Below are 57,671 nucleotides of genomic sequence, written 5' to 3'. Positions count from 1 at the left end.
GCATTTTTAAACATTCCTACAAGAGTCGCAGATTCATTAGTTGAAAGCTGAGACGGCGGTTTGTCGAAATAAATATAAGCTGCAGACTCTATACCAACAGCTTGATTCACAAAGTCGTATTCGTTAAAATACATTGTAATAATTTCCTCTTTTGTATAACGACGTTCCAAGCGAGTTGCAATTATCCATTCTTTAACTTTTTGTAGTCCTCTTTGGAATTTATTGCGAGATACCTGTTCGGTAAAAAACAGTTTTGCTAGCTGTTGACTAATTGTACTTGCTCCACCTCTAGAGCCTAAAAATGCAATTGCTCTTAATGTCCCGCGACCATCAATCCCGGAGTGATCGTAAAAACGAACGTCTTCAGTTGCAATTAATGCGTTAATTAAGTGGTCTGGTAAAGAATCGTAAGGTACTGGAGTACGGTTTTCTTTGTAGAATTTTCCAATGGTTTTTCCGTCGGATGAAATAATTTCAGTTGCGAGGTTTTTCTCTGGATTTTCTAGGCTTGTTTCATCTGGAAGACTTCCAAAAACGCCCCAAGAAGCCATTAAAAACATTAAGACTATTAGTAGTATAAACCCTGCGAAAATCTTCCAAAAGGTTCTAATGTGACGCCCTAAACTGCGTTTTTTATCTTTTGCGGATGCCTTTTTTTTTGCCATATTTTATTTACTATTTGGAAGCTTCTATACTAAACCCAACATCTGATATACCTTCAAGTTTGCTAACGCCTTCAATAGAACCGTTATTGCGCATTGCATGCCCTATGTTAACCTTGTAAGACCCTTCTTCAACAAACTGTACGTTTTCTTTATACCACAATTTATTTTCTTTTAAGTTTCCTATACCGTGTCCCATCCACGAACCATCGGGGTTAGCCATACGGTATTCTAAAGTGTCGGTAATTGTTTTACCGTGTGGAAACTCCATCGAAACTATTAAAAATAGGTTGTTGTACTTATATTCGTTAGTGTTTCTAATGTTTAAAAATAAATTATATTTTTTTAACGAATCTAATTCAGGCAATGTAAACACTACAGTTTCAGCAGCACCCCAATGCCCGTCCATTGCCTTTGTATCACTAAATACTGTATTAGAATCGCAAGAAACGAAACATACAGCAGCCACAAAAATCATTACTAATTTATTCATTTTTTGACGACTTTCTATTTCTATTTTGATTCGTTGGCTTATTAGATCCTTTATTACTTGACTTATTTGTAGGTTTATTTGCTGGCTTACTACTTGGCTTATTACTAGGCTTTTTTCTAGGTTTAGTATTAGCCTTTTTTGAAGCATTTTTATTTTCTCCAGCTGCAGGTTTATTGGCTGAATCCGCATTTGCACGAGGCTTAGATTTAGTCTTTTTTCTGCGCTTTTTAGGCTTCTGTTTTGGTTTGTCAAAACGCGTTAAACTATCTTGACCTACAACATTACTATACGGTTCTTTTTCGGCTACTGGAGCTTCAATAATGAATTCCTCTAATGCAAAAGGTTTTTTACCAGCCTTATTTAGCTCGATAATTTCGTTAGCCTTTTCAGCAGTAAGCTCGTGCCAATTCATGAAATCCTTTTCGTAGGCATACCAAAGCAAGCCTTTAAAAATATCAATTTTTTGGCAAGTAGCAGTTCCTTTTTCAGTTTGCAACTTAGTATCAGTACTTGGAAAAGACTCTAATGCTTCTAAATAAGTGTCTAATTCGTAATTCAAACAACATTTAAGCTTTCCACATTGTCCTGCAAGTTTTTGAGGGTTTAGAGAAAGTTGCTGATAACGTGCTGCCGAAGTATTTACCGAACGGAAATCTGTAAGCCATGTAGAACAGCAAAGTTCACGACCACAACTACCAATACCCCCTAAGCGCGCAGCCTCTTGGCGAAAACCAATTTGCTTCATTTCAATACGGGTATTGAAAGTTCGTGCAAATTCTTTAATTAATTCACGGAAATCTACTCTTTCTTCAGCGGTATAATAGAATATAACTTTTGATGCATCTCCTTGAAATTCTACATCGCTAATCTTCATTTGAAGTCCTAAACGAATAGCTATTTCTCGGGAACGTTTCTGAACATCTGCCTCCTTGTTACGGACCTCTTGCCAGATATCTATATCTTTTTGAGTTGCCTTGCGATAAATTTTTGGAAGCGCCTCGATTTTAGTAGGTACTCGTTTCTTTTTCATTTGAACTCTAACAAGCTCGCCTGTTAAAGTTACCATTCCTATATCGTGACCTGGCGAAGCTTCTGTAGCTACAGTATCGCCAATGCTTAGTGTGAGGTTATCTGGATTTTGGTAGAAATCTTTTCTACCGTTTTTAAAGCGAACTTCTACCGCATTGAAGGGTTCCATATTAGCGGGAAGTTGCATATTTGAAAGCCAATCAAACACCGTTAGTTTGTTACAGCCATCGGTTCCGCAAGTACCATTGTTCTTGCATCCCTTTGGCTGTCCGTTGGCGCCTGTGGCACAGCTGGTACAGCCCATATATTTTATATATAAAGCCCTGTTCTAAATGAAGAGGGACGAAAAATTAAACAAAATTACTAATCGGTAAAGATACCAATAAATAATTATGAATGCTGAATTCAGAATTATGAATTTTACTAATGAAATCGAGATTCAAAAATGAAGAGAAACACCTCAAAGTTATATTAGAAGCTGCAACCACCCGTTATCCTTAATCCAGCACTCAACACGTATTTACTTTTTAAACTTCAGCTTTTCAGAACGTCCCTTTTTAAATATTTTATTGCTATTCGGGATGCCTTGACGTCTTCTTTTTTGCTCTTCTTCTGGTAGATGAATAATCTCAATACAGTCGTCTGAACAGCAGTTTTCCATAGCTACAGCACACTTTTCACACTGAATAAACAGTAAGTGACAAGCCTGATTCGCACAGTTAGTATGCGTATCGCAAGGTTCTCCACATTGGTGACAGTGACTTATAATATCATCGGTAATTCGTTCGCCACGACGGTGATCGAAAACAAAATTTTTGCCTAAGAATTTATTTTCAAGTCCTAAGTTTTCTACTTGTCTAGCGTATTCAATAATACCACCTTCTAATTGAAAAACATTTTTAAAACCTTTGTGCTTGTAATATGCACTGGCTTTTTCACAACGAATACCTCCTGTGCAATACATCACAAGTTTTTTATCCTCCTTATGATCTCTTAAATCTTCTTCAATAATATCTAAAGAATCGCGGAAAGTATCTACATCCGGAGTAATCGCATTCTTGAAATGCCCTATTTCACTTTCGTAATGGTTTCGCATATCGACCAAAACTACATCTGGATCTTCAATAAGCTCATTAAAAGCAATAGCGTCTACGTGAATTCCTTTGTTGGTAACATCAAAAGTTTCATCATTTAATCCATCCGCCACAATTTTATCACGAACTTTTACTTTCAGTTTTAAAAACGATTTTAAATCTTGTTCAATAGCAATATTTAACCGAACATCTTTTAAAAAGTTTATTCCGTCTAAAAACTCTTTAAACTCCTTAAAACGTTTTGCCGGAACCGAAAGTTGCGCATTTATACCTTCGTGAGCTACATAAATTCGACCTAGAACATCTTGTTCATGCCAAGTAACAAAAAGGTGATTTCTGAAAAGATGAGGATTGCCTATTTTGGCGTATTGGTAAAATGAAAGGGTAAGCCGTTCTTCACCGGCTTCTTCTAATAGTGCTTCCCTTTCTTTAGCACTTAATTTATTGTACAGTTGCATGCTATACTAATTTTTAGGTGAAAAGAATTGATTTTTAAAGCTGCAAAGGTAATAGTTTTTGTAAAAAACGGAAGAAAGTCAAGAATTAATACTATCAACAACTACTTTAAAGATCTAATAGGAAGTGATTTTTATTTTAAAATTGAAAATAGACTTGCAACTATAAAAAATTTTAAAAATTAATTCCGAATAGAATAAAGGAAATCAACAACCTCCTCTATTACAATTTTAAAAAGATTATCAAATATAAAGCGGTTGTCATAAAAACCTAATTTACAATTGTTTAAATATTTAAATTGATGCAAGCTTAGTTTTTACAAGCCAAACTTCTAGCTTTCAAATTTGTTAACAAAAACACCTACCTATTCCATATTATTTTTGCCCTTCGCCTGAAGATATAGTATCTTAGCTAATTAAAATTCTATCATTAAACACATTGAAAATGAGCACTGAAAAAGACGCAAAACTTAAAGCTTTAAAGCTTACACTTGATAAACTTGACAAAACTTACGGTAAAGGTACCGTAATGAAAATGGGCGATAGTGCCGTAGAAGATGTAGACGTAATCCCAACAGGTTCCCTTGGTTTGGATGTGGCTTTAGGCGTTGGCGGCTATCCACGTGGAAGAGTTATTGAAATTTACGGGCCAGAATCTTCTGGTAAAACTACTTTAACGCTTCACGCAATGGCAGAAGCTCAGAAAAAAGGAGGTATTGCAGCATTTATCGATGCAGAGCACGCTTTTGATCGTGTATATGCCGAAAAACTTGGGGTAGATATTGAAAACCTTATTATTTCTCAACCTGATAATGGGGAACAAGCATTAGAAATTGCCGATAATCTAATTAGAAGTGGGGCTATCGATATCGTGGTTATTGACTCGGTTGCAGCTTTGACGCCAAAAAGTGAAATTGAAGGCGAAATGGGAGACAGTAAAATGGGGCTTCACGCACGTTTAATGAGCCAAGCACTACGAAAACTTACAGGTTCTATCAGTAAGACAAAATGTACGGTAATCTTCATTAACCAATTGCGTGAAAAGATTGGTGTAATGTTTGGAAACCCTGAAACCACAACAGGTGGTAACGCCTTAAAGTTCTATGCTTCTGTTCGATTAGACATTCGTCGCTCTACACAAATTAAGGATACCGACAGTAATGCTACCGGTAATAAAACCAGGGTTAAAGTTGTAAAAAACAAAGTAGCTCCACCATTCAAACAAGCTGAATTTGACATTATGTATGGTGAAGGAATCTCTAAAGTCGGGGAGATTATCGACCTTGGGGTTGACTTCGAAATCGTTAAAAAAGCAGGTTCTTGGTTTAGCTACGACGATACAAAACTAGGACAAGGCCGTGACGCAGTTAAAAGACTTTTATTAGACAACCCAGAGCTAATGGAAGAATTGGAAGTAAAAATTAAAGACGCCATTGCAGCATTAAATCAATAAATTTTTCAAAGAACCACGCAACCCTTTTGATACTGTGGCATCTACACAACGTAGGAACCTTGAATATTTACGGTTGCCCTCTAAAAATATAGAGGTATTTACAACTTAATGTTAATTCACGGTACCGCAATTGACTTTAGAAGAGCTCATACAACAATGCAAAAAGCAGAATGCAAAGGCACAAGGCGAATTGTACGAAAAGTACAACAGAATCCTATTTGCTATTTGTCTTCGCTATTCGCCTAATTACACAGAGGCAGAAGACAATTTGCAAGATGCATTTATAACCATTTTTAAAAAGGTTGAGCAATATAAAGGCAAAGGTTCTTTTGAAGGATGGATGAAACGGGTAACCGTGAATACTGTACTTCAAAAATACCGGAAACAGCGTAATTTTGAAATTGTAGACGAAGGCCAGATTGAAGATGAGGCAGAAGTAGAAATTGATAGCGAAGAAATTCCATTGGATTTTTTGTTGAAAATTGTACAAGAATTGCCAGACAGATATAGATTGGTCTTTAGTATGTATGTTTTGGATGGCTATCAGCATAAAGAGATTGCCGAAATGTTAGGTATTAGCGACGGAACGTCTAAATCTAACCTAGCACGCGCTAGAATGATATTGAAAAATAAGATTGAAGAGTATGATGCTAAAAACTATAACACTTAATGCATTATTGAATTGTTTAGAGTAATATATCCCCTGCTTTTAATTGGGTAGGGGTTTATTAAAAAAACTGACAGTTAAGTTTTAAAATAAAAGCCGAAAGTCAGCGATACTAATGAAAGAAAAGAAAGACATAGACAACATTTTTAAAGAAGGTTTCAAAAATCTTGAAGCCACTCCTTCGCCGCGCGTTTGGGAAAACATTCAAGCGGAGCTCAACAAGGAGAAAAAAGAACGCAAAGTTATTCCGTTATGGATAAAACTTGGCGGTGTTGCTGCGTTACTTGCTCTGCTCTTAACTGTTGGCAATTCTCTTTACAATTCTCCTGATATAATGGATGGTGAGCAAATCACCAATGAAAACTTTGAGCAAAACAATAAAAATCTTCAGAAAACTAGATCAGCATCAGAAATCCAAAACGCTAAAGTAGCTACTGAAGATATTACAACTCAAAATTCAAATTCTTCAGAAAAAATTGATGCGAAGGATAAAAATGAAACCAGAGCTTCAAATAAAACAGTTAAGGGAACTTCAGAAAAAGCTACCAATATAGTAGTTGCTTCAAGCAATTCTGAAAAGGAAAAAGCAATTCAAAAGCAAACTAATTCAGAAAGTCATATTTCTAAGAATATTTCAACAAAAGAGTTGAATGAAGGAATTGCCACTTCACAAAATCTATCAGAAAAAACCACACTAGACAAAACTGAAAAGAAAGCTGCTGATAAATTCATTAATTCCGAAAAGGAAATCATTATTAAAAATAATGAAGGAGTCGCTGAGATTGACAAATCAAAAGATGTAAACTCGAAAGTCATTCCAACGGATACAGAAAACGGTTTAGTGAAGGCTGAAGCAGAGATTAAACAAGATTCGGTAGTTAAAAAATCAATATTCGATGCCATTGCTGAAAATATTGAAGAAGATGAATCACAAAAGAAAAAGAAACAAAAACCAGAACATCGCTGGAAGATAGCACCAAATGTAGCTCCAGTTTATTACAGCAGTTTAGGTAACGGATCCTCTATAGACCCAACATTTACAGACAATCCACAAAAAGGAGATGTAAATATGAGCTATGGCGTACAAGTTAGTTACGCTGTTAGCAACCGCTTAAGTGTTCGAACCGGACTGAACAATGTAGATTTAAGCTATAGCACTTCCGATATTTTGGTAGGTACTGGCCCAGTATCATCTGCACTAAGGACTGTAGACTATGGTGGAAAGCAAATTGTTACGACTGTAGTTTCAAAATCAACTTTTCATAGCTCTGCTCCTTCAGGAGGTTTTGAAAACATCAATCTAAAATCTACTCAAGGAAACGCTAGGGTGATACAAAACATAAATTATTATGAAATTCCTGTTGAACTTAAATACTCACTATTAGACACTCGATTAGGAGTAAACCTGATAGGTGGATTAAGCACTTTAGTTTTAGGGAATAATGAAATTTCTGTAAAAGCAGATAACTTTAGCACTGTACTAGGAGAAGCTAATAACCTTTCAGATGTAAGCTTTTCAACTAATATTGGATTAGGACTAGATTACAAATTATCTAAGAAATTTACTTTTAATATTGAGCCTATGTTTAAATACCAGCTCAATCCATATACCGATTCTTCTGTAAACTTTAAACCGTATTATTTAGGAGTGTACAGCGGAATAAGCTTCAAGTTTTAAGTTAGTTTTAAGTTGATTGCGTTTGATTAAAAATCAACCATTGAAAAAACCGTTCTTAGCCATAGGATGGTTTTTTTGAGTTATAAAAAATTGAGGTTAAACTGTGGGCTTCAACAACTCATTCAAAATCACTTCTCGAGTTGCGTTTTTCAATTCCTTACGATCGGTCATTTCTAAGTTTTCGGTTTCGAATAGATTGTGAACTCTTACGCGCATTTTCCCAGGACCTCCCTTAAAAAAAGAGTATGGAAAACGTTTCTTATTATCATGAAACGTCATAGGCGCTATTGGGATTTTATGTTCAATAGACAATCTAAAAGCCCCATCTTTAAATTCATCTAAAAGAATAGACAAGTCGTCTGGCACTCCTCCTTCAGGGAAAATACATACACTTAACCCTTCATTTAGTCTTTTTTCTGCTCTGCGAAAAGCTTCCACCCTACTTTTAGTATTACCGCGATCAACCAAAATACAGGTGTGTTTATAGATATATCCGAATAGAGGTATTTTTGCCAACTCCTTTTTACCAACAAATACAAACGGATTTTTAGCAGTATAAAACATTAGCATTATATCCGTCATTGAGGTATGGTTTGCAACAAACATATAGCTTCTGCCTTTTTGATATTTTACATCTCTTTTAATAACCGGATAACACCCTATTCCATATATAATTATTATTGACCAAACTCGTGCCACCTTGAAAAAGAATGGATACCAGGAGCTTTTTAAAATACTTATTAGTAGAAAAGGAAAAAGTAAAATTGTAGCAAATGCTATTATTATATAAAACCAAATACGATAGAATGTCGCAAATATCTGTTCAAATAATTTCATCAGGGTCAAAAGTACATATTTGAAGTATGCAAATTATTGAAAAAAGGTACCTTTGCTAAAATTTTTTATAACAATGTCTAGAATACTTACAGGAATCCAAAGCACAGGTACACCTCACTTAGGAAATTTATTGGGTGCTTTAATTCCCGCCATAGAAATGGCGAATGATCCAAAAAACGAATCGTTCTTGTTTATTGCAGATATGCATTCGTTAACCCAAATTAAAAACGCTAAAACGCTTCGCGCAAACACCTACAGTACAGCGGCAACTTGGCTTGCTTTAGGTCTTGATGTAAATCGTGTAATATTTTATAGACAAAGCGATGTTCCACAAACAACAGAGCTCACTTGGTACTTAAACTGCTTTTTTCCTTTTCAACGTCTTACTTTAGCACATTCTTTCAAAGACAAAGCAGACCGTCTTGAAGATGTAAACGCTGGACTTTTCACTTACCCGATGCTAATGGCGGCAGATATTTTATTATACGATGCCGAAATAGTACCTGTTGGGAAAGATCAAATGCAACACATTGAAATAACTCGCGATGTAGCCTCTCGTTTCCATACTCAAATGGGCGAAACATTCGTAATGCCTAAAGGACAAGTGCGAGAAGAAACTATGTATGTTCCAGGTACCGATGGTTCAAAAATGAGTAAATCGAAAAATAATTATATCAATATCTTTTTGGCTGACAAAAAGCTGCGAAAGCAAGTAATGGCTATAGAAACCGATAGCACTCCATTGGAAGAACCTAAAAACCCAGATACTTGTAATGTTTACAATATTTATAAGTTATTAGCCACTCCTGAAGAAATTGCGCAAATGCGTAAAAACTACGAAGGCGGAAACTACGGGTATGGTCACGCAAAACAAGCGCTATTTGAATTAATTATTGAGAAGTTCTCTGAAGAACGTAAACGCTACAACTACTTTATGGAAAATCTTGATGAAGTTGATGCAGCACTTGCAGCGGGTGCAGAAAAAGCACGTAAAGTTGCCGATGGAGTTTTAAAAAGAGTAAGAGAGAAAGTAGGCTACTAGACCAACTGAAATAATTTTCCAGGCAAAGGGCGCACTACGCCCTTTATCTCCATATTCATAAGAATGCTAGCTGTTTTATATGCGGGAATATTACATTCCAAGGCGATTACATCTAGCATTTCTTTTTCTTTATCTTTTAGATATCGAAAAATAACCTTTTCCTCCTCATCTAGTTCAACAAAAAGCTGAGTTTGTTTAGATTTCTTATTTTCTTGAATTTCCCAGCCTAATAGGTAAATTATATCTGCAGCGCTTGTTATTAAATGAGCTTTTTGTTGCTTTATTAAATTATTACAACCCTTACTCTGCTTGTCTGTAGCTCTTCCTGGAATTGCAAAAACTTCTCGATTATATGATTGTGCTATATCTGCAGTAACTAAACTCCCCCCTTTTTCGGCAGATTCTATTACAACCGTCGCTTCTGAAAGACCAGCAATTATCCTGTTTCTTTTTAGGAAGTTATTTCTATCAAAAGCATCACTACTCCAAAATTCAGTTATAAAGCCTCCGTTTTCTTCAATTTTCGAAGCATAGCGTTTGTGATCTTTAGGATACATTTGATTTAACCCATGAGCGAGACATGCTATATTTTGCAAATTATTATCTATTGCGGCTTTATGAGCGCAAATATCAACCCCGTAAGCCAAACCAGAAACAATAACAGGGTTTAATGGAGCGAGGTCTTCAATTAACTGTTGACAAATAGCATTGCCATAACTCGTGATTCTTCGCGTGCCAACGATACTAATTATACGTTTTCCAACTAAATCGATATTACCCTTGTGAAAAAGTAAAATTGGGCCGTCTATGCAGTGTTTCAGTTTCTCGGGATAAGTTTTGTCTTGAAAATAACTATACTCAATATTATTGGCCTCAATAAACTGAAGTTCTTCATCAGCTTCTTCTAATTGTTTATTCAGGTTTATTTCCCTTAATTTCGACAATCCGATGCCATCAATTTTGGCGAGATTAGATTTCTTTTCTTTAAAAATTGCTTCGGCAGAACCTGTTTTTCGCAATAACTTTTTTGCGGAAATATCGCCCAAATTTGGAATTCGCTGTAAAGCAAGAGTATAACGAAGTTCATTTTTTGAAAGCATAATGGTAATTTTTAAAACCTCACAGACTCTTAAAATTACAATATTTTTTCACTTTAAGCTTATCTACCTAACTATCTGCAAGTTATTATGAATGAATTCTAACAAAAAAAGTATCTAATAATCATTTTGTAAAAGATGTTGATAATTTTTTAACTGATAACTTGAACCTCATCATAAAATAACTAACTTTGTTTCAATGCAACTAATTACCTACATAAACGATTTATTATACCGCTATGAATGCGTTATTATCCCAGGTTTTGGCGCTTTTTTAACCCGCCAAAAATCTGCTTATATCGATAGTAATACTAACACATTTCATCCGCCTTCTAAAATTGTTTCGTTCAACAGACAATTACAGGCTAATGATGGTTTACTTGCTAATTATGTGGCTTCGGTTGACAAGTGCAGTTATGAAACAGCACTTCAAAAAATAAGAAACTTTACTGCGGAAGTTTCTAGAGATTTATTGGAAGGAAAAGAAGTTTCTTTTAAAAACATAGGTGAGTTTTCGTTGAATGAAGAAAAATCAATTCAGTTTGAGCCTGTTCAACATCAAAACTTTAGCACCTCGTCGTTTGGACTTTCTACATTTGTTTCAGAAGAAATAAATCGTGAGATCTATAAAGAGGAGTCTAAATCTCAAAAAGAAAAAGAGCCTATAGTTTTAAATACCGAGAGAAAATCTTCAAAACCATATCTTAAATATGCCGCAATTGCAGTAATTGCTCTTTCCGCAGTTGGTTTAGGTAGCATGAAGATTTATGAATCTCAAATTCAGGAGTTTAATTATGCTGAACGCCAAAAAGCAAATTCACTTATTGAAAATCAAATTCAGGAAGCAACTTTTGTAATTTCAAATCCACTTCCAGTTTTAAGTCTAAATCTTCCAAAGCATACCGGAAACTATCATATTGTAGCTGGTGCTTACAGACTTGAAGAAAATGCAGTTAAAAAAATGGACGAATTACGCGAAAAAGGGTACTCTCCTTTTAAAATGCAAGCCTCTAAATACGGACTCCATCAAGTTTTATATGCAAGTTTTGAAAGTCGTTCGGAAGCTTTAAAAAAGCTCTATCAAATTCAAGCCAACGAGAATGCAGATGCTTGGATGTTAGTGCAAGAGCTTAAATAATTTTACAACACTCAGATAAAGTTTACCCATATTTCTCTTTTTTCTATTCTTTTACTTTTAACTTAGATATCTTTGCCAAAAAACCATCTAATGCAACCAAAAAAAGCCAAAGAATCACTTACTATTTATACAGATATGGTTTTGCCTAGTGAAACCAATCCAATTGGAAATATGTTTGGAGGAGAGCTTCTAGCTCGAATGGACAGAGCCGCTAGTATTGCCGCGCGTAGACACAGTAGAAGAATTGTCGTAACAGCTTCAGTAAATCACGTAGCTTTCAATAAAATGATTCCTTTAGGAAGTGTAGTTACCGTTGAAGCTAAAGTTTCTAGAGCTTTCAAAAGTTCGATGGAAGTTTATATGGATGTCTTTATTGAAGATCGTGAAAGTGGCGAAAAGAGTCTTTCAAATGAAGCGATTTATACTTTTGTGGCTGTCGATGAAATGGGGCATCCTGTAAGAGTCCCTGAACTAATTCCAGAAACTGAGTTGGAAAAAGAGCGTTTTGCCGCTGCTTTACGCCGCAAACAACTAAGTTTAGTCTTAGCTGGAAAAATGAAGCCTAACGATGCTATAGAGCTTAAATCTATCTTTCAATAAACTTACACTGAGAAGGTTAAGTTTCGTTGTATTTTAAGGCATTTTAATTGTTAAAGTAGAATATTTCTGCGAAATCTTGATTGCTTTTAAAGGTTAATAAATATATTTGGAATCTTTTAGTAGAAATCCTTATGAATTTATTATTAACTTAATTGCAATTATGAAAAAAACTACGCTTCCCCGGTTAAAACTTTTTTTGTTTTTTGCCTTAATATTTGTCTTTTCGACTTCCTTTGGGCAAAACAATTACAACATCAATTTTCAGGGCGAAAATTATGAGATGCCTGAAAATATCTCAAGCTTTAAATGGAGCCAACTTCCTGTATCAGCTAAAATGGCTGAAGGCTATGTAGGTTGGGTTCAATTTTATGAAACTCCAAAGCAATCTGTTCAAGATGCTTTTAAACAAAAAAACTTAGAATTAATTGAGTACATTCCTCACAACACATACTTATTCTATTTCCCAAAAAATACTTCTGTAGATTTTTTAAGAAATAACGGAGTACGTTCTATTGTAGCTGTGAATGGAAATGCAAAACTTTCTAAGGAATTACAAAACCCTCCTTATGAGTATTGGGCTATGGATGGGGATAACATTTTAGTGACTTTAGAGTTTCACAAAAATATTTCAGCAGATCAAGTTATTCAAGAGTTAGCTCAAAGACAAATTGCAGTAAAGCAACAATACAAAGGCGCTAACAATATAGAACTTTCTATTCCAAACAACTGCTTAGAGGACCTTGCAAATCTTTCATTTGTAAAATGGATTGAGTTAATTCCAGCTCCTTCTGTTCCAGATGATACTCGTGGTAGAAGTCTTCACCGTTCAAGTAATTTAGATACTCAAACTACTGCAGGTAGAAACTACACAGGTGAGGGAATTGGCGTATTATGCCGTGATGATGGTATCGTAGGACCTCATATCGATTTTCAAGGAAGAATAGACAACTCACAAGCTAGTGGTACAGGCCAGAACCACGGTGATGGTGTTTCAGGAATTATGTCTGGAGCAGGAAACTTAAACCCTTCGTACAGAGGTATGGCTGCTGGTTCAACACTTCACGTAGTAAATTACATACCAAGCTTTTTAGATGGACCAACCGTTTCACTTATCAATAGCGGGGATGTAGTTATCACAAACTCTTCATATAGTAATGGTTGTAATGATGGTTATACTTCTATTACACGTACTGTAGATACTCAAACAAAAGATTTCCCTAACCTTCTTCACGTATTCTCTGCAGGAAACTCCAATGGAAACAACTGTGGGTATGGAGCTGGAAACCAATGGGGAAATATTACAGGGGGTCACAAACAAGGTAAAAACGTAATCGCTACTGCAAACGTTTATTTTGACGGTTCATTGGTGTCATCAAGTAGTAGAGGACCTGCACATGATGGTAGAATTAAGCCAGATATTGCTGCAAATGGTCAGAATCAAATGTCTACAGATGAAAACAACACTTACCGAAGCTTTGGAGGAACTTCTGGAGCTGCTCCAGGTATTGCTGGTGTTTCGGCTCAATTATACGAAGCCTATGCAGGATTAAATGGCGGAGACCTTCCTCAATCTGCACTTATTAAAGCGGCTTTATTAAACACTGCTAACGATGCTGGAAACGTTGGACCTGATTACAAGTTTGGTTTCGGTATAGTAAACGGACTTCGTGCTGCAAAGCTTATCGAAGACGAGCGTTACCTTTCTAGCACTATCTCACAAGGTGATGCAAACAACCACACAATAAATGTTCCTGCAGGTACTAAGCAAGTACGTTTTATGGTTTATTGGAGTGATGCTCCTGCATCTCCAGGTGCTAACCCAGCGTTGGTAAACGACTTAGATTTAGTGGTAAAAGATCCAAATAACACAGATCACCTACCTTATATTCTAGATCCAACTCCAAACCCAACAACATTAAACTTACCGGCTACCAATGGTGTAGACCGTCTTAATAATGTTGAGCAGGTTGTAATTAACAACCCAACATCAGGAAACTACAACATAAACGTAACAGGTTTTAATGTACCTGTTGGACCACAAGAGTACTTTGTGGTATACGAAGTTATTACTGAAAACATCACGGTAACTTACCCTAATGGAGGTGAAAGTGTAGTTCCAGGTGAAGCTGAATCTATTCACTGGGATGCTGTAGCTGTAAACACTACGTCAAGTTTTGAACTTGAGTACTCAATTGACAATGGAAGCAGCTGGAATAACATCGCAACTGTTCCTAGCTCGACTACTAACTACGAATGGAATGTACCAAACTCAGTGTCTGGTAAAGCATTAATTCGTGTAAGTAATGGTTCGTCGCAAGATGTAAGTGATGATACTTTTGACATTGCTCCTTTAGTAACAGGGTATTTAGTAAGTCAAGTTTGCCCTTCTACAGCAACCTTTACTTGGAATGCAGTTACTGATGCAGAATCTTATGATTTTTATATCCTAGGTGAAAAGTATATGGAGGTTGTTGGTACTACTAACACTAACTCTATCACTGTTCCTATTACAGACCCAGAAGCAACGTTATGGTATGCAGTTTTAGCAAAAAATGCTACAGAAGGATGGGAAGGACGTAGAAGCGTTGCTAGAAAGCACGACGGTGGACTTCTTAACTGTACGTTAGCTAATGATGTGGCTGTTGAAGTAAATAATACTCCAAGTGATTTCAATCAGATTTGTAATCCAGGACCTGTTACTGTTTCGGCTAAGTTGACAAATACTGGTATAGATTCACAAACTAATTTTGATGTTAGTTATCAATTAGACAGTGGAAGCGTTATTACTGAAACATTTACAGAAACACTTTCTTCTGGTCAAACTATGATTTTTGATTTTGCAGAGCAAATTGAAATAACTACTAGTGGAACATACACTTTAACTGTCTCGATAGATTTACCAGATGATGAAAACCCAAATAATGATGAGGATGCACTTACATTCTATTCAGAAATTGAAGCAGCTCAGTTAGATTACGAAGAGCCGTTTGATGTAAACGGAATGCCACCTGAGGGGTGGACTATCTTTAATCCAGACAATAGTATTACTTGGACGCCTAGAAGTGTTACTGGAAGTACAGGTGCATCTACTTTAACTGCTTATGTTGATAATAACAGTTATAACGGCAACGGACAAGAAGATATATTACAAACTCTGTTTATCGATTTAACAACCGCGAATACAGCAAACTTAAGTTTTGACATTGCCAAAGCGCAATACTCATCAAGTTTCTCTGACGCATTTAGAGTAGATATATCTACAGATTGTGGAGCTACTTTTGATCAAATCTATTACAAACAAGGTTTAGATCTTTCTACAATACCAGGATATTTTACTGGATCTTGGGTTCCTAGTTCAGCGAATCAATGGCGTACAGAAACAATTGATCTTTCAGCTTATTTAGGTGAAAATGTTCAATTTAGATTTGTAAATATTACTGGTTACGGAAATAGCACTTATATAGATAATATAAATGTTAATGGTACATTAGGTGTTAACAAAGAAATTTTCAGCAATGTATCAATGTATCCTAACCCAGCTTCAAGTGAAGTAGTTATCAATTTGAATACTACGGTTCAAAACGATGTTTCTATTGAACTATACAACAGCTTAGGGCAAAAACTACAGACTATTTCTGAAAATGAAATGAGTGGTAAATCAAGAGGAACACTTAATGTTTCTGGTTATGCTACTGGTATTTACTTTGTGAAAATAAAGTCTGGAAAAACTAGCGCTACTAAAAAGCTGATAGTACAGTAATAATTTTAAAAAGTAAAATTCTAAAAACCAAAAAGAGGCTGTCTAACAAGACAGTCTCTTTTTTTATGAATCAACTTTACTAAAGCTTAGTGTTAATCCCTAAAAATCATGAGGTTAAGGCTATTAATGAATATGTTATATTGATACAACCATTTTCAACTATTAAGTAGCTAGAGAGAGTACAAATGCCTAAAAACTCCAACATGCCTTATGGCCTATATAACACACCTGTTGGTTTTACAACGATTCCAAAAAACTATTAATTAAAATAGAAGCTCTGCGAACAAGAGACAACGAAGCAAATTGTTGAAATTTATTATTTAGAAACTCTTAATCTAAACCATAACCAATCAACAAATACTTAGGAAATCAACTAAAAACGTATTAGTAATGTGTATAGGAATATTCAGAAAATGAATATATGAGGTTTGTGAAGGTTTGTATTATAATTTCAGCAAAGACCCTCCTTTAAAAGGAAGGTCTTAAATGCTTAGGTAAATTTTCTACATTCTATAAATCCAATCTGCTGGATTAATTTTTGTCTTATTCTTGTAGATATAGAACTTTAATAGCGTGCGCCCTTCTGTAGCGCTTTTTGCTACGGTACCAATAGTTTGTTTGGTAGATACTTTATCGCCTGTGTTTACGGAAACTGTAGCCAAATTACTGTACACAGACAAATAGTCTCCATGCTGAATAATAATCACCTTATTGGCACCTTTTATCATTTGTATAGACAACACTTGTCCTTCAAAAATAGAACGCACAGCAGAGTTATCATTTGTAGCAATTTCAACTCCACTATTATTAGTTGTAACATTCGGGAATTGTGGATGCCTATGCGTACCAAAACTCTTAGTTACCATTCCTTTTTCTACTGGCCAAGGCAGTTTTCCTTTGTTATTTGTAAAACTCGCTGCCAACGCCTTGTCTTCAGCAGTTAATGAAAATTCTTCCGATTTAGCCGGCTTTGTTATTTCATTCTTTGTTGAAGTAGTAACCGTAGTTCCTTTTGCCTTAGCTTCTGCAGCCGCTTTTTCTCTTGCAATTCTATTAGCCTCTTCAATTGCAGCTCTAATTATAGCTTCAATTTGGCGGTCTATAGCATCGGCTTCTTTTTGCTTATCACGTATTTGCGAAACAAATTTGCCCTCATCCTTCTTTAAGGTAGCCATTAGAGCTTGTTGGTTCTTTCTTTCTTCTGTAAGCTTTCGTTTTGCCTTTTCATTTTCAGCAATCAGCTTTTGTTTCTGCTTTTTCTGATCGATTAAATTTGTATTTAGCTGTTGTAATTCCTCAGTTTTTGCTTTTATTCCTTCGCCTTGTTTTTTTCTAAACGCCGCATATTGCTTCATATACTGAACGCGTTTATAGGCTTGCAAAAAGTTTTCAGATGATAGCAGAAACATTATTCTACTCTGCTGGTTTTTGCTTTTATACGATTTTTGAATCATGGCTGCATAATCAGCTTTCATCACTTTTAACTCCTCCCGAAGGGTACTAATCTTATTGATATTCTCGTTAATATTTCGAGTAAGCAAGTTTGCTTGCTGATTTGTAACTCGAATTAAATTTTCTGAAGCTGTAATACGTTGATTTAAATCTTCTACCTGTGAAAGCACAGATTTTTCTTCTTTTCTAGTTTTAAAAAGAAGAGAGTTTATTTGCTTAATCTCCTTAAGTATAGCTTGTCGCTTTTCCTCTAGTTCCTTTTGTTTGTCTATTTGTGCAAAGGAAGAAGTAACTGTTAGGAAACAGAAAAATAATAAAATATATGTCGAGAATTGCTTCATTTAATTAAGTTGAATTTCTTCGTAACCTTCTGGAATATCAAATGGAAAACCTATGTTCACATTCAAATCAATTTTTCTAAACGTAATTTCAATCAATGTACTCGATTCGTTTTCAGAAGTATTAATCATTATATTTTTTGGAAAATATTGTTCTTCCACTTTTTGATAGTCTCCATAACGAATTGCTAATATGCGATTGTCATCTGGTTGCGATAATGTTTCTGAAGCTATTTTAAAATTATCAGGGTTTATAAAAAGTGAATGTATGAAATTCTTAGGCTGTTGCTTTGGTTGAATTTTAAATTTATTTTGAAACACCTCAGATGTGTAATCTCCAGGGTTTAAAGTAAATATTGATTGCCCTAAAAGTAGATTTTGTGCTTGCTGAAAATTAATTGGAGTACCCAACCATTCACCTAAAAGTGCAAAATCCCCCTCAAAATAAGTTTTTCCGATTGTTTCATAATAGCTAACGCTTGTTGGAGTAATCAACACTTTTGCAATTGTAATTCCTAAGATGGAAGCTTTCACCCAAATGTTTTTATCTTTTTCCATACGCAAGCTAACGGTTATGCTTTGCGACTTCTTTTCGTCTTCATACTGCAACTGCATGCGGCCTGCCATGGTTTTAAATTCGGGAGCAGCCATTTTATGGGAAGAAATAACTTCCTTAGCAGAAGCGTGTTTTACGTTAGTTACAGACTTAGTTCCTCCACAAGAGGCTAGTACAAGTAAAAAGATTAAATAATATGGTTTCAGCTTCATAAAACTAATTAGGCATTTTAAGATTCGCAGCTTTATCTGAATAGGTTTTTGCTTTTTTTGCATCGCCTTTTTGCGAATAAGCTAAACTAAGTTGATTGTAAAAATCATGCTCCATTTTGGGATCTTCCATTAAAAAGTCCAATCCCATCTCTAAACTTTCAATGGCGTTATCGCTCAGGTATAAGCCATTGTTTGCAACTCCATTAAGCAAATACAAAAGCGGTTGCGCTGGAAAAATCTCCAAGCCTTCCGAGCTCAGTTTGGCCGCAGCTTCATATTTTTGAAAATCGATTTGCAGCAAGATGGTATTTTTTAAAAGATTGAAATTGTCTGGATTGATTACAATCCCTTTTTCATAGGCTTTTAAGGCATCTTCTTTTCTGTTTTTTGCAGCGTAATAGTCTCCTATCTTTTCATAAACACGTCCATTTTCAACAGAAAACTGTTCTACCACTCTTGTCAATTCTGCTTCGTAATCTGGATTGGAATTCACAAACTGAATAAAATCTGCGAGAACTTTATACTTAGTTTCTTTATCAATGTCTTCAGAAGCAAACACAGTTTTCATTGAGTTTATTGCCTCAGTAGCATTTTCATCATCTAAGTAAAACTTATAAAGCGCTAAGTGAACTATCTCAGATTTGGGATTATTTTTCAATAGATTTTTAGCTGTTTCGAAGGCTTTTTCAGTATTTCCTTGCTCGCTATAGAGGTAAATAAGGTTTAAGTATTCTCTTTCACTTTTAGGATTTTTATCAATCTTTCCTTCAAGATTTTCAATTGCACCTTCGGTATTTCCGGTAGCGCGGTAAATCTGCGCTCTTAAGGCATTGCGAATATCCGATTCACCCCAAGTTTCATCTAAATCGTCTAACTGCTTTAAAGCTTCGTCATACTTCTTTGTAAGCGTGTATAGATTCGCAAGATCTTCTTTATAATCCTCATCAAATTCCACCAGCTTTTTTACGAGAGGAATTGATTTTTCATACTCTTTTTGTTGATAGTACAAATCGTAAAACTGTTCGAGAACATCTAGCTTATCCCCTTGCGATTTTAGCACTTTATTGAAGTTTATTTCAGCAAGGTCATACTCTTTTAAAAAGACGTGGTTTTTACCCATCTCAAAATACACCACCGCTTTATTTTCTTCAGTATTAGCAGCTTTTTCAGCCTTATTTAATGCTGAAAGTGCTAACTCATAGTTTTCTATCGCTTTCTGTTTAAGACCTTCGAAAAAATTTTCCTGAAATGCATCACTCACATTTCCCAATTCATCCATCGGGTTTTCAACAGTATCGTTATTGTCTTTGGATGGAGATGGATTTATTTCTTGAGCATAAATATGCTGCGGAACAATAATTCCGAAGAGAAAAATGAAAGTATATAAAAAACTTTGTTTCAAATTTTATGTTTGGTCGAGCGCAGGCGAGACCTCAATTGTAAATTTAAGTATTAATGTCCCCTCGACTGCGCTCGAGGGGAAAATTGTATGCTATTTCAATTCAGAATAATCTCCAATACTCACATTGGTAAATTTACCATCAAATGTAGCGTAATTACCAATCATCGCGTTGTCAAGATTAGCGTTTTTAATCTTAGAATTTGTCTGAATTATAGTGTTTTTCACTGTGCTATCCTCAACTACCGTACCTTTACCAATAGACACAAACGGACCTACAGTACTATTTTTTAAAACTACTCCATCCCCAATAAAGCAAGGCTCGATTATATTAGAATTTTCAGTAGTAATATTCTCTGAAATTAATTGCTGATTTGCATCTGCAAGAAAACCTAACATTCTCTGATTGGTTTCAACTGTTACTTCTTTATTACCACAGTCCATCCACTCATCTACGGTTCCGGTTTTGAATATTTTTCCAGACGACATCATTCTTTTAATTCCGTCGTTAATTTGATATTCACCTCCGTTTATAATGTTGTTATCTAATACAAACTGCAACTCATTTTTAAGTTGAGCCACGTCTTTAAAGTAATAGATTCCAATTACAGCTTGGTCGCTTACGAATTCTTCTGGCTTTTCAACCAACTCGATAATTTCGTTTTTCTCATTCAAGTTAACCACTCCGTATGCTTCTGGGTTTTCTACTCTTTTAGTCCAAATTACCGCATCTGCATCTTTATCTAGGTCGAAATCTGCGCGAATTAAAGTATCGGCATAAGCGATTACCGCTGGGCCAGATAATGAGTCTTTAGCACACATAATTGCATGACCAGTTCCTTTAGGATCTAGCTGTCTGTAAATAGTTGGCTTTGCTCCTAAACCTTTTGCAAGTGTTTCAAGTTCGGCAATAACATCATCTCCAAAGAAGGCAGGATCGCCAAGGATAAATGCGATTTCGTCTATCTTTTCATTTAAAACTCCGGCGATATCTTCAACCAAACGGTGTACAATTGGTTTTCCGGCTACGGGAATTAATGGTTTTGGAACTGTTAAAGTGTGTGGGCGAAGGCGGCTTCCGCGACCTGCCATTGGTACAATAATTTTCATATATCTTCCTCTGAAATCACAGAGATTTTTATTTTATATTCTAATTAATCAAACGATTAAAAAAATATTTAATTAAACTTATATTTAAATTTTACATTTTTGTTTTCGACACTTCTGTTACTCAGAAATTGCTACTTACTGCCAGTGCTTCCAAATCCTCCGGCTCCACGTGAAGTATCTGAAAGTATTTCTACTTCTTCCCACTCGGCGCGTTCGTGCTTTGCAATTATTAATTGTGCAATACGTTCAGAGTTTTCAATTGTAAAATCTTCGTTTGAAAGATTCACTAAAATCACTCCAATTTCACCACGGTAATCGGCATCAATTGTACCAGGTGAATTTAATACTGTAATTCCTTTTTTGGCTGCTAAGCCACTTCTAGGGCGAACTTGAGCTTCAAAACCAACAGGTAATTCGATAAATAGCCCTGTTTTAACGATTGCTCTTTCTAATGGCTTTAAAGTTAATGGCTCATCAACACAAGCACGTAAATCCATTCCGGCAGAAGCAAATGTTTCATAAGACGGTAATGGATGGTTCGATTTGTTTATAATTTTTACTCTCAAAGCTTTTCTTTTTAATTGTTTTCAGATTCGTCTCTATCAATAACAAAATCTACAGCGTAAACCGATTTAGGAATCGCAAACATCTTTAAGTCTGTAGAAGTAAATGATCGAGCTTCTCCTTGTTTCAATTTATATTTAACAAGTAATTTGTTCTTTTTGAGCTTTGTTGCTGTAATTAAAATTTCCTGTTTAACATAACTAGGTTTAGCTATTAAAGCAACCACTTTGTTCTCTTCAAAATCAATTGGTGAAATTACGTTATTCATAGTTTTTGCTACTCCAAAAAACTGCTCAAAACGCTCTTTATCACTAATAACCACCGTTTTTACGGGAGAATTAAATTCGATTTCATTTTTAGGAAAATAATTTTCTAATAACTCAACTGAAAAACCTGAATTTTCATTTTCAATTACTCCTAGGTTTTCTTTATTCCCATCATTACATGCCAATAGCACGAACATACAGATAATAGAAAATAATATTTTCATTTTTAACTTTACTTTTTTAAAATTTTTAAAAATTCATTTTTTTCAAAATAGAATAAAATAGCGATAAACAGTAATAATAACGCAGATCCTATCCAAATATTTCGGTCGAAGAGGTAAAAGGAAATTGCTGAAAATCCTACAGCTAAAACCAAATAGCCAACTATCTTTTTCACTTCATAAGGAACATTGTAATACTTACGTCCGTAAAGGTACGAAAGCACCATCATACTTCCGTAAGCAGCAAGGGTTGCAAATGCCGAACCTATATACCCGATATAGGGGATTAAAACAAAGTTTAGCACCAGTGTAACTACAGCTGCAAAAACCGAAATATAAGCCCCGTATTTGGTGCGGTCTGTAACCTTATACCAAACAGAAAGGTTGTGGTAAATTCCAAGAAACAGATTTGCCAATAAAATAATGGGTACAATCTTAATCGCCTCCCAATATTGGCTGTTTGGAATTAGAATTTGTTTGAAAAGATCTATATATACTATTACTCCAAGTAAGATTAAGCAACCACACAGGGTAAAATATTTCGTAATTATTGCATAGGTATTTTTCGCATTTGCATGCCCCGAGTGATTAAAGAAAAACGGTTCTATTCCCAAACGGAAAGCCATTACAAAGAGCGTCATAAACATTCCTAACTTATAACAAGCCGAATAGAGACCAACTTCAACCTCAGCTACATTTTCAGGTAATAAATACTTTAGTAGGATTCTATCGAAGGCTTCATTAATACTAAAAGCAATTCCAGCAATAAGAACAGGAATTGCATATTTCATCATTTGGTTCCAAATAGTTTTACTGAAGCCAAAACCAATTTTAATATACAGAGGCAGTAATACCAATAGGGTTACTCCACTTGCAATTAAGTTTGCAATAAAAACATAAGCCACTTTATTCTCTGGAAACCATAGCGAATTCCAATAAGTGCTGTTTTCCGCTAGTTTAGGCAGCATTAACAAGAAAAACAGATTGAAAGCTAAGTTTATAACAACGTTAAAGATTTTTACTACAGCATAGCGCAAAGGCCTTTCATTTACTCTAAACCAAACAAATGGTAAAACTACCAAAGCATCCAGAGCTAGAATTAACAGGCCGTAAGTAACGTATTCAGGGTTAAAATCAGCAATAACAGCAATTTGATTTCTAAAAAGCATTGTTATTCCCAGGAATATAAAAGTAGAAACTGTGAGTGATGTTAAAGTCGTGGACTGTACAATTTTTTGATTGCTAGAGTCTTTGGTTACAAACCTGAAAAAAGCAGTTTCCATCCCGTAGCTCAACAGTACATTTCCCAAAATAAGGTATGCCATTAAAGTTGAGTAAATCCCGTATTCTTCGGGTAGCATTACCGAAGTGTATAACGGCACTAATATCACAGCCATTACCCTTGGTAAAACCGTGGCTAAACCATAAATAAATGTTTGCTTAAATAGTTTTTTAAAAACGCTCAAGTAAGTTCGGTTTTAATTCTTACAAGGTTTATTTAATTCCTTATATAAGTAGGCAAAAGTATTGAAAATTATGGTTTTGTAAGTAGTATGTGGGACTACTTATTTAAAGGAAAATTTTAGAAATTTCTTCAGTGATTTTAGTAGGTCTAAAAGTTTCAGCATCTAAGAAACACCACAAAGTTTGTGCTTCAACAATAACTTTACCATCTTCAGGTCTCACTATTTTATAATGCCTTTCGCTTTTCACACCTTCGTAGGATTCAATCCATGTATGTATCTCCAACTCTTCCCCTAAGAATGAAGGAGCTTTGTACGAAATAAAGTGATTAAGCACCACCCAAACATTTTGTTTACGTTGTTCTTCTGAAGTTTTAGAAATCCAATGAGCTTCCGCTGCTTCTAGACACCACTGTAGATAAATCACATTATTAACGTGATTTAACCCATCAATAGCCGAAGCCGGCACTGTGAAACGTTGTATAAAGATATCCGATTTCAAAATCCTAGTATTAATTTAGCAATTAGGAAATAAGTAAGAATTCCAAAAACATCGTTGCTAGTAGTAATAAACGGTCCCGTTGCTACTGCAGGGTCGATTCCTCTTTTATCTAAAATAATTGGAATGAAAGTACCGATTAAAGCAGCTAAAAGAATTACGGTAACCAGGGCTATACCTATACTAATAGACTCTAAATAGCTCGTTGAAAAGATAAAATGGCTTATAAAAAGTACTATTAGTGCAATGGCAAGACCGTTTACTAAGGCCAAACCAGATTCTCTAAGCAACCTAGCGAAAACATTGCCTTTTATAGTATCATTTGCTAAACCTTGAACAACTATCGCACTAGATTGTACCCCTACATTTCCAGCTGTTGCTTGAATAAGCGGGACAAAAATTAAAATTCTTGGAAAGCTCTCTAATATTTCTTGAAATCCTGAAATTATACTTGCAGCACCTAAACCACCAAACATTCCAATTAAAAGCCAAGGTAATCGAGCTCGAGTCTGCTTGATTATTCCATCGTCGGCTTCAACGTCGTGACTAATACCCGCAGCTAATTGGTAATCTTTCTCAGCCTCTTCTTTTATATAATCTACAATATCATCAATGGTAATTCTACCTACAAGAATTCCGTCTTCATCAACCACAGGAATCGCTTCCAAATCGTATTTCTGCATAATACGAGCAACTTCATCGGCTTCGGTGTTAACTCTTACGTAATCCACCTTTGGGATATAAACTTCACTAATATGTGCTCTTCCTGGTGCAGTAAGTAAATCTTTTAAAGAAAGTCTACCTTTTAGTCTTCCTTCTTTATCAGTAACATAGATAGAATGAACACGAGTAACGTTTTCGGCTTGACGGCGCATTTCGCGTACACATCCTGCTACTGTCCAAGTTTCTTTAACGCTTACTAACTCTTTTGCCATTAACCCCCCTGCTGTATCTTCATCGTAACGCAGAAGGTCTACAATATCAGCGGCGTGCTCTTCGTCTTCGATATGCCGAATTACTTGCTTTTGAATATCGTCATCGAGTTCTGCGATAATATCGGCAGCATCATCGGTGTCCATTTCTTCAAGCTCATCTGCAATCTCTGAAGGCGAAAGATTATCTAATATTCGCTCTCTAAAATCTTCATCTAGTTCGATTAAGATTTCACTAGTTACTTCACTATCTAATAGCTTTACAATATAAGTTGCTTCTTCGGTGTCTAACTCGTGTAGAAGCTCTGCTATATCGGCAAAGTGAAATTCATTTAATAATGCTTTTAGCTGCTCGCCATCGTTATTGGCAATTAGCTGTTCAACCTGCTCAATAAATTCATTAGTCAGTTGAAATTGCATCATTCTCCAGTTTTTTTGTAAGAGTTATAAATTGTGAAACAGAAAGTTGTTCTGGACGCTGGCCAAAGATAGTGTCTTCTTTTAGTTTATCAGAAATATTAAAAGATTTTAAACTATTTCGAAGCGTTTTTCTACGTTGTTGGAAAGCAGTTTTCACTACTTCATAAAGCATTTTTTCATCACACGGAATAGAATAATCTTCTTTCCGTTTTAATCGCAGTACACCACTATCAACTTTTGGAGGTGGATTAAATACTGTAGGAGGCACTGTAAAAAGATATTCGGCATCATAAAATGCCTGCGTTAAAACCGAAAGTATTCCGTAAGCCTTACTTCCTTCTTTCTCGCAGATACGTTGTGCAACTTCTTTTTGAAACATTCCTGTAAACTCTGGAATTTGCTCTTTCCATTCCAACATTTTAAATACAATTTGTGTTGAAATGTTATACGGGAAGTTACCTGTTATGCCAAATTGTTCATCATTGAATAGTTCTGAAAGATCGTATTTTAAAAAATCTGCTTCAATAATTTTGAGATTTTTGTTTGGGTAATTTTCTTTTAAATAAACAATAGATTCGGCGTCGAGGTCCATAGCTATAACCTCAGCGTCTTTGTTTATTAAATATTTGGTGAGAACTCCCATTCCAGGGCCAATTTCCAAAATGTTTTTGTAACCTTCAAGCGTAAGTGTATCCCCGATTTTTTCGGCAATAGTTTCGTCTTTTAAAAAGTGTTGGCCTAGGTGTTTTTTGGCGCGTACTGCACCGGTTGTATTAGCTTCTTTTTGGATCTTCGATTTTTTCTTCATTCATAACCTTTAAAAGGATGTTTAACTGTAAAAAACTGAAAAGGTTTTCCCCACAAACACAACAAAATTAATTTTTTCTGAAAAGCTCATTATGCGCTTCGCCTATTACCTCAAGTTCGGTACGGAATGAAACAACTTTCCCTTCAAAAGGTAAGCTTTTACCGCGAAGTTCTTCGGCATTTTCAGCAAAATATTTCTTAAGTGTTTCTTTACTATCTGTAGTGTATTGAACCGAATAGGTTTTCCCTCCCATTTCTTCTTCAACAACAACACGAGTCATAAGTGCTTTACTGAATTTACCTGTAGCTAGCATTGCTGGAATGTAATCAGACAACATCCACTGTAACCAAATGTCGTGGATAATTTCTTCTACATTCATTGTAACGTTATATATATACATATTTAAATATTATAAGTGTTTAAATCCCTATACCTTCTTCAAAAGCATTGAGATATTGATTATTGAATTTTGATTGATATTAGTTTATCGCATCACCGCGCAAAGTTCTATATTTTTTTCTAGCTTCAATAAAATAAATGCTATCGGCATAATTAAAAATTATTGCTTCGTAATGTTCTTTTGCTTTTACAGGTAAATCTAATTTCTCTTCATAAATTTTTGCTAAGTGATAATGAGCGTCATCGGCTAAAATATCATCGCTATAAAATTCTATTATTTTCAAGTAGTTGCTTTCTGCTTTAGAGTACTCCCCTATCTTTTCAAAGATTTTACCTTGCTTAAATAGAGCTTCATCTTCAATTTTCTCACCTTTATGGTTGGTTAAAATATCGTCTAAAACTAAAATAGCTTCGGAGTTTTTATCTTGAAAAGCCAATAGATCTGCACGAGCATATTTTTTTAGGGCAGTTTGAGTAGAATCTTCAATAGTATTATCGCTTATCAATAAACTGAGCTCCATAGCGTCATTAGCTATTAGTTGTGATGTAGATTTTTTTAAAACATCCAATTGCACTTGAGCCCAATCAAAATCGCCTTTAAAATAACTGGTGCGTGCCACTTTAAATCTTGCTTCTTGTGCAAGAACATCGCTCTGAACTTTTTTCTGAATTTGAGAATAGTAAATCAAAGCTTCGTTGAACTTTTCGTCGAACACCAAAATATCTGCAAGTTCCATTTTCACCCTTGCTTCTTGGTAAGCAGACAACGGCTCCTTAGCTAAGTCTTTTAGGTTTTTGATAGCCTGTTCTTTTTTGTTATTCTGAAAAGCTAAAAAATGGTTGTAATCTATTTGCAATAAATACGTTTCTCGTCCTCTTCCAAACTCTTCTAATAAACTTTCAAACTTTTTCTCAATATCGGCAAATTCTTTTGGAGTGGCAGTTTTGACTTCCATTTGCATTAAAATCTGATTGCCTTGTAATCTACTTTGAGGTGTAAAGGAGTTTTCGATTAAATAACTCACTATTTCTCTACCCGAAACATAGTCTTCATCTGCTATTGCTATATAGGCTAACTCTGTAATGCCACGTAATTCCGCGCCTAAACGTTTGTAGATTGCTTTTTCCTGAACAAAAGCTTTTTTGTATTCTTTTTGTTGAATGAACAACCAGCTCAACAATTCGTTGTAAAGTACATCTGGGTTTTGTTGTGAACGCTGAAGAAGAATTCTTCTAAGAATTTGATTTGCATCGTTGTTTGAATCTTCAGTTATATACTGACTAAAATAGCGTTGTGCTGATGACTTAAAGCTTAAGTTTCTCTCAATAATTTTAATATAGCTGTCAAACATTTTTTCGAGTTGCCCTTGCTCCCCATAAATTCTCGCCAACTGCGTATGAAAATCCATTTTATCGTTTAAGCTCATTCCCTTTTCATAGGTTGCAACAGCTTCATCTAATAGGCTGTATTTTTGAAATGCCGCACCCACATTATAAGCGAAGTTTGGATTTAAGTCTAGTGTTTCAATGGCTTTATTGTAGTTTTCGACAGCTAATTCTGTTTTATTTTGAAGTGAATAATTATACCCTAATTCTACATAAAGCTGAGGATAATTTCGACTTCCGTTTAGCTTTTCATTTAATAGGGATTCAACTTTCGAGAAATTCTCGAGTTGTTGATTTGCTTCCACCATTCCCAAAAAGAAATCCATTCGGTAGGGGTTTTGCTCGCTTAGTTTTTCATAGATACGAAGTGCTTTTTCAAATTCGCCTTGTTCAAAGTAATTTTTTGCCAAAGCATCGCTCTGCGAAAAGCTCGCTGTAGTTACAAATAAAATTAAAATGAGAAGAAAATTACGCATGCGGTAAATATAATGAAATGACTTGAGAGCTATTGAGTTCTGAAATTTTTTATAGAAATCTTACTTCAATCAATATACCACAAAAAAAAGGCCGCGATATCACGGCCTTACATATTTAACATTAAACAATCTCCTCACTTTTGTCTAATATTCAATAATTATATATTCAAATTTATGGTAATCATTTTGAGAGGAATAACACTATTGTAACAATCCTGATGACAAATGTTCCAAAACACAAAAAGGGCTAAAAACACTACTGCTTTCAGCCCTTTTTAATGTTGTTTTAAGTTGTATTAACCTAAGTCGTCTATATCTAATTCATCAATAGCATCCCAAGTTTCATCGAGATCCATATTAGTTCCTGTAGCATCTATATAGAAACGATTGCCTTCCATAAGTTGAATTTTGCTTCTATTGTCTCTAGTTCTATATTCTTCAATAGCTTTAGTTCCTCTTTTAGTAGTGGTTCTTTTAAAGCCATTTTCATCTTCTTCTTCAAAATCTTGAGTCATTACCATTCTCATACCTGCTGTTGCAGCTGCACCCATTTGACCGGCTCCATCGATAATATTAAAGCTAAATTTTTTAGACTTATCTTCATTAGCATATGTAGCCTCAATAGATGAAATTCCCATCATCCCAGTTTGACCAGCTTTATAGCTTATACGCTTCATACCATCAACTTGGTCTGGAAGCCAACTCTTAAAATCTTCGTTGGTAAGTGGAGTAATTTCTTGCAGTTCTTTAATATCGTCCTGCATTTTGGTCATTTCCTTCACAGCATTTGTAGTATTGGAAACCGATTCTCTTGTTTCTTTTACTTTTTTGCTCACAGGATTGTCTTTACACGCTATAAGTGTACCCAGTACAAAAAGTGCTACTATATATTTTTTCATAATTCTAAAATTTTAATTGCAGAAAAAAGGATTTCAGAAGCTAAGTTAAACAAAGCCAACTAAATATAATTAGAATATACGAAAAATGGGGGAAACCCCTATAACTCAGAAGCCACTTTTTCTAGTTCGGTATACCAATTTTCGCCAAATTTTCTGATAAGAGCATCTTTTGTAAACTTATAAACGGGTACTTGAAGTTCTTTCCCTAAGGTACAAGCGTCATCACAAATTGGCCAACGGTGGTAATTTACTGCAGAAAACTCGCTGTACTCCTGAACCCGTATTGGGTATAAATGACAAGAAATAGGTTTTCGAAAGTCTATTTCGCCTGCATTAAAAGCGTCTTCGATTCCGCAACTTGCAATACCTTTATCGGTAAAAGTTACATAAACACACTCCTTCCCATCTACTAGAGGAGTTTCTAGTTCGTCTAAATCGGATACTACGTGGGTGCCTTGCTTTTCTATGGATGCAATTCCTTCAGGGCGAAGGAATGGTTTCACCTTAGGGTAAATATCTTTTAAAATTTGTACTTCTTCCTCATTTAGGGGTGCTCCCGCCTCCCCTTCAATACAGCAAGCACCTTTGCATGCGTTGAGGTTACAGACAAAATCTTTCTTGATAATGTCTTCGGATACTATTGTTTTGCCTAGTTGAAACATTTTGCAAATATACTACTTCGATACAATTTTACACCTACCGGGATAAAATCAAACAGATGACTCAATATTTAAGATTCAAACGCTTATTTTTTTTTTTGACTAACACACATATCAACGGAAGCCTAATAGAGTTTGAGAGTTTCAGCGGATATACATTCACTAACTTTACTTCTATCCCAATTTAATTATTACCCATTAACAGTCAATACTTTATAGCCTTAAAAAAACTTTTTATTTTATTGTTTATTTATTTTATTAGACCAAACATAAAACTTACTTTTGCCGCCTGAAAAATTTCGCTATGCTATTAAATTTTAAGGAGATACTAACGGCCACTATGGTTCTTTTTGCTGTAATCGATATTATTGGAAGCATTCCAATTATTATTGGCTTACGTGATAAAGCAGGTCATATTAATTCTGCAAAAGCATCAATAATTGCAGCGGTTGTAATGATTCTGTTCCTTTTTCTTGGGGAGAGTATTTTAAATCTTATTGGCGTAAATGTTAATGAATTTGCTGTTGCAGGTGCATTAATTCTCTTTTTTATTGCTTTAGAAATGATATTAGGGGTAACTCTTTTTAAAGAAGGAGATACAAACCCCGATATGGCTTCAATATTTCCTTTAGCTTTTCCATTATTAGCAGGACCTGGAAGTTTAACTACACTTCTTTCATTACGTGCAGAATATGAAATTCAAAATATAATTGTAGCTATAGTAGTAAACATAGTAATTATCTATACCGTGCTAAAAACTTCAGGAAAACTGCAACGCTTTTTGGGAAAAAACGGAATTGCTGTGATTCAAAAGGTTTTTGGTGTAATTTTGCTAGCAATTGCAGTAAAACTTTTTACTTCAAACATTCAATTGTTATTCAATTAAGATTTAATCGGATACTATTGAAAAACTGAATTCAATAAAATATTACTATGAAAGTATTTATCTACATCTTGATGGCTTTATCATTTGCCTTGATAATTTTTAATGCTACAAAATTAGAGTTCGACAACATCCTTGTGGGAGATAGCTCAGTTGCGGTATTCGGCATATTAGCTGGAATGTGCTCCTTTATCTTACTTGGTATATTATTGATATCTAAGAAGATAGCTTCTAAGGTAAAAAAATAATCTTACTCTTCTTTTTCTGAAGAATTAGCAGCTGCTTCTAACTCCAATACTTTAAGTAGCATAGGATCTGCTTCATTGAGAATAATCTCAAATTGATTAGGACCATATAACTGTTGCGCAATATTTGCTTTTAATAATCTTTTTAGCTCTTCGGTATAATTAGACAAATCTATCTGAGCTTCGTTAAGTCGAGCGTATTCAATAAATTCAGTAGATAAACTATCATCAGCCTGATAATTATTTCTGAAATCTTCAAAGTTCATTCCTTCAAATTGAGCTCTGTTCTTTTCGAGATATTCAAAAATAAAATAGCTCATAAACCCACTTTTTGAAACGTATTGTAGGGTTTCATTTTCCACACTTGTATCTTTAGGGACAAACACATCTGGTATTATTCCCCCTCCACCATAAACAACCTTTCCTTTAGGAGTCGTATACTTTAAAGAATCGGCAACTTTAATACTGTCTAAATGAATCAACTCACCATTTCGGTAGCGTTTTTCATAATCGCTATAGTAATTATCATTCCCATTGCCATAAGGACGTTGTATAGAGCGGCCAGTAGGAGTGTAATAGCGTGCAATTGTTAGTCGTACAGCACTTCCATCGCCTAACGACATTTCCCGTTGCACCAAGCCTTTTCCAAACGATCTTCTCCCCACAATAACACCTTTATCATTGTCTTGGAGTGCACCAGCTACAATTTCACTTGCCGAAGCTGAATTTTCGTTAATTAGAACATAAATTTTTGCATGATGAAACTCGCCGCGACGGGAAGCGTAGGTTTTGTTTATATCACCACTTTTATTTTTTGTGATAAGAATAAGCTTGTTATTTTCCAAGAACTCGTCTACTACTCTTTCTGCAGTAGAAATATACCCACCAGGGTTATCACGAAGGTCTAAAACCAATTTAGATACACCGTCTTCTTTTAATTTTTCTAAAGCCCCTTCAAACTCTTTATAAGTAGTTTCAGAAAAACGGTTGAGTTTTATATAACCTAAATCATCTGTTATTTTATACGAAGCATCAACACTAATAAGCGGCACTTTATTTCTTCGTACAGTTATATCAAGGATTTTCTTTTCGCTTGGACGATAAACATCTAAAGCGACTTTGCTATTTATTTCTCCTTTTAAATAACTAGATATACTGTCGCGATTAATTAATTCACCAAAGAGTTTTTTCCCATCGGCATACAGAATACGATCACCACCTTTGATACCCGCTTTTTCAGCTGGCCCTCCTGTAATTGATCTTATAACAGCTATAGTGTCTTTATAGATGTAAAAACTAACACCTATCCCTGTAAAGGCTCCACGCATATCATCGGCATTGTGTGCGTAGCTTTTCTTCGGAATATAGACCGAGTGAGGGTCAAGGTTTTCAAGGATTCCATTAACTGTAACATCAACAATACTGTCTGTGTTTACATTATCTACATATTCGTAGTCGATGTAGTCTATAAGTCTGTTAAGTTTATCCTTTTTTGAACTAGTTGCAAATATTTTTTCAGTTTTGTCTCCAAAATTGAATTTTGAACCAATAAATACGCCAATAGCAAGTGCTAATCCAACCCACAGTGGTAAGTATTTTTTGTGTTTGCTAAAATTTGTGGGATTATTGTCTGTCATTATTCTGTTTCCAAATCTGGAATATGTTGAATGCTAATTCCCGCCTTCTCTAAAAAAGCTATGCCAGCATTATCTTTATACTCATTTAAATATACTACTCTTGTTATACCTGCTTGGTGAACTAATTTACTACATTCCTTACATGGCGACATAGTAATATATAGCGTTGCGCCTTCACACGATTGTGTACTTGAAGCTACTTTTAAAATTGCATTAGCTTCGGCGTGTAATACGTACCATTTTGTTAAGCCTTCATCATCTTCACAACAATTTTCAAAACCTGTTGGAGTACCATTGTAGCCATCGCTAATAATCATCTTATCCTTAACAATAAGCGCACCAACTTGTTTACGCATACAATAAGATAACTTACTCCACTCTCTTGCCATCCTTAAATAGGCAATATCGTATTTACGTTGTTTACTGTCTTTCATTTATTTAAATAGATAGCGAAATTAGCAGGAAGTTACACTACAACCAAAAAAAATAATGTTAAGTTGTTGCAAAAAGAACCGAAGAGCGAGAAGGTTATCAATTAAGAAAAGTGCTGTGTTAAATGTGAATCAACACCGTTAAATTTTGAAAACGTCAAGCTATACTTCTGTTTTACTTCCCTTTTCTCTATAGTGCTGCGTCCCTTCTATTAAAAAATCCAATTATCAACCAGCATCGGGATTACCATTCCTATTACAATTGAAGATAAAACCAAAATCCAATCGCGTTTATTGAAGCGGAAGATACTTTGAAAAATAAACGCAAAAATCAGCAAGACTATTACAACTATTATTTGAGCCGCCTCAATACCTAAGGCAAATTGTAATAGTGGAAGTAGTTTTCCTTCACTTTCTAATGCAGTAAAGAATGTTGCAAAACCCAATCCGTGTATTAATCCGAAAAATAATGTCAGCACATAAAAAACAGTCATTTTATCGTTTTTCTTATGCTTTTTGGCAGTAATCAAATTATAAACAGCCGCCACCAAAATAGTTATCGGTATTAAAAATTCAATAACACTACTTGAAACACTTATCACTTTATAATTTACTAATACTAACGATAGCGTGTGTCCTATGGTAAATAGAGTAACCAAAATTAGCAGCCTTTTCCAAGATGAAAATGTATAAGCCGCACTAAGCACTATTAAAAGTAAAACGTGGTCGTACGCTCGCCAATCTAAAACATGGTTTAGACCTAGATTAAAATAAAGCCAAAAATCTGACATTGGGGATAATAATTATGGTATTACGCCAAATATAGAGATAATGTAGAAGAATACGCTTATATTTTCAACTCAAATATTTAGATATATTTACTAATTCTAGGTGTTTAACAATTGATTTAATAAATTATTTAAGGAAAAGGGCTTTATTTTTCATTTACATCATTCTACACAATACACTTAAATTTTAATACTACTAATTATTTTATTTACATTTTTCCTATTGAAAGTATTTATTATTCATTAAAAAGGCAATAAAACGCGTGTTATCGCTTATCATTACAGCTATTTAAAAATATTTGAGGTTGTTATTTTTATAATAGATTTGCGGAAAATCCCTTAATTTAAATGATGAAAAAACTACAAATCTTTTTAGTATTATTTTTGGCATTCACAACCTTTGCCAAAGCACAAACTTATCCTACAACATCTTGGAGCGATCTTGCTGATATAAGTTGGTACGATTCTGCACAAGATGAATTTACACTTGCTACTGCAGAAGAGTTAGCTGGTTTAGCTCAATTGGTTGCAGACGGAAACTCTTTTGATAGTAAAACTATTATAATTGGTGCAGACATCGATTTGGGTGGGAACTTATGGACTCCAATTGGTGTTGAATTTGAAATTCCTTTTTCTGCAACTGTAGAAGGAAACAACCATATTATAAGCAATTTGTGGGTTAATATGCCAGAAGAGGAAATGGCAGGACTTTTTGGACATACTCAAAGTGCTTCTTTTTCAAATATTCATATTGACACTGCAAATGTAATTGGCGATGATAATACAGGGTCTTTAGTAGCCAACCTTTACGACAATGGATCAATTACAAATTGTAGTGCTATTAACGTAAATGTAACTGGAAAATATACAACTGGTGGATTAGTTGGTGGATTTTTAACGAACTCTACTATCACTAAAAGTCACGCAATTGGTAATGTTACAGGTACGCTTCAAGTAGGTGGTCTTGCTGGGACAGGTTTTGATGCTTCTGCTGTAATTGAATGCTACTCTGAAGGTACGGTAACAGCAGATCTTCTATCAGGTGGTTTAGTTGGTTCTTATCCTTTTGGATTTTCAGGAACTAGCACAATAGACAACAGTTATTCAAGATCTAATGTGGTTGCTAACGTAGAACGCGCAGGTGGTCTTATTGGTGGTGGAGACAATGGATTAATAATTAAAAATGCATATTCTACTGGAACAGTAACAGCGCCTGATTATGCAGGTGGATCAATTGGATTATTTGGTCAAATAGTAGTTGAAAATTTGTATTTCGACACAGAGTCTTCTGGAATGACAGAGGGCGTTGGTGGAATACAAGGGCCTCCAGTTACTCCAGACGTTACTGCACTTACTACAGCCGAAATGAAGTCTGCTGAAACAGTAGATTTATTAAACGCAGGTTCTCCTGAAGCACCTTGGGCTATCGATTCAAGCGTTAATGAAGGTTACCCTGTATTAAACTTTGTTTTAGGTGTTCAAAACAACAATCTTGATGCAACTGCAGTAAGCGTATATCCTACTGTTTTTGATTCTGAATTTACAGTTTCTTCTACACTAGAGTTAGATTCATACCAAATTTATAATATCTCTGGCGCTTTGATTTCTAGTGGAAAATTAAACGGAAAATCTACAAAAGTTTCAGCAAGTAATCTCTCAACTGGTAAATACATCCTAGCAATTCATTCTGCTGAAGGAATGATAACTAAAAGAGTAATCAAAAAATAAATTGAATTTTTAGTAATTCTATTTTTAACATAATTAAAATCCTCAGGCACGTTCTGAGGATTTTTTTATTCTAATAGCTGGAACATTGGTTTACATAAAAAAATTATTTTAATATTTTATCTCTACCTAATAATCCCTAAAACTGTTTTAATATAAAAGAACATCTAGTCACAATATAAATATTTGTTTTAAACAAAATTCTGATTAGCAACAGCTCAGTGTTCTATAATGCCTTAGATATTTTTAAAAGAATACCTTCTGTTACCCGGATACAGTTTTTTTTAATGTGAATGCAGTTGAAAAACTCTTAAGTAAAATCTGTTAGGTTTTTCGAGAGAAATCAATCTGTAAATTTTAAATTAGCCGAAAAATAAATATTGAAATGAGTACATCACCTAATTCCATTCAAGATCAACTAGAGGCCTCTAGAGAAGAAGGAGAACAAGCTTTGAAATTTAAAAGAAAGCCAGTTTGGTTAAAAGTAAAATTTCCTTCTGGAGAAAACTTCACTAAAGTTCGAGGTATTGTAAACGACAATAAACTACACACCATTTGCCAAAGTGGAGGTTGCCCGAATATCGGCGAATGCTGGAATGCGGGTACAGCGAGTTTTATGATTCTTGGAAACACTTGCACACGAGCTTGCAAATTCTGTAATGTAAATACTGGTCGTCCCGATGCAATAGATGTTGGAGAACCCAAACGCGTGGCAGAAGCCATTTTAAAAATGAAAATAAAACACGCTGTAATTACTTCGGTTGATAGGGATGAATTAGAAGATTGCGGATCAACAGCTTGGGCAAATACCATTCGCGTTGTAAAAAGAATGAACCCCAACCTAACTTTGGAAACTCTGATTCCAGATTTTAAAGGTGTTGAGGAAAGTATACAAAGAATTGTGGATGAAGCTCCTACTGTGGTGTCTCATAATCAAGAAACCGTTCGACGGTTATCTCCTAGTGTTCGTCCGCAATCCAAATACGATCGAAGCCTTTTTGTACTTAAATATCTAAAAGAAAATGGAATGCGCACCAAATCCGGAATTATGTTGGGATTGGGAGAAGAATTTGATGAAATTTTAGAAACCATGCGCGATCTTAGATCAGTGGGATGTGATATTATTACCATTGGTCAATATTTAAGACCGTCACAAAAACACTTACCTGTTCAACGATTTGTAACACCTGAAGAGTTTCTTCAGCTACGAGATGAAGGATATAAAATGGGATTTGATTATGTGGAAAGCGGACCGATGATCCGATCTTCTTACCACAGTGAAAAACAAACGATTCCGGGATACGGAATTAACACTTGGAGAGCTGCTCAGGCTAAAAAAGCTTAATTTCTAAATTCTTCAATGTAGTTTAATCATTATTAAGGCTATGAATCAAGTTAAATTAAAAAGTTTGGGCACCATTGCTTATAAAGATGCGTGGGATATTCAGGAAGAATTATTAAAAACAGCGGTATCGAAGAAAGCAAGCTCAAATGAGTCGGATGAAGTTGAAAACACTTTGTTGATTTGTCAGCATCCACACGTTTATACCTTAGGGAAAAGCGGGCATCCTGAGAATTTATTATTCAGAAAAGAAGAACTCGCAAAAAAAGGAATTGAATTTTATGCCACAAATCGTGGGGGCGATATTACCTATCACGGGCCAGGACAACTTGTAGCCTATCCGATTTTGGATTTAGAAAAATTTGGAAGCAGTATTCACCTCTACCTTAGAAATCTAGAAGAGGCTGTTATTCAAACGCTTCAGGAATACGGAATTAAAGGGGAAAGACTTAAAGGATACACAGGAGTTTGGATAGAACCTGAAACGTATCGAGCGCGTAAAATTTGTGCAATCGGCGTTCGATGTAGTCGATGGGTGAGCATTCACGGACTCGCTTTGAATGTTAATACCGATTTATCGTATTTCAAAAACATTGTTCCCTGTGGAATTACGGACAAAGGCGTAACTTCAATGAATATTGAATTAAATGGGAAAGTAGACGAAAACCAACTGTATGAAGTTTTTATTCAGAAATTTAAAGAGGTTTTTAATGTTGAAATAACAAAGGCTCAAACACTATCAACGGCTATAGAATAAACTTATAGAGGTCGTTGCTATATTAAAATCCATTTATTGTTTTTTAAAAAATTATTGAGGCACTTTCAATATTGATTTTTAAAGCATGAAAATTTTAGCAATAAAAAACTTTATAATTCAACTAACGTAAATAGTATTCTAGACAGCCGAACCCTGCTTAAAGCCTACATTCTAATTCAAAAACAACCGAAATAAAAAAAGCTCCAACATTGCTGTTGGAGCTTTTACAGTACTCGAGGCGGGAATCGAACCCGCACGTCTTGCGACATTGGATTTTGAATCCAACGCGTCTACCAATTCCGCCACTCGAGCAATTGGGGATGCAAAAATAAGTAAATAATTACAAAATATTCATTTTTTATTCGGCGTATTTAAAATAAAATTTCTGTTTTAATTTACTACACTTCAATGCAAAATTCACCGGCAAGTTTATATTTCTCATTTTAAACAAACTTTAGTTCTTCTCAGCACATTATTTTGAGTGAATCTGAATTGATTTATTTTGTTTCGATAAAGGGTAAATTATCAAAGTGACTATCGATTAATTTTTACCTTTGCACCAAAACCAATAATCTGCCTTATGCCAAATATTGCTCCAACCCCGAAAATTTTTGCCTGTAAACAAAGTGAAGAACTTGGAAAAAAAATCGCCGATGCTTTTGGTATCCCACTAGGAAAAGTGATTACTTCTCATTATTCAGATGGAGAATTTCAACCTTCTTTTGAGGAATCTGTACGTGGAAGCCGAGTGTTCTTAATTGGATCAACCTTTCCAAATAGCGACCATTTAATGGAGCTATTATTAATGATAGATGCTGCAAAACGCGCTTCTGCTAGACATATTACTGCCGTTTTACCTTATTTTGGGTGGGCACGACAAGATAGAAAAGACAAACCTCGTGTTCCTATTGCTGCAAAACTTGTAGCTAAAATGCTTGAAACTGCTGGTGCAACTCGAATTATCACAATGGACCTGCACGCAGATCAAATTCAAGGATTTTTTGAAAAACCTGTAGATCACCTTTTTGCTTCAACTATATTCCTACCGTATTTAAGAAGTTTAGAGCTAGATAATCTTACAATTGCATCTCCAGATATGGGAGGCTCAAAAAGAGCTTATGCATATTCTAAGTTTTTAGAAAGCGATGTAGTTATTTGCTACAAACAACGCGAAAAAGCCAATGTGATTTCTTACATGGAATTAATTGGCGATGTAAAAGGAAAGAATGTAGTTCTTGTTGACGATATGGTAGATACTGCTGGAACCCTTACTGCAGCTGCAGACCTTATGATGGAGCGCGGCGCACTAAGCGTTAGAGCTGTATGTACTCACCCACTACTTTCAGGAAACGCATACGAACGAATTGAAAAATCTCAAATGTTAGAATTAATCGTTTCAGATTCAATTCCTACAAAACCTCATAGCAAAATACGCGTGATTAGCTGTGCAAATCTTTTTGCAGATGTTATGTTAAGCGTTAATGCTAATAAATCAATTAGCAGTAAATTTTTAATGTAGCCTCAGTAAGATTCCGAGGTTTTATAAGTTAAGATTTCAGCTTATAACGCTTTATAAAATTGAAAAATAGAGGGTCAACAACGAGAATAACCCTCTAGCCTTCAAGGAATTTACCTTAATTTCCATTAGTTTAGGATCTTACTTCAAAAAATCCTAATTCCTAAATCGGAAATCCAAAATAAACCATATCTTTGCACTCCCTAAAAAACAGCTTTTTAGGGAGTTTTTATTAATAAACAAATTTCAAAAGAAATGAAATCTATTACAATTAAAGGATCAAAAAGAGAAAGCGTGGGCAAAAAGGCAACTAAAGCCCTACGTAATGCTGGAATGGTTCCTTGCGTAGTTTACGGAGGGGAAGAACCAATTAGTTTTTCAGCAGAAGAAATTGCATTTAAAAACTTGGTTTACACTCCAGACGTACACACGGTTGTAATCGACCTAGGAGGCGAAACAGTTAAAGCTATCCTTCAGGATATCCAATTTCACCCTGTGACAGACCGTATTCTTCACATCGATTTTTACCAAATCTTCGATGATAAAGAAGTTACTATGGAAATTCCAGTTCGTACAACAGGAAACTCTCGTGGTGTTCGTAGTGGTGGTACTTTACGTATTGTTACTCGTAAATTAAGAGTGAAAGCTTTACCAGAAAATCTTCCAGATTTTATTGAAGCAGACATTACTGATATGCGTATTGGTAACAAAATGTACACTAAGTCTCTTAAAACAGATAATTACAAAATCATGCACCCAGACAACACAGTTATCTGTCAAGTTAGAACATCTCGTACTGCAATTGCTGACGTTGATGAAGACGAAACTGAAGATGGTGCAGAAGCTACTGAAGCTGAAGAAGCTCCAGCCGAAGCATAAGTTAATCTTATTAAAGATAAGTGAGAAGCATCCTGTTAATTCAGGGTGCTTTTTTTATTTTTACCGAAGAATTTAAAAAAAGATGTTTTCTATTATTAAAAAGTTCTTTTCAACTAAAGAACATAATACTATTTCAGAAGAAACAGATCCTATGAAAAAATTCCTTATTGTAGGCCTAGGAAATATTGGTCCAAAATATGCAAATACTCGTCATAATATCGGGTTTAAATTACTCGATTTTTATGCAGATAAAAACTCACTTACTTGGGAAACAGCAAAATTGGGAGATATTACTTCACATAAAGTAAAGGGACGAACATTTATTTTTCTGAAACCTAGCACTTTTATGAATCTTAGCGGAAAAGCTGTAAATTACTGGCTTGATAAAGAAAAAATTCCCTTAGAAAATATGCTGGTAATTACCGACGACCTAAATTTAGCTTTCGGTACAATTCGCATTAAAACGAAAGGTAGCGATGGAGGACATAATGGATTAAAAGACATCCAAAACACCCTACAAACAACCAATTACAACCGTTTCCGATTCGGAATTAGCGATGCATTCTCGAAAGGAAAACAAATAGACTACGTCTTAGGGGAATGGGATGAAGAAGAAAACAAATCACTCCCTGAACGATTAGAAGTAGGTTGCAAAGCAATTGAGTCTTTTGCGCTTGCTGGAATGAATATAACTATGAATACCTTTAACGGAAAATAATTTTGAAGAAATACACCTCTGCTTCAACTTTTAAGAGCGACCGCCATAGTGTGGTAACAATTGGCACTTTTGATGGTGTTCATATCGGGCATTCGGCTATCCTAAAACGATTGGTCGAAACTGCCAAAAAAGAAGATTTAGACTCGGTGGTTCTTACATTTTTCCCGCATCCCCGAATGGTACTTCAGCAACATTCAGAAATAAGCTTGTTAAATACAATTGATGAACGCGCTCAATTACTTGAAAAAACAGGACTTGAACATTTGGTAATCCATCAATTTACCCATGCGTTTTCACGTTTAACTGCCTTAGAGTACGTTAGAGATATTTTGGTTAACGGACTGAAAGCCAAAAAAATAATCATAGGATACGATCATCGTTTCGGAAGAAATAGAACAGCAAATATTGAAAACCTAAAAGAATTTGGATTAACTTATGGTTTTGAAGTTGAAGAGATTTCTGCAAAAGAATTAGATGATGTAACCATCAGCTCTACAAAAATCAGAAATGCTTTAAATGCAGGAGATATTGAAACTGCCAACAGCTATTTAGGATATAATTATATGCTTACTGGTGAAATTGAAAAAGGCAAAGCTCTAGGTCGAACCATAAATTACCCTACAGCCAACCTTAAATTAAAAGAGAAATATAAACTCATCCCTAAAAATGGAGTTTATGTAGTAGCGTCTATAATTGAAGGCAAAAAAATATTTGGAATAACCAGTATTGGCACAAATCCTACGGTTGGTGGGAAAAAAAGAACGATAGAAACACATTTCTTAAACTTCAACAAAGACTTATACGGGAAGGAAATTACTATCGAATTTTTAAAACACATTCGAGACGAAGAAACTTTCGATTCAATTGAAGAATTAAGGCAAGAGATAGAAATAGACGAAAAAAAAGCAATTCAATTTTTAAATCAACGTGAATAAACTCCTGTTCAAACAAATAGACAATATTAGTCTTGTTCTATTTAGAGCAGTGTTTGGCTTTTTAATTACCGTTGAGGCTTTTGGCGCGATTGCTACAGGTTGGGTTCGCCGGACCTTGGTAGAGCCTCCATTTACTTTCAACTTTATAGGTTTCGATTTTCTGCAATACCTGCAAGGAGACTTTATGTACTTCTACTTCGTTGTAATGGGTGTTTTCGGAATTGGTGTAATGCTTGGGTACAAATACCGATTGAGTATGTTGGCTTACGCCATTATGTGGACTGCTGTGTATTTAATGCAAAAGTCTAATTACAATAACCATTACTATTTAATGATGTTGTTGTGTTGGATTATGGCTTTTCTGCCAGCAAACCGATGGTTTTCAATAGATGCAGAAAGAAATCCTTCCCTCAAGTCCCCTTCAATGCCTCGCTGGGTATTATTAGTGCTAATTTTACAAGTTTGGATAGTTTACACTTTTGCTTCTGTTGCAAAGTTTTATCCCGATTGGCTTGACGCTTCAATGGCCTCGCTTTTAATGAATAGTAAAAGTGATTATTGGCTCATTGGCGACTTTTTACAGCAAAACTGGGTACATTGGGCAATTACGTACACCGGTATATTATTCGATTTGCTTATCGTTCCATTAATGCTTTGGAAACGTACACGGTTATTAGGATTTGCAATATCTGTGTTTTTTCATCTATTTAATTCTATCGTTTTTCAGATTGGAATTTTCCCTTATATGTCGATTTCCTTTGCTTTGTTTTTCTTCTCAAAGGAAATCCTTCAGAGAGTATTTCTTCCGAATAAAAAACTATATACTGCCAACGAGGTGATTATTCCTAATAACAAACATCTGATAGTTGGTGTATTTTCTATTTATTTCCTATTTCAGCTTGGGCTTCCATTGCGTCATTGGTTTTTTAAAGACGATGTACTTTGGACAGAAGAAGGGCACCGTTTAAGCTGGAGAATGATGTTACGCTCAAAAGGTGGAATGCTGAAGGTATATGTAAAAGACAAAGAAAATGGAAAAAGAGAGCTTTATGACCATCAAAGCCTTTTAGGGCTTAAGCAACAAGCTTCAGTTACCACAAAACCTGATATCATGTGGCAGTTAGCTCAAAAGATTAAGCAGGTTGAAGCCAAAAAAGGAAGAGACGTAGCGGTTTATCTTGATGCTAAAGTGCGAGTGAATTATGGCCCGTTTCACCAATTTACAGACCCAAGTATCGACATTGCAGCTGAAAAATGGCTTCCATTTAAGCATAGTGAATGGATTTTACCTTCTCCCGAAGAATTTACTAAACGCAAAACTCCTTAGGTTATTTAGCTATTGAAATCTTACATTAGCAAGTGAAGCTTTTATTTCCATTCTAAATCACAGTTAATTCTTCATTTTTATAAATAAAGACCACAAAGCATTTGAAAACCTTTTGAGTCTGTTGTAACTTAGCCAATTCAAAATATATTATAGAATATGCTACAAGTAACCGACATTCGCGAAAACAAAGAAAAGTATATCCAAGCACTTGCTAAACGTGGCATTGATGCTACTTCAACATTAGAAGATGTATTGACTTATGATGAAGAACGCCGTGCTACACAAGCGCAGTTAGATGATGTTTTGGCACAGAGCAATTCCTATTCTAAAGAAATTGGAAAACTTTTTCAAAGCGGAGAAGTTCATAAAGCAAATGAGTTAAAAGAAAAAACAGTTGCTTTAAAAGAATCGTCTAAGCAATTGAATGAGAAAATGCTTGTTGCAGCCGAAAAGTTGCAAGAGTTATTATTTACGCTTCCAAATATTCCAAACGATTTAGTTCCCGCTGGAACTGATGAAAATGACAATGAAGAGATTTTCAAAGAAGGTGAGGTTCCAACCCTTCATGAAGGTGCCTTACCACATTGGGAGCTGGCAAAAAAATACGATTTAATAGACTTCGAACTTGGCGTTAAAGTAACTGGAGCAGGCTTCCCTGTGTATAAAGGAAAAGGCGCTCGTTTACAACGTGCTCTTATTACATACTTCCTTGATAAGAACACTAAAGCTGGTTACACCGAATACCAAGTACCACTTTTAGTAAATGAGGCATCTGGGTACGGAACTGGGCAATTACCAGACAAAGAAGGGCAAATGTATCACGTAGGGGTTGATGACCTTTATTTAATTCCTACATCTGAAGTTCCAATTACGAATCTCTTTAGAGGAAATTTATTAAACAATTCAGATTTACCGATTACTTGTACTAGTTACACCCCTTGTTTCCGAAGAGAAGCTGGAAGTTATGGCGCTCACGTTCGCGGACTAAATCGCTTACACCAATTTGACAAGGTAGAGCTTGTACGCGTTGAACATCCAGATAATTCTTATAAGGCTTTAGATGGTATGGTAGAACACGTACAAGATATTCTTCGCGAACTAAAATTACCTTATAGAATCCTTAGATTATGTGGTGGTGACTTAGGTTTCACTTCTGCCCTTACCTATGATTTTGAAGTGTTTTCAACGGCACAAGATAGATGGTTGGAGATCTCTTCAGTATCAAACTTTGAAACATTCCAAGCGAATAGATTAAAGCTTCGATTTAAAGATTCTGATGGCAAAAACAAACTTGTACACACATTAAATGGAAGCTCTTTAGCCCTTCCTCGCGTATTGGCAGGAATTCTTGAAAACTACCAAACAGAGAATGGAATTAAAATTCCAGAAGTTTTAGTTCCTTATTGTGGGTTTGATATTATTGACTAAAAGACTTCAACAACCTAATTTATAAGTGTAGCTGCGATAAGTAAATGTATCGCAGCTACATTTGTTTTATGGTGAAAGATTTTAATTTTTTGTAGCTTTAATGAACCATTAGAGATAAACCTCAGCATTATGATAAAGCGCATTAATTTAGAAAACATCCTGTTTTTGGATATCGAAACCGTACCTCAGCATCAATATTATGATGAGCTTGATGATACTACAAAATCACTGTGGGATCTTAAAAGCAAGTATCAACGAAAAGATGAAATATCAGCCGAAGAGTTTTATGATCGAGCAGGCATTTGGGCTGAATTTGGTAAAATAGTCTGTATTTCTGTTGGATATTTTGTGCTTAAAGGTGATGCTAGAAACTTTCGAGTTACTAGTTTTCACGGGGATGAAGTAAAGATTTTAAAAGACTTTAAAAATCTTCTAGACACACATTTCAACAAACCTAATCATCTACTTTGTGCTCATAATGGAAAAGAATTCGATTTCCCTTATATTGCTAGACGAATGATAATTAACGGAATTGAAATTCCATATAAACTTGACCTTTTCGGGAAAAAACCTTGGGAAGTTCCTCACCTAGATACGCTAGAACTATGGAAGTTTGGGGATTATAAAACTTTTACTTCACTTAAATTAATGACGCACGTACTGGGAATACCTTCACCCAAAGATGACATCGACGGCAGCCAAGTGGGTAGTGTATATTATGAAGAAAAAGACATTGACAGAATAATCGTTTACTGCGAAAAAGATACTATTGCAGTCGCTCAAATTTTTTTAAGACTCAGAAATGAAGAGATTTTAACTAAGGATGAAATACTCTCCGTATAGCTTTAAAATTTGATCTGTAATCTACTACGAGTGATTCTATGTAATTTTTTGTAGTTTTAGCGGTCATAAATTAAACAAGAAGAGAAGTATGTTATTTTCAAAAATTAAATCAAAATCATTTCTAACCTTATTCGCTGCTTCAGCATTATTATTCGTTTCTTGTAATGATAAAGAAACTAAGACTGAGAGCACAACACAAACTCCACAAGAAGTTACACTTGAACAAAAAAAGCAAGCTTTACAGAATGTAGCTCCAACCCAAACTCAGGGATCAACAAATTCAAGTGGGAATTTAGCTGTTAATCCACCTCACGGACAACCGGGGCATGATTGTACAATTCCTGTTGGCGCACCTTTAAATGGCACTGGATCTAGTACTATAAAAGCTAAGCCAATGAACACAAACACTACAAGCCCTATTCAGGCATCTGGTGAAGGGAAAATAAACCCTCCTCACGGACAACCAGGTCATAGATGTGATATACAAGTGGGAGCTCCACTATAAGTTTTAAAAGACATAAAAAATAAGAGGCCCGATTCAAATTTGAACCAGGCCTCTTTGCTAATGAAAAAAATACTTACTCTTTAACGAATCGCTTCATCATTTTTGAGTCTTCGGTGTTTATCTCTAACATATAAACTCCGTTTTGTAAGGAAGAAACATCTAAGTTTTCAGTAAATGCTCCCTTACCTACTACTTGCCCCATAACATTATAGATTACATAATCTTTACCTACTGCATCTAATAACGCAATGTTTAGATAGTGTTTAGCTGGGTTTGGATATAGCGTTATATTAGATGAAACAGAGTCACCCCCATTAAATCCTTGCGGTGCAACACCATTCGCTCCAATTACAACAGTATAATCTTCTACCTCACCATAACTAAATGTTTCACAAGCAGTTTGTGAGCTATTGTATTTCATAGAAACACGCATTCTTGTTGGTCCTGCAAGAGCTGTAGACGGCACATTAAAAGTTCCGCTTAACGTTCCGCTACTTCTAGACGAACCGCTAACAGCAAGTTCATTAGAATCGAAAGTTCCATTCTGGTTGTAATCAATCCAAACTTTCCAATATTCAGTATAACCTCTACCAGAGAACCCTGCACTTATTTGAATTGTATTTGAGCCATAAGGTACATTTGCAGACATATTCGTATTGTCTTTATAACCACCATCATTTCCTGACGGATTGTTTAAGTTATTTAGTTTAACAAGATCAATCCACTCATAATTAGAGTTGTTTCCTTTAGAATTACAATATTCTACAGTACCATTAGAAAGCGTTGTAACATTTACAGTATTGCTATAACCAGAGTTATTTCCAGCAGCATCGAATGCACGTACTTTAAACGAATAAGCCGTAGCTGGTGATAATCCAGTAATATTTGCTGAAGTTCCAGTTACTGTACCTAAACTTGAGCTACCTTGAAAAACTTCGTATCCTGTAACACCCACATTATCCGTAGATGCACTCCAAGAAAGTGAAAGTGTAGTTTGCGCAACATTTGAAGCTGCTAAGCTAGTAGGTGCTGTTGGAGCTTGTGTATCTGGGCCAGCTGAACCTAAATTAATTGTATAATCTTCAACTTCACCGTAGCTAAATGTTTCACAAGATGTTGGTATTCCGTTGTACTTCATAGAAACACGCATTCTAGTTTCGCCTCCTACAGTTCCAGAAGGCACTGTAAATGTTCCGCTATTAGGTGTGTTTTTTGAAGCTGCCTTAGACCAAACAAGTTCTCCTGCATCGTTAAAATCCTTATCTCCATTATAATCAATCCAAACAGCATAACCTTCATTGTATGTAGTTCCCGTCCAAGTTGGTGTAACAGTAATAGTGTAGGTTGATCCTTCTTGTAAGTTTGTAGAGATACTTGTAAAATCTGAATATTTCTGAGCTCCAGAAGCATTGTCAATAGTATTTAATTGAACTCTGCTGATATACTCATCATTTACATTATTTCCTTGTGAAGCACAGTAGTCGCTACCACCTCCGCCGCCACCGCCGTAAGCTGCGCCAACTCCAACTGCATACCACGCATTTGTAGTTGCAATTTCTTCTGCACTTCCAGCGCCATAAAGATCTTTCGCCGCTTGGATTGCTCCGTTTCTAGCGTCGCTATATTGCGAGTTAGAATTTAGATAAACAGTAAGGTTTCTGTATGCAATTGCTGCTGCCTTATCCATTCCAATTCCTGTAACGTTATAGCTGTCTCCTTTATCATTTGTACCGCTTTTACCTACGCTCAACACGTAAAACCAAAAGTTCTGTACTCCAGAGTTTATATGCACTCCTCCGTTATCACTTGATGCTGTATGCCAATAGGTTCCTTGAAAGGTATCAGGATCATTAAAAGCATTAGGATTACTCATAGAGCGCAAGGCTCCACCGCTTCCACCTGCTCCTATATCGTCTCCCATCAACCAATCGTTTGTTCCTGAAGCATATTTTTCAATAGACTCTCCAAAAATATCTGAAAACGATTCATTTAAAGCTCCAGATTGGTAGCTATAAACAAGGTTCGCTGAATATTCTGTAACACCGTGAGTAATTTCGTGACCGCAAATATCTAATGAAACTAATGGTCCATAATTTACACCATCTCCATCGCCGTATGTCATTCGGCTACCATCCCAAAAAGCATTCACATAATTACTAGAATAGCTTACATAAGATTTTATAATTGCACCTGCATTGTTATATGAATTTCTTCCATGCTTTTGATTGAAATAATTCCAAGTGCTTTCGGCTCCCCAATGTGCTTGCACACCAGTAGCATTGCCAGTAAAGTTTGTAGAATTGCTGGTTACATCTGAAGCATTGTTATAATTGGTGCCATTATTTAAATCAAAAGTTTGAATACCTCCACCACTGGTTGTTTGACGCAAACGGTAAGGTCCAGATGCGTTATCTGCAGTAAAAGACACATTGCCATTGTAAAGACTAGTTCCTGTTGCAGGTACGTTTGCATGGTGAATTCGCTTGTTTTCCATTATAAATTGACCTGTTTTAGCGTCTATATAAACATCTGCTCTATATAGAGGAGCCGTTGCGTAAATGTCGAATTTATAGGCTAAGCGATTTGCGTTGTTAATATTTTCAAGAGCTGGTAAAATCACCAATTCTCCTGTAGGTTTCGAATAATTAGATAAAGCTGCTTCAGTTGGATTCTGCCACATATAGGAGCTAGCACCCACATGACTCATTGCTCTAGATAAAGCTTGATTATTGCTAATTGACGGGCTAGTGTTTAAGTCATCTTCTATAGGAAAATAAGCAGAGCTTAATGTTTGAACCTTACCATTTTTACTACTTAATGTTACCGTTGCAAATTCAACTTTTATACCCTTGTGGTATTGTTGCATCTTTTTATGAGTAAAACCTAAATGATCTTGCTCTTGTCTTAGTGTAGTAAAGGAAGTTTGTGGGGAGGGATTTAAAACATCCTTAAAAATTGTAGTTGAATTTTGAAGGGAATACGAATGAGAAGCATCGAATACTACTAGTCCTTGTTGTTGATTATTGCTTTTCTTTATATCATCTTTTTCTTGCGCGGAAACATGTCCAGGTAGGAAAAGTAATGATAAGGACATTGAAAAAACAATTTTGTAAATGTTTTTCATGATTACTTTGATTTAGTGAATAATTCAGTTAATGTTTGATTTATCTATACAAAATAAAACTAAAATTCACTTAAATAAAAGATATAAAACAATTATTTTAACAAATAAAATATCGTTTGATTAATAAAAATCATAAAAGTCAATAAAATCAGCATTTATCAAAGGGAGCGAATTAAAACTTTAACATAATTAGCAATGTTTTAATTGATTTATTTTAAACATCGCAATATAAAAGACACATAAATAATTTAAATTTTAAAATATTCATCCTTTTACAAATTAAAATCAACTCTTTAAATATTCTTTACACTTATTAACCGGACTCGTTTCACGGTTTTTAAATGCGTGATAGCCACTACTTATAAATAGTATTACCCCCACTAATAAAGACACATAAACAACAATTTTATTTTCATCCCAATTTGCAACAGCTATAGCAACTAAGGCCCAAGTTCCAACCAAAGCAAACTCACGCATATTTCTTTTCCAGGTAACTATTAAATTTATTATTCCCGCAATAACAATCATTATAACCGTCCAAGTAACTTCACTTATTCCCCATCCATTCCAGTTTATAGTTTTTAAATAAGCAGCAACATTTACGACACCTGCAATTGTAACCCATCCACTATAAAACACAAATGGCCACCAAACAAATGCAATTACAGAAATTGGAGCATCCCAAAGTTCCATTCGGTTATTCATTACGATTTTCAAAATTGAAAAGAGAAGTATAAAAATTGCAATTACTGAATAACCTATATATCCGTAAATCCATAAGGTAATCCACAAACAATTGGCGAGACACGATATTACAAACCACCAACCTGTATCCAATATAAATTGATCATCTCTCACTTTAGTAAAAAGACTTCTACATTGATAAACCACAAAGCCCAACAACATTAAATAAATAATCCCCCAAATTGAAAAGGCATAGCCTGCAGGCGTTAAAAGGGAATTAATATTATTCGACACCTCTCCTACTGTAGTTCCATTCATTTTTCCAGTATTGGCGAAATAATTAATAAAAACAGTAGCTACGAAAGCTATGATATTAGCGATTTGTAAAGTCTTTTTCATAATTATTTTAGTTAACGTGATACACAAATTACTTCTCCCTCTACTATTACAAACACCTCATCATTACTAGAAGGTGTTAATATATATTTCCCTGTGAAGTTTCCGAATGCCGGCAAAATAAGCTGATTTTCAGTTTTATAAAAACAAGGGAGTTTCACAAATTGTCTCCCCATACCTTTCATTCTTATCCCTGGATGTACGTGACCACAAAAATTAAAACCTTTATCAGTTTCAGAGGGATGGTGGGTTAAATGAAAATCGTTCAATACTAATTCATCTATAACCTCTACTCCCAAATTCTCGTATAAATATTGAGGAATAACATCGTGATTCCCTGAAACTAGAATAACTTTTGCCTTGCAATATTCTACCCATTTTTCAAATTCCCTCCACTCCTTATTCAATGTACTATGAAACAAATCGCCCAGGAAACAAACTGAATTCGGCTCAAAATGATTTACAACCTCTGTGAGTGTCTCAAAGTTTTTATAAGCAGCACTTGCCGGAATAGCCGCGCCATATTTTCTAAAATGAAGTACCTTCCCTAAATGCACATCTGCGATAAGCAACATTTTATTGGTCACCCAATAAATAGCACCACTTGGGTGTAATTGAAAAATATTATTATTTATTTCGATAGTTTCAATCATTTCTCTAGTTGCAAAGTCATTCTTTTAATTCTATCAGCCAGTTTTTCTGAAGATAGCTTTTCTCGGAGTCTATCTGTAATTATCGGAAAGCTAAACGGAGTCGCTTTTTCGCATTGTTTCCAAACTATTTCTTGGGAGTTAATACGTTCTAAAGCTTTCCGCAATCGACCTTCTTCCAGTTGATGTTCAAAGGTTTCACGATAAGCTTGAAGATATAATAAATTATCCGGTTCATAATCTCTAAACACATCAAATAACAACTGACTATTACTTTGCAGATGTTTTGTTTTAACCGCTTTATTCGGGTAGCCTTGAAAAACCATTCCGCTTATAACCGCAATATCACGAAACTTTCGACGAGCCAACTCCGTGGAATTTAAACTTTTGTAGAGATCGTCGTAGAGATATTCATCTGTAAAAAGATTGTTATCTAATATAGTCTGAATATCTAAAAACTGGTCGCTCAACAGTTCAAACCCATAATCATTGTAAGCCAATGAAAAGGTGATGGGAGACAACAAACTAATTCGATAAGCTAATAAACTACTCATTGCTTCGTGAACAAATCGCCCTTCAAAGGGATAAAAAAGCGAGTGGTAACCTTCACGTGTTTTAAACGTTTCTATTAAAAATTCATTTTCACCCGGAACTATACTTTCACGCTCTTGTCTTTCAAAAATATGACCTAAAGCCTTTAATTCAGGTATGCTTTGTTTACGATTTGCTTCAGGCAATCGAGCGCTCTGCATTTCTTCTCGAAGAATTTTACTCATCTGTGAGGAAAGCGGTAGGCGGCCACCCATAAAACTCACAATATTATTAGTGCGTTTATTACTTCTACGAACTTGTGCCTGCATTTGCCTAATACGAACCAATTCTAAGGTTCTCCCCGCAAAAACAAAAGTGTCTCCAGGTTTCATTTTACTAATAAACCACTCCTCTATTGTTCCGATAAACCCTCCCGAAACATACTTTACAAGCATCATAGAGTCACTTACTATTGTTCCAATACTAAGGCGATGCATCATTGCTATTCGTCGGCTCTCTACTTTAAAAAGCCCTTCGGGAGTAACTTCCACTTTTTTGTATTCGTCGTAGGCTTGTAAACTTTGAGTTCCTACTGTTATAAAATTAAGACACCAATTCCATTGCTCCTCTGTAATTCCTTGAAAACAAAACGTTTTTTTTATTTCTGAGTAAATATCTTTAGGAAAAAATCCATCACTTACAGCAAGGGTAACTAAATACTGAATTAAAACGTCAAAACTTAGTAAATATGGAGTCCTGTCTTCCACAACCTCATCTTTAACCGCTTTTTTCAGCGCCGATGCTTCTAAAAGTTCAAGTGCGTGAGTAGGAAGAAAATATATTACCGAAGGTTCTCCTGGTCGGTGGTTACTTCTCCCGGCACGTTGAAGAAATTTGGCTATCCCTTTGGGGCCACCAATTTGAATAACGGTTTCCACAGGGGCAAAATCTACTCCCAAGTCTAAACTAGAGGTAGCAACTACCGCTAGTAGCGATTCATTGCGTATCGCTTGTTCTACCCAAAGACGGGTATCTTTTCCAATACTACCGTGATGCATGGCGATTTCACCAGCAAATTCTGGATGTTTTTCTAATAATTTCTGAAACCAAATTTCACATTGTCTACGGGTGTTTGTAAAAATTATCGTGGTTTTACTGCTTTTAATGATAGGAACAATTTCTTCTAATAGGTGTAATCCCAAATGTCCGCTCCAAGGAAAAGTTTCCATCTTTTTAGGAATTATAGAACGGACCTGAATTTTAGATTTTTCTTTTGCTTTAATCAATACTGAGTTCTTTCTGAAATCAGAATCCATTCCCAACAAGACATCTTGTGCCTCTTCTAAATTTCCGATAGTTGCAGAAATCCCCCAAATTCTCAAGTTTGGCGAAACAGTTTTCAACCTAGAAAGTGCGAGCTCCATTTGCACTCCACGCTTACTACCTAAAAGCTCGTGCCATTCGTCTACCACCACAGCAGTGAGCGTTTTAAACGTTTTTTCGTAGCCTTTTGAAGCTAATAGGAGCATTAAACTCTCAGGTGTTGTAATCAACAAATCCGGCATCTGTCGTTTTTGCTTTGCACGTTCACTTTGTGAGGTGTCGCCAGTTCTAATTCCAACAGTCATCCCAGTACCTAAATCATCTGCAAATTGTTGTGCTGATTGTTGAATTTCTACTGAAAGCGCGCGTAAAGGCGTAATCCAAATAGCTTTAATTCCTTTGGTGTGTTTCGTTTTATAATCTGGGTTTTGTTTTAAATACTGAAGCACTATAGGAACCCATAAGGCATAGGTTTTTCCGCTTCCAGTGGGAGCGTTTAACAACCCGTGTTTCCCGTCCAAAAAAGCCTTCCAAGTTTGTTTTTGGAATGGGAATGGAGTCCAGGATTTGGATTGGAACCATGAGGTTGTTAATGATATGAGTTGCTTGTTATTCAAATTATTTAGTTTGTTAGTAATTAGGCTTCAACCACCCCGTCAGCAAAGCTGACACCCCTCCTTGGAAAGGAGGGGAACCTTATTTGGTTTAAATGCAAAGCTTTTATAGGTTACTCTTTAATTTTAAAATGGTCCGATATTTCCTTCAAAACAGATGGTAAAAAGTCGAAAACCATTTTATTTTCAAAACGTATAACTGTAAACCCTAAATTCTCCAAATCTATTTCTCGTTTTCTATCATATTCATCGGCTGTACTATTTAAATGAATTTGACCGTCAAGCTCCACAATAAGTTTTTCTGAAGGACAATAAAAATCAACTATATAATGCTCGATACTATGTTGCCTTCTAAATTTTCTGCCATAGAGTTTAGAGCCTTTTAAATGATTCTATAAATAAGCTTCAGCTGAGGTTGAATTATTTCGCAAATCTTTGCGGTAGACCTCCATTTCTTTAAGATTATGAATTTGCTTTTTCATAGCTTCAATTTAATCAAAATATCGCTTCAATCACCCCGTCAGCAAAGCTGACACCCCTAATTGAAAATGAGAGAGGTCTTACTTTGTTTACAGCATAGCTTTAATGGATTACTTCGGAATTAAGGCTTTTAAATCATCTAGCGTATTAGCTTCTTCTATGCGTTTATCTTTTCGCCATCTTAAAATTCTTGGAAAACGTGTTGCAACTCCGCTTTTATGACGGCTGCTTTCTGCTATTCCTTCAAAGGCAATTTCAAAAACGTGATGAGGAGTTACACTTCTTACTGGGCCAAAACGTTCCAAGGTATTTCGTTTAATCCACGCGTCCACTTGTCTAAATTCTGCATCTGTTAACCCTGAGTAGGCTTTAGCAAAAGTCACTAACTCACCTTCATGCCAAAGTCCGAATGTGTAATCGGTATACAAATTAGCTCTACGCCCGTGCCCACGCATGGCATAAGTTAAAACAGCATCAATAGTAAAAGGATCTATTTTCCACTTCCACCAATCGCCTTTTTTTCTCCCGACTAAATACGGGGAATCCTTTCGTTTTAGCATTAGACCTTCGCTGCGCTTCTCTCGTGATAACTCTCGTTCTGCCGTAGCTTCTTCCCAAGTATTAAAAGTCATAGTTTCACTTAAATATATTCCATTTTCTAAACTGTCAATTCCTTGAATGAGATTATCTAGAATTTTTCTTCGTTCTAAAAAAGGCATCTGCCGTATATCTTCTCCATTCCATTCCAATAAATCATAAGCATTCAAAATCACTGGGGTTTTCTCTAAGAGCGCTTTGGATAAATTTTTCCGTCCAATTCTCGTTTGTAGCGCATTAAAATTTCCAATTTCGCCATTTCCAAAAGGTAGAATTTCACCATCAATTACAGTTCCATTGGGAATTACTGAGAGAAACTTTTGAAACTCAGGATATTTATCGGTTACTAATTCCTCTCCTCTGGACCAAACAAAAACCTCGTCATTCCTTATGATTACCTGACTTCTAATGCCATCCCATTTATGTTCAAAACTCCAGTCGGAAATCGACCCTAAATCTTCTTGAAAATTATCTTCAACTGCATAAGCCAAGTAAAAAGGGTAAGGTTTGCTTAGGTAATCTTCCTCGTTGTGTTCTAAAATTAACTTTTTGAAAGTGGTTTTCTGTGGCGTCCAATCTCCCATTAGTTTATAAGCGAGAATATCTTCGTCAATTTCTGTAGCCTTTGAAAGCGCCCTTGTCATCAACTTCTGGCTCACACCTATCCTAAAACTTCCCGTAATGATTTTATTAAAAACGAAACGTTCAAAATAATTTAATGCAAGCCAATTTTCGTGTAAATATTTCTTCTTTTCCTCTTCAGGAAGCGTTCGAAGCTCTATAATTTCAAGTATAAATTGCGATAGGGACTTTGTTGTTTCCTCTGTTTGTGCTTTACTAGGTAAAATAAGAGCGATTGTTTCGGCAAGGTCACCAACTATATGATAACTTTCTTCAAAAAGCCAAAGAGGAATTCCACTAATTTCTGTAGCCCATATTCGCAATAATGAAGTATTTACAGGTCGTTTTGGACGTCGATGCGATAATATTGCAATTGTCCATAACTTATCCTCATCATTCGCCATTTGAAAGTAAGCCGTAAGCGCCGCCACCTTTTCAGTAGTTTTATTGGTGCTATCTAGTTTTTTTATGAGTCGGGCGAAATCTTTCATTATTCGTCTTCATTAAATTTGGCTTGTGTAGTACCACTGAACGCAGGCGAAATGTCATCCTCTTCTTTTTTCAGGGTTTCGCTACCTTCCTCTTCGTATTGCGTTTTTTCGGTACGTGCATCTAGTCCCATTTCTTCACGTAGATAACGAGAGAAAATTTCGGTATAACCATGGGTGGCAATTACTTTTTCGGCACCTGTTTCTTTAACTGTAGTAAGGAGTCCGTCCCAATCTGCATGGTCGCTTAGCACAAACCCTCTATCTATTGCTCTTCGTCTTCTCGCTCCTCTAAATGTCATCCATCCACTAGCACTAGCAGTAACAAAAGGCACCATTTTTCTAATCCAAGTTCCGCCGTGCGCACTTGGAGGAGCTAAGACTATATTTCCTAATAGGTCTTCTTTTTTAGTATCTCGGGTAACTCGAGTTGTTTGATGAAAATCATAATTCTCTCGTAAAACTTGAGTCATATTTTCTATGGCTCCGTGGGTGTAGATTTTTCCAATATTTGGGTCTAGATGCTTAAGTAGGCGTTGTGCTTTCCCTAAAGAATATCCGAAGAGAACAGAAGTTTTATTTTCAGCCCTATTTGCCGCCCACCAATTATTGATATCGGAAAAAACTTCCTCTTGGGGAGTCCATTTAAAAGCGGGAATTCCAAATGTACACTCGGTAATAAATGTATTGCACTTTACAAGTTCAAAAGGTTCGGCTATGCCATCATTTTCAGTTTTAAAATCTCCTGTAAACACCCATACTTCGCCTTTGTACTCCACCCTCACTTGTGAAGATGCTACAATATGCCCGGCAGGATGAAGTGAAAATTTAACCCCATTTATTGTAAAAGATTCGTTCCATTCTTTTCCAGAAACTACAATTTCACCCAATCGGTGTTTAATAATTGGAACGTTATTTTTATGAGTGATATATTTTTTGTGTCCCCAACGACTATGATCTGCATGACCGTGGGTAATAATACACTTATCCACAGGTTTCCAAGCATCTATATACACATCTGCTTGTTGACAATAAATGCCTTTTTCATTAAAAACTAATAGCGGTTGGTACACTTTCTTATTTTTATATCTCTTTAAAATTAAAGAAAGTCTAAGCCGATGGGCTCTCAATTAAGAAAAGTTTATATCAATGCAATAAAATAATACCGACAGCTATAAAATAGATTGCTTTGCTTTTGTCGTAAATTTCATTTACAAGTTTTATATTTGTAGGATATTTAAAACCAAATTATGTCATTTACAGATTTATTTGAGAGCGGGGAGCATTCCCGAAATTTAGGCCATTTTGCTTCAATAGTTAATATGGCTGCGGTTGATGGTGAAATCAACATTGAGGAAGAGAAAATGCTTAAGCGATTGGCGCGTAAATTAGATATTGTAGAATCTGAATATGCCGAAATCATAAAGAATCCTTTAAAATATCCTATAAACCCTCCTAACTCGGCTGAAAGACGTTTAGAGCGTATGCACGATTTGTTTCAAATTATTTTTGCAGACAATGTAATTGACGATCACGAGCGTTTCTTAATTGAAAAATACGCTATCGGACTTGGGTACACTACAGAACTTGCAAGAGATTTGATTAAAAGATCTATCGCAATTTACTCTGGAGGATTAAGCCTGGAAGATTACAGATACTTATTAAATAGAAAAGACTAAGTTTCTATTTTAAGATATAAAAAAGCCCGAAACAATAGTTTCGGGCTTTTTATTTTATTTTGAGTTTTTCATAAACTCTTCAGCTTTTTCAACCATATCGGTGTTTCCACAAATAAATGGAACGCGTTGATGTAAGCTTTTTGGTTCTATTTCTAATATACGTTGAAAACCATCACTAGCTTTTCCTCCCGCCTGTTCAGCAATCATAGCTATTGGATTACATTCGTATAAAAGTCTAAGTTTCCCCTTCGGATCTTTAGAAGTACTTGGATAGATATAAATCCCTCCTTTTATCATATTCCTATGGAAATCTGATACTAACGAACCTATATAACGTGAAGTATAAGGGCGATCTTCTTCTTCCTTTTGGCAATATTTAATGTAGTCTTTAATTCCCTGTGGGAAGTGTACGTAATTACCTTCATTTACCGAATATATATGTCCCTCTTTAGGAAACTTCA

Annotated in this window: 50 protein-coding genes, 1 tRNA gene and 1 pseudogene (2 of these 52 only partly in view); 20 read left to right on the top strand and 32 right to left on the bottom strand. The window is 35.3% G+C overall.

Going from position 1 to position 57,671, the window contains the following annotated elements:
- The 4 genes from H4O20_RS11525 to H4O20_RS11510 all read right to left on the bottom strand — a co-directional run.
- Window positions 1–665: the 5' portion of a penicillin-binding protein 1A gene (locus H4O20_RS11525; RefSeq protein WP_185099332.1), read on the bottom strand. Its footprint begins 1,645 nt before the window's first position; the window shows 665 of its 2,310 coding nt (coding positions 1–665); it begins with the start codon at window positions 663–665; the stop codon falls past the left edge of the window.
- A 10-nt stretch (window positions 666–675) separates the two neighbouring features.
- Complete coding sequence (locus H4O20_RS11520) at window positions 676–1,155, bottom strand: gliding motility lipoprotein GldH (RefSeq protein ID WP_185099331.1); 480 nt, start codon at window positions 1,153–1,155, stop codon at window positions 676–678.
- Window positions 1,148–2,488 (bottom strand): regulatory iron-sulfur-containing complex subunit RicT, encoded by a 1,341-nt coding sequence (ricT, locus tag H4O20_RS11515; protein ID WP_139854283.1) that lies wholly within the window; start codon window positions 2,486–2,488, stop codon window positions 1,148–1,150. The genes H4O20_RS11520 and ricT overlap by 8 nt, the downstream gene beginning before the upstream one ends.
- 216 nt (window positions 2,489–2,704) lie before the next feature.
- The gene (locus H4O20_RS11510) at window positions 2,705–3,736 is read right to left on the bottom strand and encodes a rhodanese-related sulfurtransferase (protein WP_185099330.1); all 1,032 of its coding nucleotides are present in this window, start codon (window positions 3,734–3,736) and stop codon (window positions 2,705–2,707) included.
- 442 nt (window positions 3,737–4,178) lie between these two features.
- On the opposite strand from H4O20_RS11510, the gene recA reads away from it, so the two are divergent.
- From recA to H4O20_RS11495, 3 genes are all read left to right on the top strand, one after another.
- A complete protein-coding gene (gene recA / locus H4O20_RS11505) occupies window positions 4,179–5,186 on the top strand; it encodes a recombinase RecA (RefSeq protein ID WP_139854281.1) in 1,008 nt (335 codons plus the stop codon).
- A gap of 130 nt (window positions 5,187–5,316) precedes the next feature.
- Window positions 5,317–5,856, top strand: coding sequence for an RNA polymerase sigma factor (locus tag H4O20_RS11500; RefSeq protein WP_185099329.1), 540 nt, complete (start codon window positions 5,317–5,319; stop codon window positions 5,854–5,856).
- Window positions 5,857–5,968: 112 nt separating this feature from the next.
- Window positions 5,969–7,531 carry an outer membrane beta-barrel protein gene (locus tag H4O20_RS11495; protein ID WP_185099328.1) on the top strand — a complete coding sequence of 521 codons (1,563 nt, stop codon included), beginning with the start codon at window positions 5,969–5,971 and terminating at the stop codon, window positions 7,529–7,531.
- A 96-nt stretch (window positions 7,532–7,627) separates the two neighbouring features.
- Here H4O20_RS11495 and H4O20_RS11490 read toward each other — a convergent pair whose 3' ends face one another.
- The gene (locus H4O20_RS11490) at window positions 7,628–8,368 is read right to left on the bottom strand and encodes a 1-acyl-sn-glycerol-3-phosphate acyltransferase (protein ID WP_185099327.1); all 741 of its coding nucleotides are present in this window, start codon (window positions 8,366–8,368) and stop codon (window positions 7,628–7,630) included.
- A gap of 73 nt (window positions 8,369–8,441) precedes the next feature.
- Here H4O20_RS11490 and trpS point away from each other — a divergent pair, with 73 nt between their 5' ends.
- Window positions 8,442–9,410 carry a tryptophan--tRNA ligase gene (trpS, locus tag H4O20_RS11485; protein ID WP_139854277.1) on the top strand — a complete coding sequence of 323 codons (969 nt, stop codon included), beginning with the start codon at window positions 8,442–8,444 and terminating at the stop codon, window positions 9,408–9,410.
- Here trpS and dprA read toward each other — a convergent pair.
- The gene (gene dprA, locus H4O20_RS11480; RefSeq protein ID WP_185099326.1) at window positions 9,407–10,510 is read right to left on the bottom strand and encodes a DNA-processing protein DprA; all 1,104 of its coding nucleotides are present in this window, start codon (window positions 10,508–10,510) and stop codon (window positions 9,407–9,409) included. The two genes, trpS and dprA, sit on opposite strands and share 4 nt — an antisense overlap.
- A 196-nt stretch (window positions 10,511–10,706) precedes the next feature.
- On the opposite strand from dprA, the gene H4O20_RS11475 reads away from it, so the two are divergent.
- From H4O20_RS11475 to H4O20_RS11465, 3 genes are all read left to right on the top strand, one after another.
- Window positions 10,707–11,645: an SPOR domain-containing protein gene (locus tag H4O20_RS11475; protein WP_185099325.1), complete on the top strand. Its 939-nt coding sequence runs from the start codon at window positions 10,707–10,709 to the stop codon at window positions 11,643–11,645.
- 90 nt (window positions 11,646–11,735) lie between these two features.
- Window positions 11,736–12,245: an acyl-CoA thioesterase gene (locus H4O20_RS11470; RefSeq protein WP_185099324.1), complete on the top strand. Its 510-nt coding sequence runs from the start codon at window positions 11,736–11,738 to the stop codon at window positions 12,243–12,245.
- A 280-nt stretch (window positions 12,246–12,525) separates the two neighbouring features.
- The gene (locus H4O20_RS11465; protein WP_260402666.1) at window positions 12,526–16,005 is read left to right on the top strand and encodes a S8 family serine peptidase; all 3,480 of its coding nucleotides are present in this window, start codon (window positions 12,526–12,528) and stop codon (window positions 16,003–16,005) included.
- Window positions 16,006–16,508: 503 nt separating this feature from the next.
- On the opposite strand, the gene H4O20_RS11460 is transcribed toward H4O20_RS11465, so the two are convergent.
- The 14 genes from H4O20_RS11460 to H4O20_RS11395 all read right to left on the bottom strand — a co-directional run bounded on the left by H4O20_RS11460 (window position 16,509) and on the right by H4O20_RS11395 (window position 30,067).
- Window positions 16,509–17,798 (bottom strand): murein hydrolase activator EnvC, encoded by a 1,290-nt coding sequence (locus H4O20_RS11460; RefSeq protein ID WP_185099322.1) that lies wholly within the window; start codon window positions 17,796–17,798, stop codon window positions 16,509–16,511.
- Window positions 17,799–18,563 (bottom strand): DUF4292 domain-containing protein, encoded by a 765-nt coding sequence (locus H4O20_RS11455; protein WP_185099321.1) that lies wholly within the window; start codon window positions 18,561–18,563, stop codon window positions 17,799–17,801.
- A 4-nt stretch (window positions 18,564–18,567) separates the two neighbouring features.
- Window positions 18,568–19,965 (bottom strand): tetratricopeptide repeat protein, encoded by a 1,398-nt coding sequence (locus H4O20_RS11450; protein WP_185099320.1) that lies wholly within the window; start codon window positions 19,963–19,965, stop codon window positions 18,568–18,570.
- Between the two features lie 90 nt (window positions 19,966–20,055).
- Window positions 20,056–21,072 (bottom strand): sugar phosphate nucleotidyltransferase, encoded by a 1,017-nt coding sequence (locus H4O20_RS11445; protein WP_185099319.1) that lies wholly within the window; start codon window positions 21,070–21,072, stop codon window positions 20,056–20,058.
- Window positions 21,073–21,203: 131 nt separating this feature from the next.
- Entirely contained in the window at window positions 21,204–21,638 is a 435-nt protein-coding gene (dut, locus tag H4O20_RS11440; protein WP_139854269.1) for a dUTP diphosphatase, read from the bottom strand.
- A gap of 11 nt (window positions 21,639–21,649) precedes the next feature.
- Complete coding sequence (locus tag H4O20_RS11435; protein ID WP_185099318.1) at window positions 21,650–22,126, bottom strand: hypothetical protein; 477 nt, start codon at window positions 22,124–22,126, stop codon at window positions 21,650–21,652.
- Between the two features lie 8 nt (window positions 22,127–22,134).
- Window positions 22,135–23,589 carry a lipopolysaccharide biosynthesis protein gene (locus H4O20_RS11430; protein WP_139854267.1) on the bottom strand — a complete coding sequence of 485 codons (1,455 nt, stop codon included), beginning with the start codon at window positions 23,587–23,589 and terminating at the stop codon, window positions 22,135–22,137.
- A 103-nt stretch (window positions 23,590–23,692) separates the two neighbouring features.
- A complete protein-coding gene (locus H4O20_RS11425; RefSeq protein WP_139854266.1) occupies window positions 23,693–24,088 on the bottom strand; it encodes a thioesterase family protein in 396 nt (131 codons plus the stop codon).
- Window positions 24,085–25,440: a magnesium transporter gene (gene mgtE / locus H4O20_RS11420; RefSeq protein WP_185099317.1), complete on the bottom strand. Its 1,356-nt coding sequence runs from the start codon at window positions 25,438–25,440 to the stop codon at window positions 24,085–24,087. Before mgtE ends, H4O20_RS11425 begins: the two co-directional genes overlap by 4 nt.
- The gene (rsmA, locus tag H4O20_RS11415; protein ID WP_185099316.1) at window positions 25,418–26,245 is read right to left on the bottom strand and encodes a 16S rRNA (adenine(1518)-N(6)/adenine(1519)-N(6))-dimethyltransferase RsmA; all 828 of its coding nucleotides are present in this window, start codon (window positions 26,243–26,245) and stop codon (window positions 25,418–25,420) included. The genes mgtE and rsmA overlap by 23 nt, the downstream gene beginning before the upstream one ends.
- Before the next feature lie 67 nt (window positions 26,246–26,312).
- Entirely contained in the window at window positions 26,313–26,645 is a 333-nt protein-coding gene (locus H4O20_RS11410; protein ID WP_185099315.1) for a DUF4286 family protein, read from the bottom strand.
- Between the two features lie 79 nt (window positions 26,646–26,724).
- A complete protein-coding gene (locus H4O20_RS11405; protein WP_185099314.1) occupies window positions 26,725–28,506 on the bottom strand; it encodes a tetratricopeptide repeat protein in 1,782 nt (593 codons plus the stop codon).
- 296 nt (window positions 28,507–28,802) lie between these two features.
- Window positions 28,803–29,405 (bottom strand): hypothetical protein, encoded by a 603-nt coding sequence (locus H4O20_RS11400; RefSeq protein WP_185099313.1) that lies wholly within the window; start codon window positions 29,403–29,405, stop codon window positions 28,803–28,805.
- A 98-nt stretch (window positions 29,406–29,503) separates the two neighbouring features.
- A complete protein-coding gene (locus tag H4O20_RS11395; RefSeq protein WP_139854260.1) occupies window positions 29,504–30,067 on the bottom strand; it encodes a DUF3109 family protein in 564 nt (187 codons plus the stop codon).
- A gap of 301 nt (window positions 30,068–30,368) precedes the next feature.
- Between H4O20_RS11395 and H4O20_RS11390 the strand changes: the two genes are divergently transcribed.
- On the top strand, window positions 30,369–30,950 hold the full coding sequence (locus tag H4O20_RS11390) for a MarC family protein (protein ID WP_139854259.1): 582 nt from the start codon (window positions 30,369–30,371) through the stop codon (window positions 30,948–30,950).
- A 247-nt stretch (window positions 30,951–31,197) separates the two neighbouring features.
- Here H4O20_RS11390 and H4O20_RS11385 read toward each other — a convergent pair whose 3' ends face one another.
- The 3 genes from H4O20_RS11385 to H4O20_RS11375 form a co-directional block, all read right to left on the bottom strand.
- Window positions 31,198–32,829, bottom strand: coding sequence for a S41 family peptidase (locus tag H4O20_RS11385; protein ID WP_185099312.1), 1,632 nt, complete (start codon window positions 32,827–32,829; stop codon window positions 31,198–31,200).
- Window positions 32,829–33,263, bottom strand: a complete 435-nt coding sequence (locus H4O20_RS11380) for a dCMP deaminase family protein (protein ID WP_185099311.1) — start codon at window positions 33,261–33,263, stop codon at window positions 32,829–32,831. The genes H4O20_RS11385 and H4O20_RS11380 overlap by 1 nt, the downstream gene beginning before the upstream one ends.
- 209 nt (window positions 33,264–33,472) lie before the next feature.
- A complete protein-coding gene (locus tag H4O20_RS11375) occupies window positions 33,473–34,051 on the bottom strand; it encodes a HupE/UreJ family protein (protein ID WP_185099310.1) in 579 nt (192 codons plus the stop codon).
- A 345-nt stretch (window positions 34,052–34,396) separates the two neighbouring features.
- Between H4O20_RS11375 and H4O20_RS11370 the strand changes: the two genes are divergently transcribed.
- The 3 genes from H4O20_RS11370 (at window position 34,397) to lipB (ending at window position 37,872) form a co-directional block, all read left to right on the top strand.
- Window positions 34,397–35,776 (top strand): T9SS type A sorting domain-containing protein, encoded by a 1,380-nt coding sequence (locus H4O20_RS11370; RefSeq protein ID WP_185099309.1) that lies wholly within the window; start codon window positions 34,397–34,399, stop codon window positions 35,774–35,776.
- 382 nt (window positions 35,777–36,158) lie between these two features.
- Window positions 36,159–37,118, top strand: coding sequence for a lipoyl synthase (gene lipA / locus H4O20_RS11365; RefSeq protein WP_185099308.1), 960 nt, complete (start codon window positions 36,159–36,161; stop codon window positions 37,116–37,118).
- Window positions 37,119–37,158: 40 nt separating this feature from the next.
- The gene (gene lipB / locus H4O20_RS11360) at window positions 37,159–37,872 is read left to right on the top strand and encodes a lipoyl(octanoyl) transferase LipB (RefSeq protein ID WP_185099307.1); all 714 of its coding nucleotides are present in this window, start codon (window positions 37,159–37,161) and stop codon (window positions 37,870–37,872) included.
- A 230-nt stretch (window positions 37,873–38,102) separates the two neighbouring features.
- Here the strand turns inward: lipB and H4O20_RS11355 are convergent.
- Window positions 38,103–38,184: transfer RNA gene (locus H4O20_RS11355), tRNA-Leu, on the bottom strand.
- Window positions 38,185–38,452: 268 nt separating this feature from the next.
- Here H4O20_RS11355 and H4O20_RS11350 point away from each other — a divergent pair.
- From H4O20_RS11350 to H4O20_RS11315, 8 genes are all read left to right on the top strand, one after another.
- On the top strand, window positions 38,453–39,391 hold the full coding sequence (locus tag H4O20_RS11350) for a ribose-phosphate pyrophosphokinase (RefSeq protein ID WP_139854242.1): 939 nt from the start codon (window positions 38,453–38,455) through the stop codon (window positions 39,389–39,391).
- 252 nt (window positions 39,392–39,643) lie between these two features.
- Window positions 39,644–40,267: a 50S ribosomal protein L25/general stress protein Ctc gene (locus H4O20_RS11345; RefSeq protein WP_139854241.1), complete on the top strand. Its 624-nt coding sequence runs from the start codon at window positions 39,644–39,646 to the stop codon at window positions 40,265–40,267.
- Between the two features lie 82 nt (window positions 40,268–40,349).
- Window positions 40,350–40,985: an aminoacyl-tRNA hydrolase gene (gene pth, locus H4O20_RS11340; RefSeq protein ID WP_165145667.1), complete on the top strand. Its 636-nt coding sequence runs from the start codon at window positions 40,350–40,352 to the stop codon at window positions 40,983–40,985.
- A gap of 2 nt (window positions 40,986–40,987) precedes the next feature.
- Window positions 40,988–41,920 (top strand): bifunctional riboflavin kinase/FAD synthetase, encoded by a 933-nt coding sequence (locus tag H4O20_RS11335; RefSeq protein ID WP_139854240.1) that lies wholly within the window; start codon window positions 40,988–40,990, stop codon window positions 41,918–41,920.
- Complete coding sequence (locus H4O20_RS11330; protein ID WP_185099306.1) at window positions 41,913–43,247, top strand: HTTM domain-containing protein; 1,335 nt, start codon at window positions 41,913–41,915, stop codon at window positions 43,245–43,247. Before H4O20_RS11335 ends, H4O20_RS11330 begins: the two co-directional genes overlap by 8 nt.
- Before the next feature lie 156 nt (window positions 43,248–43,403).
- Window positions 43,404–44,675 carry a serine--tRNA ligase gene (gene serS / locus H4O20_RS11325; RefSeq protein ID WP_185099305.1) on the top strand — a complete coding sequence of 424 codons (1,272 nt, stop codon included), beginning with the start codon at window positions 43,404–43,406 and terminating at the stop codon, window positions 44,673–44,675.
- 129 nt (window positions 44,676–44,804) lie between these two features.
- Window positions 44,805–45,518, top strand: a complete 714-nt coding sequence (locus tag H4O20_RS11320; protein WP_139854237.1) for a 3'-5' exonuclease — start codon at window positions 44,805–44,807, stop codon at window positions 45,516–45,518.
- An 88-nt stretch (window positions 45,519–45,606) separates the two neighbouring features.
- Window positions 45,607–46,023 (top strand): hypothetical protein, encoded by a 417-nt coding sequence (locus tag H4O20_RS11315; protein ID WP_139854236.1) that lies wholly within the window; start codon window positions 45,607–45,609, stop codon window positions 46,021–46,023.
- A gap of 73 nt (window positions 46,024–46,096) precedes the next feature.
- Here H4O20_RS11315 and H4O20_RS11310 read toward each other — a convergent pair whose 3' ends face one another.
- The 7 genes and pseudogenes from H4O20_RS11310 to H4O20_RS11280 all read right to left on the bottom strand — a co-directional run bounded on the left by H4O20_RS11310 (window position 46,097) and on the right by H4O20_RS11280 (window position 56,604).
- On the bottom strand, window positions 46,097–49,147 hold the full coding sequence (locus H4O20_RS11310; protein WP_185099304.1) for a M4 family metallopeptidase: 3,051 nt from the start codon (window positions 49,145–49,147) through the stop codon (window positions 46,097–46,099).
- A 285-nt stretch (window positions 49,148–49,432) separates the two neighbouring features.
- Window positions 49,433–50,230 carry a tryptophan-rich sensory protein gene (locus H4O20_RS11305; protein ID WP_139854234.1) on the bottom strand — a complete coding sequence of 266 codons (798 nt, stop codon included), beginning with the start codon at window positions 50,228–50,230 and terminating at the stop codon, window positions 49,433–49,435.
- An 11-nt stretch (window positions 50,231–50,241) separates the two neighbouring features.
- Window positions 50,242–50,880: a ligase-associated DNA damage response endonuclease PdeM gene (pdeM, locus tag H4O20_RS11300; RefSeq protein WP_185099303.1), complete on the bottom strand. Its 639-nt coding sequence runs from the start codon at window positions 50,878–50,880 to the stop codon at window positions 50,242–50,244.
- Window positions 50,877–53,348 carry a ligase-associated DNA damage response DEXH box helicase gene (locus H4O20_RS11295; protein WP_185099302.1) on the bottom strand — a complete coding sequence of 824 codons (2,472 nt, stop codon included), beginning with the start codon at window positions 53,346–53,348 and terminating at the stop codon, window positions 50,877–50,879. Before H4O20_RS11295 ends, pdeM begins: the two co-directional genes overlap by 4 nt.
- 110 nt (window positions 53,349–53,458) lie before the next feature.
- Window positions 53,459–53,722 (bottom strand): annotated as a pseudogene (locus tag H4O20_RS11290) (endonuclease domain-containing protein); the annotation flags it as partial.
- 213 nt (window positions 53,723–53,935) lie between these two features.
- Window positions 53,936–55,534 (bottom strand): ATP-dependent DNA ligase, encoded by a 1,599-nt coding sequence (locus H4O20_RS11285; RefSeq protein ID WP_139854231.1) that lies wholly within the window; start codon window positions 55,532–55,534, stop codon window positions 53,936–53,938.
- Window positions 55,534–56,604: a ligase-associated DNA damage response exonuclease gene (locus tag H4O20_RS11280; RefSeq protein WP_185099301.1), complete on the bottom strand. Its 1,071-nt coding sequence runs from the start codon at window positions 56,602–56,604 to the stop codon at window positions 55,534–55,536. The genes H4O20_RS11285 and H4O20_RS11280 overlap by 1 nt, the downstream gene beginning before the upstream one ends.
- A 177-nt stretch (window positions 56,605–56,781) precedes the next feature.
- Here H4O20_RS11280 and H4O20_RS11275 point away from each other — a divergent pair, with 177 nt between their 5' ends.
- Window positions 56,782–57,210, top strand: a complete 429-nt coding sequence (locus H4O20_RS11275) for a TerB family tellurite resistance protein (protein WP_139854229.1) — start codon at window positions 56,782–56,784, stop codon at window positions 57,208–57,210.
- A 54-nt stretch (window positions 57,211–57,264) separates the two neighbouring features.
- Here H4O20_RS11275 and fbp read toward each other — a convergent pair whose 3' ends face one another.
- On the bottom strand, window positions 57,265–57,671 hold the final stretch of the coding sequence (gene fbp / locus H4O20_RS11270; RefSeq protein WP_139854228.1) for a class 1 fructose-bisphosphatase. The gene runs 601 nt beyond the window's last position; 407 of the gene's 1,008 nt are visible here — the last part of the coding sequence; the start codon falls outside the window, past its right edge; the stop codon is at window positions 57,265–57,267.

This window comes from Aequorivita sp. 609 (genome assembly GCF_014212065.1).
GTDB lineage: Bacteria > Bacteroidota > Bacteroidia > Flavobacteriales > Flavobacteriaceae > Aequorivita > Aequorivita sinensis.
This window is presented reverse-complemented; position numbering and strand designations above follow the sequence as displayed.

Coding starts and splice junctions, on each gene's coding strand:
- H4O20_RS11385 (WP_185099312.1), bottom strand. CDS start 32,829: ATGACAGACAATAATCCCACAAATTTTAGCAAACACAAAAAATACTTA.
- H4O20_RS11405 (WP_185099314.1), bottom strand. CDS start 28,506: ATGCGTAATTTTCTTCTCATTTTAATTTTATTTGTAACTACAGCGAGC.
- H4O20_RS11305 (WP_139854234.1), bottom strand. CDS start 50,230: ATGAAAAAGACTTTACAAATCGCTAATATCATAGCTTTCGTAGCTACT.
- H4O20_RS11455 (WP_185099321.1), bottom strand. CDS start 18,563: ATGAAGCTGAAACCATATTATTTAATCTTTTTACTTGTACTAGCCTCT.
- lipA (WP_185099308.1), top strand. CDS start 36,159: ATGAGTACATCACCTAATTCCATTCAAGATCAACTAGAGGCCTCTAGA.
- H4O20_RS11320 (WP_139854237.1), top strand. CDS start 44,805: ATGATAAAGCGCATTAATTTAGAAAACATCCTGTTTTTGGATATCGAA.
- mgtE (WP_185099317.1), bottom strand. CDS start 25,440: ATGATGCAATTTCAACTGACTAATGAATTTATTGAGCAGGTTGAACAG.
- rsmA (WP_185099316.1), bottom strand. CDS start 26,245: ATGAAGAAAAAATCGAAGATCCAAAAAGAAGCTAATACAACCGGTGCA.
- H4O20_RS11275 (WP_139854229.1), top strand. CDS start 56,782: ATGTCATTTACAGATTTATTTGAGAGCGGGGAGCATTCCCGAAATTTA.
- H4O20_RS11380 (WP_185099311.1), bottom strand. CDS start 33,263: ATGAAAGACAGTAAACAACGTAAATACGATATTGCCTATTTAAGGATG.
- H4O20_RS11395 (WP_139854260.1), bottom strand. CDS start 30,067: ATGTTTCAACTAGGCAAAACAATAGTATCCGAAGACATTATCAAGAAA.
- H4O20_RS11490 (WP_185099327.1), bottom strand. CDS start 8,368: ATGAAATTATTTGAACAGATATTTGCGACATTCTATCGTATTTGGTTT.
- recA (WP_139854281.1), top strand. CDS start 4,179: ATGAGCACTGAAAAAGACGCAAAACTTAAAGCTTTAAAGCTTACACTT.
- lipB (WP_185099307.1), top strand. CDS start 37,159: ATGAATCAAGTTAAATTAAAAAGTTTGGGCACCATTGCTTATAAAGAT.
- serS (WP_185099305.1), top strand. CDS start 43,404: ATGCTACAAGTAACCGACATTCGCGAAAACAAAGAAAAGTATATCCAA.
- H4O20_RS11445 (WP_185099319.1), bottom strand. CDS start 21,072: ATGAAAATTATTGTACCAATGGCAGGTCGCGGAAGCCGCCTTCGCCCA.
- H4O20_RS11310 (WP_185099304.1), bottom strand. CDS start 49,147: ATGAAAAACATTTACAAAATTGTTTTTTCAATGTCCTTATCATTACTT.
- ricT (WP_139854283.1), bottom strand. CDS start 2,488: ATGGGCTGTACCAGCTGTGCCACAGGCGCCAACGGACAGCCAAAGGGA.
- H4O20_RS11460 (WP_185099322.1), bottom strand. CDS start 17,798: ATGAAGCAATTCTCGACATATATTTTATTATTTTTCTGTTTCCTAACA.
- H4O20_RS11520 (WP_185099331.1), bottom strand. CDS start 1,155: ATGAATAAATTAGTAATGATTTTTGTGGCTGCTGTATGTTTCGTTTCT.
- H4O20_RS11400 (WP_185099313.1), bottom strand. CDS start 29,405: ATGAAAAAATATATAGTAGCACTTTTTGTACTGGGTACACTTATAGCG.
- pth (WP_165145667.1), top strand. CDS start 40,350: ATGTTTTCTATTATTAAAAAGTTCTTTTCAACTAAAGAACATAATACT.
- H4O20_RS11435 (WP_185099318.1), bottom strand. CDS start 22,126: ATGAAAATATTATTTTCTATTATCTGTATGTTCGTGCTATTGGCATGT.
- H4O20_RS11495 (WP_185099328.1), top strand. CDS start 5,969: ATGAAAGAAAAGAAAGACATAGACAACATTTTTAAAGAAGGTTTCAAA.
- H4O20_RS11315 (WP_139854236.1), top strand. CDS start 45,607: ATGTTATTTTCAAAAATTAAATCAAAATCATTTCTAACCTTATTCGCT.
- H4O20_RS11285 (WP_139854231.1), bottom strand. CDS start 55,534: ATGAAAGATTTCGCCCGACTCATAAAAAAACTAGATAGCACCAATAAA.
- H4O20_RS11410 (WP_185099315.1), bottom strand. CDS start 26,645: ATGTATATATATAACGTTACAATGAATGTAGAAGAAATTATCCACGAC.
- H4O20_RS11345 (WP_139854241.1), top strand. CDS start 39,644: ATGAAATCTATTACAATTAAAGGATCAAAAAGAGAAAGCGTGGGCAAA.
- dprA (WP_185099326.1), bottom strand. CDS start 10,510: ATGCTTTCAAAAAATGAACTTCGTTATACTCTTGCTTTACAGCGAATT.
- H4O20_RS11470 (WP_185099324.1), top strand. CDS start 11,736: ATGCAACCAAAAAAAGCCAAAGAATCACTTACTATTTATACAGATATG.
- H4O20_RS11370 (WP_185099309.1), top strand. CDS start 34,397: ATGATGAAAAAACTACAAATCTTTTTAGTATTATTTTTGGCATTCACA.
- H4O20_RS11375 (WP_185099310.1), bottom strand. CDS start 34,051: ATGTCAGATTTTTGGCTTTATTTTAATCTAGGTCTAAACCATGTTTTA.
- H4O20_RS11475 (WP_185099325.1), top strand. CDS start 10,707: ATGCAACTAATTACCTACATAAACGATTTATTATACCGCTATGAATGC.
- H4O20_RS11350 (WP_139854242.1), top strand. CDS start 38,453: ATGCCAAATATTGCTCCAACCCCGAAAATTTTTGCCTGTAAACAAAGT.
- H4O20_RS11510 (WP_185099330.1), bottom strand. CDS start 3,736: ATGCAACTGTACAATAAATTAAGTGCTAAAGAAAGGGAAGCACTATTA.
- trpS (WP_139854277.1), top strand. CDS start 8,442: ATGTCTAGAATACTTACAGGAATCCAAAGCACAGGTACACCTCACTTA.
- pdeM (WP_185099303.1), bottom strand. CDS start 50,880: ATGATTGAAACTATCGAAATAAATAATAATATTTTTCAATTACACCCA.
- H4O20_RS11390 (WP_139854259.1), top strand. CDS start 30,369: ATGCTATTAAATTTTAAGGAGATACTAACGGCCACTATGGTTCTTTTT.
- H4O20_RS11465 (WP_260402666.1), top strand. CDS start 12,526: ATGCCTGAAAATATCTCAAGCTTTAAATGGAGCCAACTTCCTGTATCA.